Origin of the sequence: Enterovirga sp. GCM10030262 (assembly GCF_042666435.1) — a bacterium.
In the GTDB taxonomy this organism is placed as follows: domain Bacteria; phylum Pseudomonadota; class Alphaproteobacteria; order Sphingomonadales; family Sphingomonadaceae; genus Allosphingosinicella.
In genome coordinates, this window is sequence record NZ_JBHTDC010000002.1 from 1 (window position 1) to 57,671 (window position 57,671).

A 57,671-nucleotide genomic window follows, 5' to 3' on the forward strand; every position below is an offset into this window, starting at 1 on the left:
AAGGCACGGCATGGTCCATTAGCTGGTAGACGGATGGGGAACGTCGGCTTTCCACCCGAAACGGACATCGGGCGAATGTCTGCTTTCGACCCATTGCGGACATTGGGTTGCGCGGGCATCCAGTCGTGATGACGAGAAGTCCGGAACGGCTACAGAAGCTGCTGCGACAAAATCAGCTGAAGTTGCGGGCCGCCGAGCTGGTCAAACTATGGTCCAGCCATGGCGTTGCTGCCTCTCCCGTATCCCATACCCGCTTCTGGAAGCTGATTGATCGCCTTAGGGGCGGGCGCTCTTGGCCGCTGGAACAGGTGGACGATCTGAGGGGAGCGGTGAGCCGCTTCGCCGGCACGTCTGATTTGATCACCGTCATGGGGTGGAACGTCGAAGAAGAGCCGCCGCTACTCATGTCCACCCAAGCCTTGTTGCGCGCCCTCGACCGTATCGAGAGGGTCTATCCCGATGGTTTCATACTCATCGACGAGGGGAGCCAAAGCGCCCTTGTAATCGACATCGATGGTGAGGAAGGCACCCACGGAAGCCGGGTCGACCTTCCCATTTGAGGCCGTCTTCGGAATGTCCGCTTTCCACCCATTGCGGACATTCGGCTCAGTAGGATGTCGCAAGATGCAGCGAGTAGTCGGGCAGGTGAAAGCCGTGCTGATCCCAAGCCATAATGGTCTTCGCTGGCACCGCTATGAGAAGTGACACCAGCAATCCAGAAATAGCGCGTCTACGCCCCTTCTCGCTCACTCGCCGCCAAAGCGACCCGCTTGCGAAGTAGAGGGGGAGGAGAACGAACCAGCCCCAGACAAGGCCGATTGTGGTGGAGAGAGTGTCGTGCACCACCGTCCCAGATTCGAAAGCTGCCAAGCACCACCCCAGACCAAAGACACTTCCCCAGACGACGTTCGAGCCCCATTGGCTGAACGCCATCCCGAAAATCAGCGACGGGACGATGGAGCTAAACAGAAGCGGGCCGAGGACGAAGTAAGTTCGGAACTGGTGCTCAGTCATCCGGCAATATCTATCCCGCTGGGTATCTGGTTTCCATCCTTAGCGGACATTGGCAGGCCCGGCCTGAGAAGCCGTTCCCGCTCACTGGAAAACAACCGCGCCGGCCCTGTCCTTCGACAAGGCCGGCGCGGCGTTTCCGGCGGGAGTCGCCGCTTCAGGGAGCGGCGGCCGCCATTGGCGGGTTCTCGCCGCCGTCGGCGATGAACTTGTCCATCCGCGCCTCCAGCACCGGCAGCGGCACGGAGCCGATGGCGAGGATCGCGTCGTGGAATTTGCGCTGGTCGAATTTCGGCCCGAGCGCCTCCTCGGCCTCGCGCCGGTGGCGGCGGATCTGGAGCTCGCCGAGCTTGTACGAGACCGCCTGGCCCGGCCAGGCGATGTAGCGGTCGACTTCGGTCGTGATCTCGTGATCGGAGAGCGCGAGATTCTCCTTCATGTAGGCGAGCGCCTTGTCGCGGCTCCAGCCATAATGGTGGATGCCGGTATCGACGACGAGCCGCACCGCCCGCCACATCTCATAAGTGTGCCGGCCGAACTCCTGATAGGGCGTCTCGTAAATGTCCATCACCGTGCCGAGCCATTCGGTGTAGAGCCCCCAGCCCTCGCCATAGCCGGAGAAGGAACTGGCGTTGCGGAAGGCCGGCCGCTCCGGACCTTCGAGCGCGAGCGCGCCCTGGAAACTGTGGCCGGGCGTGCATTCGTGAAGGGCCAGTGCCGGCAGGGTGTAGAGCGGCCGCGCCGGCAGATTGTAGGTGTTGAACAGGCAGCTTTCGAGGCCGCCGCGGCCGCCCGTATAGATCGGCGCCAGCGCGGGCGGCACCGGCAGGATGCCGTGGCGGAAGCGCGGCAGGAAGCCGATCGTGTCCTTGAGCTTCAGGTCCGCCTTCTTGACCCAGTACGCCGCGTTGGCGAGCAGCTCGTGCGGCGTCTTGGCGTAGAATTGGGGGTCGGTGCGCAGGAAGTGCATGAATTCGGCGAGGCTGCCGTCGAACCCGGCCTCCTCTTTGGTCGCCTCCATCTCCGCCCTGATCCGCGCCACTTCGCCCAGGCCGATCTGGTGGATCTCCTCGGGCGTCAGCTTCAGCGTCGTGAACTTCTCGATCATCGCCTGATAATAAGCATTGCCGTCGGGAAGCGTGGACGCGCCGATCTCGGTGCGCGCCTTCGGCAGATATTCGTCGCGGATGAAGGTCAGCAGTTCCGCATAAGCCGGGGCGACCTCACCGGCGATGACGGCCTTCGCCTCGGCCTGGAGCCGCGCCTGATCGGCGGCGGGGATGGACGGGGGCATCTTGGTGAACGGCGCGTAGAGCGGATTGCTCTCGTCGGCGGCGACATAAGGCTCGATCGTCTTGTCGCGGCCGGTGACGGAGACCCTGGGCACGGTGAAGCCGCGGGCCAGGCCGGCGCGCATATTGGCGGTATGCTCGCCGAAATAGCGCGGCACGTCGCGCAGGCGCCCCAGATAGCGCTCATATTCGGCGACGTCCTGATAGCCTTCGCGCGGCGTGAAACCGGTCCAGAAGAAGGAGTCGGAGTTGAACGGCGCTTCGTAGGTTTTGAAGCGTATGTCGTTGACGAAGGCGGTCAGGATCGTCTCGAAGACGTCGGCATTGACCCGTTCCTCGGCGGACAGCTGGTCGCGCGGGATCTTGTCCAGCTCGGCGAGGACGTTCGTCCAGTAATCGAACCGGCGCTGCTGGGTTGCCGCGTCGACGCGCGGCATATGGTCGGCGGAGGCGCCGCGGCCCTCCTCGCCAGGTTCGCGCGCCATTTCCTTTTCGCGCCAGGACCATTCGGCGTCATACAGAGCCTTGAGCCGCGCGTCGGCGCTGCCCGGGACGGGAGCCGTCGCCCCGGTCGTGGCTTGCGCGGCCGGCGCAACGGCCGGGGTGGTAAGAAGCAGGACCGCCGCAATGGCGCCGATGGATATGTGTCTCATGAATTTCCCCTCCATGGGTCTCGTTATCGCGTGAGGTCGACGGCTTCGATGGTCATCGGGCCGGGCGGTATGTCCCGCTCCGCCTTCTGGCTCGCCACCATGTCGCGGACCTCGGCGCGCAGCTTGCGGGCATCGTAGATTATGCCGTCCTTCACCGTATAGAGGATGCCGCCGACGCGCTCGACCTGGCCGGTCGCGTCGTTGAGCTTCAGCGTGCCCGTACCGAAGAGCAATTTCAGGTTCGCAACCGGATTGCCCTTGACGATGACCAGATCCGCCTTGCGGCCGACGCGGATGGTGCCGACCTCGTCGTCATGGCCGAGCGCCTTCGCCCCGGCCTGGGTGGCGGCGTGGATCACTTCCAATGAACTGAACCCCGCCTCGCGCAGCAACTCCATCTCCTGGGTGTAGCCGAAGCCGTAGAGATTGTAGATGTAGCCGCTGTCGCTGCCGACGGTGACGATGCCGCCGCGATTCTTGTAGTCGTTCACGAACCGCATCCACAGGCCGTAATTCTCCTTCCACGCCATCTCGTCCTCGGTGGTCCAGTCGAACCAGTAGGAACCGTGATTGGTGCGGCTGGGGCGGTACCAGTCCCAGAGCGCGGGGAGCGTATATTCGTCGTGCCAGGAGGCCCGGCTCATGCGCATGAAATCGCGGCTGGTGAGATAGGCGGTGAAGGTCGGGCTGAGCACGAACTTGCGCTCCAGGAGGGTGTCCATCACCTTGTTCCAGGCTTCGGACCCCGGCTCGGCGGCCTGCGCCCACAGGCGCCCCGCCTCGCCGAACCGCATCTGCTCGTCATTGTTGACGAAGTTGCCGGGGAAAGCCTGGATCGCCTTGTCGGTGAACATCGCCTCAGGCAGGCCGTACCAATGCTCCATCGAATCGAGGCCGTGGGCCGAGGTCTGGAGGACGTCGGCATAGGAGACGACCTGCTGGGCATGGTGCATGGTGGTGCGCAGGCCCACCTTCTCGGCCTCGTCCAGCGCGGCGTAGAGAACGTCCTCCTCGCCGCCGATGAACTTGATGCCGTCGGCGCCGCGGCGTTTGGCTTCCTGGACGGCGAAGCGCGCGGTGTCGGCGTCGTTGACCGGCTTGTCGAGTATGTCCTGGAACATCGGGTAGATGTCGATGCGCGGGGCGACGATCTCGTTGCGCTCGCTGCGGCGCTTGACGTCGACCAGCCATTCGATCGGCCGCCCGCTGCTGCCGACGTCGCGCACCGACGTGACGCCATTGGCGATCCACAGCTTCAGCACATATTCGGAAGGAACGTTCTGCCCGTCCCCCAGGCTGTGGAGGTGGACGTGGGAATCGACGAAGCCGGGCAGGACATAATGGCCGGTGAGATCGATCTCATGGTCACCGGGCGCGGCGCGGCGGCTCTCGTCGATCGCTCCGGGCGAGCCGATCGACTTGATCTCGGCAATCCGGTCCCCGGAAAGGACGATATCGAACGGCCCCTGCGCGGGGGCGCCGGTGCCGTTGACGATGGTGACGTTGCGAAGCACCGTCCGCTGATAGGGGCCGACGCCGTCGGTGCGGGCGGGGATCGGATCGGCGATGGGCGCGGCGGAAGCGGGAGCCGCCGCGGCCGGCAGGGGCATCGTCGCCAGCGCGGTGAGGAGAGCGAGGCCGCCCAGTGAGCGCATCATCCTGGCACGTACTATCTTCATCGAAATATATCCTCTTCCCGAAAAAGGAGCGCCGCCGATCAGGGATCGGCGGCGCCAAGGGACGATCAGAACTTCAACCGGGCTCCCATGAAGAAGCGCCGGCCGACGACGTCGTAGAGCGAGGGATCGGTATTGGTGTCCGCGGAAATGGCGGTGCCGAGGATCGGCGGCTGGTTGTCGAAGAGATTGTCGATGCCGCCGAACAGCTCGACCTCCTCCATCACCTCGGCTGTCACCGCCGCGTCGAAATACCATTGCGCGGGAGCCTCCAGGACGGCGGCGGTGAGGCCCGGATAGAGCTTCATGTCGCCGATCATCCGCCCGGCGAGCCTGACGGTCAGAGGCCCGCTGTTGTAGGTCGAGCTAAGGTTGAGCTTGAGATCGGGCGATGCGAAGACGCCGTTGCCGGTGCAGCCGCCGCCGAAATGGCCCGAGCAGTCGAGCGGGTCCTGGTCGGCGATCACCTGCGTCGACCGCTCGAACAGGAAGCTCGCCACCGCGCTCAAGGCCAGAGTCGCCCGCTCGCCTCCGATCTGCGCGAAGGGCAGGTCCAGACGGTAATCGACCTGCGCGTCGATACCCTCGACCTTGAGCGAGCCGATATTGTTGAGCTGGGTCGAGACGAAGTTGATCTGGCCATTGGAGAAGCGGTTGATTGCCTGACAGGTGGCCGAATTCTGGTCCAGCGTCGTGAAGCAGTCGTTCAGCGTCTGGTTGGCGTTGATCCGGGCGATGGCGTCGTCGACCGACACCTTGAAATAATCGACCGTGATGTTGAGGCGCGGGATGAACGGCGGCGAGACGACAGCGCCGAAGGTGAAGGTCTTGGACCTCTCCTCGGTCAGGTTCGGATTGCCGCCGGTGCGGGCGTCGAAGCCGACATTCGCCTGGGTGAAGGTCGGCAGATCGGCGCGCAGAACGCCCTGCGCCACGCACAGATCCTGCTGGGCCTGACTGGGGTTGCGCGAGGCGACGCAGGGATCCTCGCCGGACGTGAAACCGGTGGAGATCGGATCCTTGAGCTCGTTGATGGTAGGCGCGCGGATCGCCCGGTTGAACGCCGACCGGAAGCGGAACCAGTCGACCGGCGCATATTCGGCGCCGATCTTCCATGTGAAGACGCCGCCGACCGTTTTGTTGTCGCCGCCATAATCGGAGTAGCGGGCCGCGCCCTCCAGCGCGAGCGTGTCGGCGAACGGCATGTCCGAGAGGATCGGCACGCGCAATTCGCCGAACAATTCGGACACGTTGAAGCCGCCCTCAACCGCGGCCTGCGAGACGGCGCCATATTCGTTGGCGAGATCGAGCGGGCTGGGATTGAAGACGTAGCTGTCCTTGCGGTGCTCGACACCCATGGCCAAGGCGACGGGCCCGGCCGGGAGATCGAACAAGGTGCCGCTCAAGGACGCGCCCATCGACGTCCGCGTGAACCGGTCATCGCTGGCGCGGATCGGCGTGATGAACCGGCCGGCTTCGGGCGTGATGCTGTCGAGCCCGAAGATGTTGACCGGAACGCAGCCGAGGACCTGGTTACGGCAGACGACGTCGCCGTCGGCATCGACGATCGTATCCAGACCCTGGCTCAGCCGCGTACCCGAGATCAGGTTTTGTGTTCGGCTGTCCGTGCGGTTGCGCTGATACTGGAAGAAACTGTCGTAGTTCCAGTCCCGATCCGCCAGTTCGAAGGACCCGCGCAGACCCGTGGTGAGGCTGAAGGCGTTACGCTCGAAGAAGTTCTGGCGCGGCCCCAGCTCGCTGTAGCGACGGCCCGCCCCGACGATGGCCGCCGTTCCGTCGCCGTCGGCGTCGAAGATGGCGGCATTGTTCGTGAAGAAGTCGCGAACCGCATCCGACAGGCCGGGGTTTGTCGCGTAATTGGGGACGAGCAGGGTGCCGCTGCCCGCGCCCGGGGTCACCGGGGTTGCCGAATCCGGGGCGAGCTGGGAGCGGTTGCGCGTGTTGACGTAATAGGCTTCGCCATAGATCTCGACGGCATCCGAAAGCTCGTAGCGGGCGAGAGTGGAGACCTGGATGCGCTCGAGCGGGCGCTGCAGGTAGTTGAACGAGGAATAATTGTAGGCGTCCTCGGGGTTGCAATAAGGCAGGACCTGACCGTTCTCGCCGAACCGGATGCCGGTGATGGAGGTGCAGGCCCCGCTCGGGGTCAGGTTGACGCCGACGAGTTGGTCGCGCTGGGTGCTGCTGAGGCTGATGCGGGTGCCGGGGATGGCGCTGGAGCCGCCGGGCACGAGCTCTCCGTTGATCGTGTCGAGCGGCACCGCCGAGAAGGCCCGGCCCGACTGGAAGATCGGATTACGTTTCGTATAGGATCCGGAGACGGTGACGTTGCCGCGATTCTCGTCCAGGTTGGTGCCGACGGTGAGGTCGATCTTGTGCGAGGCGCCGTCGTCCTCGAATGTCTGCCCATATTGATAGCTCGCCTCGACCCCGTCGAAGCTGTCGTCGAGGATGAAATTGACCGCGCCGGCAATGGCGTCCGAGCCGTAGACGGCCGAAGCGCCGCCGGTGATGATCTCGACCCGCTTGATGAGCGCGTCCGGGATCGAGGAAAGATCGACTTGGCCGTCGGAATTGGCCGGGATGAAACGGCGGCCGTTGACGAGCACCAGGGTACGGGTGGCGCCGAGGCCGCGAAGGTTGGCGGTCAGAACGCCCGAGCCCCCGCCATTGTTGACGTTCGAGGTGTTGCCCGACGAGAGCTGCGGAAATTCGTTGATCGTATTCTCGATCGTCACGCTGCCGGAAAGCTTGATGTCATCCTCGCCGACCACCGTCAGCGGGCTTGGCGCCGCGAGATCGGAGCGGATCAGGCGCGATCCGGTCACCACGATCGCGGTGTCCTCGGGCGCGGCCGCGAAAGCGGGATCGGTGGCGGGAATTTCTTCGGCCGGAGTCTCGGGCGCGTCCTGTGCCAACGCCAGATTGGGGCTCAGGAAAACAACTCCACAAAGGAGCGACGAAGACAATAACAAGCGGCGACGCGAAGATAGCCTGATAGAATGACTGGACATGAACCTCTCCCCTTAAGCTGATCCTTTTGGATTCTTGCTCGTATGCGAGGTCGACCCCGTGCGAGGCGACCTTATGAATTCAGTTGGATGACACCTCCCGTTTCGGCTCTGCGACCGATTCGACTACTGTATACGAAATACGATATACGTGGCAGTAAGCCTGTCAAGAGGTATGGTCCGCAGGTTCGGGAACGGTGAATGACGGGGAGAATGAGGTGACGAATTCAGCTATCAGGCGCCTCACCGTCGTCGACATGCACACCGCCGGGGAGCCGGTTCGGATCGTGACCGGCGGCTATCCCGAGCTTTCCGGCGCCACCATACTCGACAAGCGTCGGCAGGCGGCCGTGCACCATGACGATCTCCGCCGGGCGCTGATGCTGGAGCCGAGGGGGCATTCGGGCATGTACGGGGTAATCCCCGTCCGGCCGAGCATCGCCGGCGCCGATTTCGCCGCCCTCTTCACCCATGGCGAAGGCTACAGCACCATGTGCGGCCACGCGACGATCGCGATCGGCAAATGGCTGGTCGAGAGCAAGCGGATCGCGGTCGAGGAGCCCGAGACGTGCTTCGCGCTCGAGCTGCCGTGCGGCGTCGTCGATGTCCGCTGCCGCGTCGAGAACGGCCGAGTGACCGGAACCGCGTTCGACAGCGTGCCCGCCTTCCTCAGCCAGGCGGATGTCGGCGTCGAGGTGCCCGGCTTCGGCCCTGTTTCCTTCGACCTGGTTTATGGTGGGGCCTTCTACGCGGTGCTGCCCGCCTCCAGCCTGGGCCTGGACTTCTTCGAAACGCCGCTGGACCGGCTGGTCGCCGCGGGCGCGGCCATCACCGAGGCGGGGCGACGGGCGATCGAGATCGTGCATCCCGACGCAGCGGACCTCGCTTTCCTCTACGGCACCATCCTGACCGACGACGCCCCGCCGCCCCAGCCCAGCTACAACCTCTGCATCTTCGCGGACGGCCAGATCGACCGCAGTCCGACGGGCAGCGGCGTCACGGCCCGCATGGCGCGGGATTATGCACGCGGGCTCATCGGACTCGGGGTCGAGCGGCGCTTCTTCGGCCCGACAGGCGTGCCCTTCGACGCGCGGATCATCGAGATCGTTCCCGCTTCCGTCGCCGACGCGGTTCGCGTCCGCGTCGGCGGTCATTCGGCTTATTGCGGCACCGCGACGTTCGAGATCGATCCGGACGACGTGCTCGGTCTCGGCTTCACACTGCCTCGGAACTACGGTGCGCTTGTCGCCGCCGATTAGAGCATGGGTCGATTCAGGCCGGCTCCAGCTCCCCCAACACCCGCTCGGCCGGCGCGGCCTTCATATCCCAAGGTGTCTCGAAGTCGCCTCTGGCTTGTCCGCGTGCCTTGGCGACCCCGCCGGGAAAGCCGGATCGGTCGCCATAATCGCGCCGCTCGCCGCGACTCTCGCGCCGTTCGCGCGTCAGGCTGGCGGCGGTGATGAGATCGACGATCGTCACCCCGACGACAGCGGCGATCGCCATGCCCGCGTTACGGCGTTGCGCCTCATCGCCGTCTCGGAAGCCGATGGCGAGCGTGCCAAGATCGAGCAGATCGCCTCCGACGCGGCTCCACATTGCGGGGGTCGGATCGACGGACAAGGCCCCTATTCCGGCGCCGATTTCGCGGACGCCGTGGCCGCGCAGCAGATTTTCCTTCCCTTCCAGGCCCAGGGACCGGGCAATCCTGTCGGGCGCGATCAGCTCGGCGAGACCGAGGCCGATGCTGAACCAGCCGAGGTTTCGGGCCATGCGGTCGGTGACGGTGAAACTCCGGTCGGGGCGCCGGGTCACCAGGGTTGAATCATTGGTCATGTCGGCTTCTCCTCAGGGCTTCAGAACGACCTTGATGCAACTGTCCTGCTTCTGCTCGAACACCCTGTACATGCCCGGCCCCTCGTCGAGCGGGACGGTGTCGGTGATGACGAACGAGGGGTCGATCTGCCCTTCCTCGATGCGGCGGGTGAGGTCGTCGGTCCAGCGGCGGACATGGGTCTGGCCGGTGCGGATGGTCAGCGCCTTGTTCATCACCATGCCGAACGGAACCTTGTCGATGAGGCCGCCATAGACTCCGGGGACGGAGAGCACGCCGCCGGGGCGGCAGACATAGATCATCTCGCGCAACACATGGGGGCGGTCGCTCTCCATCATCGTCGCCTGCTTGACCCTGTCGTATAGGGCATCGACGTGGGATGTGGCGTGAGCCTCCATGCCCACCGCATCGATGCACTTTTCCGGCCCCTTGCCGCCGGTGAGGTCGTTGAGCCGTTCGATGACGCTTTCATCGTCGAAGTTGATCGTCGTGGCGCCCGCAGCTTCGGCCATGCTCAGCCGTTCGGGCAGGCGATCGATGGCGATCACCTGGTTGGCGCCCAGCAGGATCGCGCTGCGGATCGCCATCTGGCCGACCGGGCCGGCGCCCCAGATGGCGACGGTGTCGGTCGGCTGGATGTCGCACTGGACGGCCGCCTGCCAGCCGGTGGGGAAGATGTCGCCGAGGAACAGGGCCTGTTCGTCGGGCATGCCGTCGGGAACCTTGATATGGGTGCCGTCGGCATAGGGGACGCGGAGGTATTCGGCCTGCCCGCCGGAATAGCCCCCGGTCAGGTGGGTGTAGCCGAACAGGCCGGCGGTCGAATGGCCGAACACCTTGTCGCCCAGATCCTTGTTGCGGTTGGAGCGTTCGCAGAGCGAAAAATTGCCGCGCAGGCACTGGTCGCATTCGTCGCAATTGATGGTGAAGGGAATGACGATACGGTCGCCCTTGCTGAGCTTGCGGGTCTCGCTGCCGACCTCGACGACCTCGCCCATCATCTCATGGCCGACGACATCCCCCGGCATCATCGCCGGTATCAAATTGTGAAAGAGATGGAGGTCGGAACCGCAGATCGCGCAGCTGGTCACCTTGATGATGGCATCCTTGGGGTCCTCGATCTCGGGATCGGGGATGGTGTCGCATCTGATGTCCTGCTTGCCGTGCCAGACGAGGGCCTTCATGGCTGCTGCTCCTGTTGCCGCCGAGCGCCCCCGCGCCAGTGATTGAACGCGGCCCGCCGGCATAAGGCTACGCGGTCGCCGCGCCGCCTGCCCCGGCTCCGCCACGTCCCGCCGCACATGCCGCCGCGGCAGAAAGCTCATATTTCGCCATGGCTTGGGCGAGGCTCGGACTCTCCCGTCAAGCGGAACCCAGCCTCACATTCGAAGGTTGCCCCCGCGAACGATGAGGAGGTCGAAATGGCAACCAAGACGGAAACAAAATCGGGCAGCGCCGGCGGCAACAAGGCCCACAGGAGCGCATTTTCCTGGGGCGACAGCGATAGTGGCATGTTGCTGGGGGCGGCCGCCGCCGGCGCGGCGCTGGGCCTGGCCGCCAATATGGGCCGCAAATTCTTCGTGCAATATGCGAGCGCGGCGAGCGGCGACTGGTCCGAGACGCTCAAGACCGAGCATGAGATGGCGCTCGCCATTTTCGACAAGATGCAGGCCACCGACGACAGCCAGACGATGAGCCGCTCGCACCTGCTGGCCAAGCTCAAATATGCGCTGAGCAAGCATGCGATCCAGGAGGAGATGGTGATCTATCCGGCGCTGCGTCAGGCGACAGACACCGAGGAAGCCGATCACCTCAACGAGGATCACGGCTATGTGAAGACCTATCTCTACGAGCTGGAGACGATGGCCGGCGACGATCCGCAATGGCTCGCCAGGGTGGGCGATTTCCGGACCATGATCGAGGAGCATATGCGCGAGGAGGAGGACGAGATCTTTCCCCGCCTCCGCGACCGGCTCTCCGACGAGCAGAATGCGAAGCTCGCCACGATGATGAACAAGGAAGGCTTCAAGTTCGCCTGAGCCGCCGCCGCGGCGCGCCCGGTCCTACAGCGCGCCGTGGCAGTGCTTGTACTTGCGTCCCGAACCGCAGGGACAGGGCGCGTTGCGGCTGACCGGTGGGCGCTCGTCGGTGGCGACGTCCTCCGGCATGGACGGCTGCGTCATCTGCATCGGCGGCAGGCGGGACAGGATGTTGCCGGTGGCGGCGTCCACATCGGCGCTGTCGTCCTCGCCGGTGAACGGATCGATATGATGCGTCACGAAGTCCGGCAGGTCCGGCAATTCAGGCGCCTGGAAGCTGAATTGCGCGAAAGCGAGCGTCCGCGTCACGTCCTCGCGGATCGCGCCGAGCATCCGCTCGAACAGCTGGAACGCCTCGTGCTTATATTCGTCGATCGGCTTCTTCTGCGCATAAGCGCGCAGGTGGACGACCTGGCGCAGCGCGTCGAGCAGCCCCAAATGCTCCTTCCAATGGTGGTCGAGCGACTGGAGGAGGATGCTCTTTTCGACCTGGATGGCGGTTTCGGGGCTGAGCGTCGCCATCTTTTCCGCGATCTGTGCATCGGCCGCCTCGTGCAGGCGGTCGACCAGCATCTCCGGATCGACCGAATCCTCCTTCAGCCAATCGTCGATGGCCGGCTGCAGCCCGAACACATGTTCGACCCGTTCCTTGAGCAGCGGCACGTCCCATTGCTCCGGATAGCTGTTGGGTGGACACGCCTCGCCGACGATCGAATTGACGGTCTCGGCGCGCATGTCCTCGACCACGTCGCCGACCGTTTCGGCGTCCATGATGTCGGCGCGCTGCTCGTAGATGACCTTGCGTTGATCGTTCATCACGTCGTCATATTCGACGACCTGCTTGCGGATATCGTAGTTGCGCGCCTCGACCTTCTTCTGGGCGGTCTCGATCGCCTTGGATATCCAGGGCGAGATGATCGCCTCGCCATCCTCGAGATTCTTGTTCATCAGCCGCGAGAACATGGTCTGCGGGCCGAAGATGCGCAGCAGGTCGTCGTCGAGGCTGAGATAGAAACGTGACAGGCCGGGATCGCCCTGACGGCCGGAGCGGCCGCGCAGCTGGTTGTCGATGCGCCGGCTCTCGTGACGCTCGGTGCCGAGCACGAACAGGCCGCCGGCGGCCAGCACGCGCTCGCGCTCCTCGGCCACCTCGGCACGAATCTTCTCGATCGCCCTGTCTCGCTCCGGCCCTTCCATCATTCCGCTGAGCTCATCCTCGATGCGAAAATCGACGTTGCCGCCGAGCTGAATGTCGGTGCCGCGGCCGGCCATATTGGTGGCGATCGTGACCGCGCCGGGGGCGCCGGCCTGGGCGACGATATGCGCTTCCTGCTCATGGTAGCGCGCGTTCAAGACTTCGTGGCGGACGCCTTCGCGCTTCAGATATTCCGACAGGAGCTCCGATTTCTCGATCGAGACCGTGCCGACCAGCACCGGCTGGCCGATCTCCTGCTTCTCCTTGATTCCCTTGGCGATGGCCGCGAACTTGTCGCCCTGATTCTTGTAGAATTCGTCGTCCTCGTCGATCCGCTGGACGGGAACGTTGGTCGGGATCGTGACGACGTTCATCTTGTAGATGTCGTAAAATTCCGGCGCTTCGGTCAGCGCCGTGCCGGTCATGCCGCTCAGTTTGGGATAGAGGCGGAAATAATTCTGGAAGGTGATCGACGCCAGGGTCTGGTTCTCGGGCTCGATCTTGACCTTTTCCTTGGCTTCCACCGCCTGGTGAAGACCGTCCGACCAGCGCCGTCCGTCCATCATCCGGCCGGTGAACTCGTCGATGATGATGACCTTGTCGTCCTTCACGATATAATCGGTATCGCGCTTGAAGATGACGTTGGCCTTGATCGCCTGGTTGAGGTGATGGACGACCTGCGTATTCTCGAAATCGTACAGGTTGGCGCCGAACAGCAGTCCCGCATCCTCGAGCATGCGCTCGACCTTCTCGGTGCCGTCCTCGGTGAGCACGACCGACTTCTGCTTCTCGTCCACTTCGTAATCGTCGGGGACGAGCTGCGTCACGATCGCGTCGACCGCGATATAGAGTTCGGACTTGTCGTCGGTGGGCCCTGAAATGATGAGCGGGGTCCGGGCTTCGTCGATGAGGATCGAATCCACTTCGTCGACGATGGCGAAGTTGAACGGCCGCTGCACCATCTGGGCGCGGTCGTACTTCATATTGTCACGCAGATAATCGAAGCCGAATTCGTTGTTGGTGCCGTAGGTGATGTCGGCGGCATAGGCGGCGCGGCGCTGCTGGTCGCTGAGGTTCGGCACGATGACGCCGACGGTCAGGCCCAAATAGCGATAGACCTGCGCCATCCATTCCGCGTCGCGGCGGGCGAGATAATCGTTGACCGTGACGACATGGACGCCCTTGCCCTCGATCGCGTTCAGATAGGTGGCGAGCGTCGCCACCAAAGTCTTGCCCTCGCCGGTGCGCATCTCGGCGATCGAGCCGCGGTGGAGGACGATGCCGCCGACCATCTGGACGTCGTAATGGCGCTGGCCGAGCGTGCGCTTGGCCGCTTCCCGGACGGTGGCGAAGGCTTCGGGAAGAACGTCGTCGAGCGCCTGCCCGTCGGCGAGGCGCTGGCGGAAGATCGCCGTCTGGCCGCGAAGCTCGTCGTCGGTCATGGCCGAGATGGCGGGCTCGAAACCGCCGATCCTGTCGACGATCTTCTGGAGGGAGCGGACGTAGCGGTCGTTGGACGATCCGAAAATGGATTTGGCAAATCCGCCAAACATGGGCGTTCCTGTCTTCAAATGACGCGGTTCAATCGTCGCGGCCAAGACAGCCGCCCCCGCTAAATTGTCGACGCGCGATGTAGGGTTCGCCCTTGGTCAAGTCAATTGACGCGCCCGGCCCGCAGGCATAGCCCGGGCGACATGAACCACGCTTTTCCAGGCGGCTGCGCGTGCGGCGCCGTCCGCTACGTTCTCGGCAGCGAACCGTTCGACGCCGGCTGGTGTCATTGCCGCATTTGCCAGCTCAATTCCGGCGCGCCGGCGATGGTCTTCGCCGGCGTCCGCCGGGAGGACTTCGTCTTCACCCAGGGCGCCGACCAGGTGAAGACCTTCCAGTCGAGCGATTTCGGCCACCGCCTCTTCTGCGGCGCCTGCGGCACGCCGCTGGCGATGGAGGTGGATGACGAGCCCGTCACGATAGATTTCAGCGTCGCGACGCTGGACGATCCGGGCCTTGTGGCGCCCGAATTCCATATCTTCAATGCGAGCAAGATCGCGTGGTTCGAAACCGCCGACGATCTGCCGCGGCACGAGCGGTCCCGGCCCAAAGGCCGGGACTGACGCTCTTCCCGGTTTTTAGAGCGCTCCCTCCAACCAGCTTTGCAGCGCGCTCTTGGGTGCGGCGCCGACCTTGGTGGCGGCGGGCTCGCCGTCCTTGAACAGGATCATGGTCGGGATGCCGCGCACGCCATATTTGGCCGGCGCGTCGGGATTGTCGTCGATGTTCAATTTGGCGACGGTGACCTTCTCGCCCATCTCGTCGCTGATCTCCTCCAGCGCGGGCGCGATCATCTTGCACGGGCCGCACCATTCCGCCCAGAAATCGACGAGAACGGGGCCGGACGCGCCCAGCACGTCATTCTGGAAGGAAGCGTCGGTGACGGTCTTGGTAGCCATGATGTTCTCCTGAAGGGTTCTTGGCCGATGTAGGATGCGCCGGGCTCCGGCTCAACCGCCGACTGGCACGGCCGCCGGCATATAAGCATGGAGCAGCGCCCCCGGCAGCCGATGGAGCGTCGGCCCGGACGTGTAGAGGAGCGACGCCTCGATCGCGCGATCGGGGAAGATGACCTGGAGCGCGGCGACATAGGCCGCCATCTGGCGAAGGTGCGGGACGGGTATGTCGGCGGCCGAGCCGGGCACCGCCCTCCCCGTCTTGAAATCGACCAGCCGCACCGCGTCGTCGCTGATGTGCAGCCGGTCGACCGTTCCGGTGACGACCGATCCGTCGGGAGTGACGGCCGCGATCGGCGCTTCGGCAAGCGCGCCCGGCCCGAATATCTCGGCATAAGTCGGATCGGAGATGATCGCGCAGGCATCTGCGACCAGATTTCGCCGAAGCGCGGGGTCGGCGACGCCGACCGACCGTTCGAGCCAGGATTCGGCGAGCGCCCGCCGATCTTCCGAAGCGACTCCCGGCAGCCGCTCGAACAATTGGTGGAGCCATTTGCCCCGGTCGGCGGCCGCGCGCATCGCCGGTGTCGGCGGAGGATTGGGAACATCGTCATCGCCCAGCGACGACGGCGCCAGCGGCCGGGGCGGGCGGGCCTCCTGCGGCGCGGCGCGGACGAGCCATTCGGGAGGCTCGACGTATCTCGCTTGCGCCGCGACGGGCGTTATCCTCGCCGGCCTTTCGGAATCGCCGAAGCGGCGGGCGCGGCCCCAATGCGCATCGTCTGCCCAATCGGCGCCGAGGCCGGCGAAGGAGGTCTCGATCGCGCTGTACCAGCTGTCTCGGGGCGGGCCGTTCCTGTCGGCGGGCCCCAGGGCACCTCCGATATAGAGCCGTTCTTCGGCGCGAGTCATGGCGACGTAGAGCAAGCGCCAATGCTCCTGGCGGTCGAGACTGTCCTGCCGCTCCAACTGGGACTTGAGCGGCTCCGTCAGCTCCTCCTTTCGCGGCCGGAACACCGGGATGGGCGGCATCCCGTCGTCGAGCGTCAGCTCGGCGGAGGTGCCGCGCGACCGGTTCGGATCGACGCAGGCGTCAGCGAGGATGACGATCGGCGATTGCAGGCCCTTGGAGCCGTGGACGGTCATCACCCGCACCGCGTCGAGCGGCGCCGACGGGTCGCGGACGATCTCCACATCGCCCCGCGCGAACCAGTCGAGGAAGCGCTGCAGCGACGGCGCGGTCGTGGTCTCGAATTCGAGCGCGGCGGAGAGCAGCTCCTGGATCGGGTCACGCGCCTCGGGGCCGAGACGCTCCAGCAATCGGCGGCGTCCTTGCAGGGGACCGGAGAGGAGCGCTTCGAAGAATTGATGGGGGGTCGCGTAATCGGCCATGGCGAGAATGCCACCGAGGGTTTCGCGCGCGGCGTCGGCCTGATTCCCCGTGGCCGCGTCGCGGACGGCGTGCCACAGCCGCCCCTCGCGGCCATAAGCGGCCGAGAACAGATCCTCCTGGCTCCAGCCGAGCAAGGGCGAGACGAGCAACGCGGCGAGGTTGAGGTCGTCCAGCGGCTGGACGGCGAAGCGGGCGGCGGCGAGCAAATCCTGGACGGCGAGCGGTGCCGACAGCAGCAGGCGGTCGACGCCCGCGACCGGCACGCCCTCGGCATGGAGCCGGGCGACGATCAGCGACGCCAGGGTCGAGCGACGGCGGACGAGGATCAAAATATCCTCCGCGCGAACCGGGCGCTTCTTGCCGTCCCCCAGTTCGAACGGATGATCGAGCCAATGCTTGATCTGCTTCGCCAGCTTGCCCGCGTAGCGGCGAACGGTGTCGCTGACCCAGCCTTCCTCTCCCGCTTCGTCCGAAGCCTCGGCGACCTCGTCCGAATAAGGCTGCCACAAGGTGACCGAGCCGGGGCGGGCGGAATGGTGGCTCTCATGCGGGTTCGGGCGGCGCGGCAGGCCAAGCGCCTCGTGGCCCAGCTCGGCGATCACGCGATCGACCAATGCGAGGATCGGCGGCGAGGAGCGGAAGCTCCGGTCCATCGACAGGTCGAGGAAATCGCGGTCGATGGCGGAGGCCTCGCGGCTGAACCAGGCGCGGGCGACTTCGAACGAGCCGGGATCGGTGCCCTGGAAACCGAAGATCGCCTGCTTGTAATCGCCGACGGTGAAAATGGTACGGCGGCCCGCGCGCTCCTCCTCGCCGCCGCCCCGCGCGCCCTCCCCGGCGAAGAATTCGCCAGCCAGCGCGCGGACGATATTCCACTGGCGCTCATTGGTGTCCTGCGCCTCGTCGACGAGGATATGGTCTGTCGCCTGATCGAGCTTGTAGCGGACCCAGTCGCCCATGCCGGGGGTGAGCAGCAAAGCCTCGGCCCGGGCGATGAGGTCGTCGAAATCGACCGCGCCCTGGGCGCGCTTGGCTTCGGCATAAGCGAAGGCGAAGGTCTGGCCGGCGCGCAAGCCCGCCGCGAACAGGGCCACGAGCCCGGCGGCGGCGCGCATCGCGAGCAAAGCCCGGCAGCATTCCACCAGCCGCGCGGCGTGCGATTCATAATCCGGATCGGCCTTGACGAGGCCAGCGGTGACGGCGCGTGGCTCGCCGTCCTTCTTGAGCACCACCAGCGAGAAATCGGCGAGGGCGACCGCGCGAGCGGCGCCATCGCCCGCCAGCCAGGCCGAGATGACGTCGCAGCAATTGAGGCCGGTGGCGGTGCCCCAGCTCCGGTTGGCGGCGGCAATGGCGTCCACCGTAGCGCGGTCGAAGGCGTCGTCGCCGCAAGCGGCGGCCAGGGCCTCCTCGATATCGCCGAGCGGCAGGCCGCAACCGATCCGGAGCCGCGCCTCGATGCCCTGGCGCGGCCCCAGCGCCTCCATCGCAGCCGGCGCGCGGGCGCATTCCATCAGCAGGGCCTCGGCCCCGCCCTCGCCAAGCCGATGGCTGAGAGTCTGGAGATCGTGGACTAGGGCCAGGTCGCCCTCGCTTTCCGCGCGGACGAGCATGTCGGCGAGCGTCGCGCGCGCCAGCAATTTCTCCTCGCGTCCCTCCAGCGGCCGAAAGCCCGGCACCAGTCCCGCCTCGGCCGGGAAGGCGGCGAGCAGGCTCTGGGCGAAGGCGTGGATGGTCTGGATGCGCAGCCCTCCGCCGGCCGCGTCGAGCACCCGCGCGAAAAGGGTGCGCGCCCGCTCGCGCATCTCCGGTCCCACACCCTCGCCCAAGGCGGCCAGCTCGCCCGCCAGCGCGGCGTCCTTGAGCCGCACCCAATAAGCCAGCCGGGCATGGATTCGATCCGCCATTTCGGCGGCGCCGGCCTTGGTGAAGGTGAGACACAGGATCGAGGCCGGATCGACGCCGGAGAGGAGCAGCCGCAGCACGCGCGCGGTCAGGACATGCGTCTTTCCGGTCCCCGCCGATGCGGACAAAGCGGCGTGATCGCGCGGGCTGGAGGCGCGAAGCTGGTCGTCGGCCAGGCGCGAAAGCGGCTTCAGGCGTTTAGGCAAATCGGCGGCTCCCCGGCATTTTTATGGCTATAGGCGACGCGTTGCGCGACCGCCAAGGCTTAGAGAACAGCCGAGCATGTCGGGCGCATTCTGCTCGACGCAAGCGGACGGACACGTCCCAAAAGCCGTAGTCCCCCCATATTGACGGGACTCGCGCCCGGGCACACCTGCGAGCCATGTCGTCCAGCGCATTCGTCATGGCATCGCCGCCCCGCTCCGCCCCAAGCGAAGCGATCGGAGACGTTCAACAGGAGACCGGGTCCGACGCCCCGGCCCCCAAGGCCTTGTGGGAATGGGTAGTGGACGCGTTGGCCCAAGAATTGGCCGCGCAGGGAGATGCGACGCGGGAGGCAATAGTCGAGAGTCTGATCGCTCGAGCCGGTTACGACATGGCGTATTCGATATTCGACCCGGAGCGCAGCTTGCGGGATGCCCGCGCCGAACTGGTCTATCGCTTGGTTGGCAGGCTCGCGGAATCCCGCCGGAGCTGAAGACCGCGAGGTCGCCGCCGATACGCCACCATTCGGCTGTGCGGAATGCTTCGTTCAACGCCGGTTCAGCAGCTGAGCGACGGAGTCACGCAGGGTTGACCCGCCTTCCCGCACAAGAATGTGGAGGCGGGCGTGATAAGGCCCTAAAGGGGCGCGACTCTTTGTGACTGCGGGGAAATTCGGAACTTGAGCAAGACGGTGCGCCTTCGGATTGTGCCGACCGTGCTGGGCGCGGCGCTGCTGGCCCTGCCGGCGGCCGCGCCGGCACAGGAGAGCAACACCATCGGCCCGCCGGCGCTCAGCGAGTTCGAGTTGCGGCCGGAAAACCGGATGGGACCGACGCCCGAGGCCGGCCCCACCATCGCGCCGCTGAACCGTCAGCCGCCCGCCCAGCAGCGGCAGGCGCCCGCGCCTCGGCCGGAGCCCGTGGTCACCATTCCGGCGCCGACGGCTCCCTCTCCGGCGCGCGAAGCGGCGCCGATCGAAAGGAGAGCGGAGGCCAGACCGTCCCCGCAACCGGGCGCAACGGTTCCGGGCGCCACCCCCCCGCCGGCGACGGACGACAGCGCGCCGGCTCCGGGCTTCGCCGACTTCGCGCCGGAGCCCGCGCCCGAGCCCGCAACGGCCATGCCGGAGCCGTCGCTGGCGCCGCCCGAGAATCAAGGTCCCGGCAATTGGTGGCTCTATCTGTTGTTCGGCGCGGCCCTGGCGGCGCTGGGCTTTGTCGTGCTGCGCCGGAAAGGCGGAGCCGAGCCCGCGCTCGCCGCGCCCGCGCCGCATCCGGCGCCGGTTCCTCCGCCGGCGGCCGAACCCGAACAGAGGCCATGGCTGGAGGTCGAGTTCAAACCGGAGCAAGCCGGCGCGAACGAGGAGCAGGCGGCGGTGAAGTTCGAGCTGATGCTCAGGAATGTCGGGGAGGTGCCGGCGCGCAACGTGCGCATCCACGCGCGGATGTTCAACGCCGGGAGCCAGCACGACCAGGAGATCACCGCTTTCTTCGCGCGGCCCGGCGGGATCGGATCGACCGCGGCGCCGGTGCCGATGCCGCCGCAGAGCCAGATTCCGTTTAGAAGCGTCGTCATCCTGCCGCGCGACCAGGTGCGAGAGGTCAGCGTCGAAGGCCGGCGACTCTTCATCCCGGTAGTGGCGTTCAACATCGTCTACGGCTGGGGCGAGCGAGGCAGAGGCCAGATCTCGGCCTCCTATCTGGTCGGCGTCGAGGGCAAGGCGCCGAGCGAGAAGATGGGCGCGTTCCGGCTGGACCTGGGCCCTCGCATCTACCGGACCGTCGGCCAGCGGCCGCACCGGCTCGAACGACGCGCCTGATTCCTATTCGGCGCGCTCGCGGGCGCTGTCCATGTCGATCGGCGCCGGCGCATCCGCCTCGGACGTCTCGCCGCGCTCGCGGTCGTCCGGGGAGGGATCCTGGCCGCGCTCCTTCACGTTGCCGGTGATGTCGGCATCTTCTTCGCGTCCGCGCTCGGGCGCCGGACCCTGGTTGACCGTATTTTCCTGGCCGCGGCCGCTCCTGGTCGTTCCCATCATCTCTCTCCATGGCTTTCCCGGTCAACGAACCGCATGGCCAAAGCGTTGCGAGAGAGGGGTTGGGCGAGAGAAGGGTTGGAATGGCGCGGACGCTCGTCTAGGGACGCGCCATGTCCGACCAGCCAGATTCCGCCGCCGCCCCGGAAACGAACGAAACCAAAGCCGCTGCCGGCCGCGAGGAAGAGGCGAAAAAGAAGAACAGGCTGACCAAGGGAGTCGCCGTGGGCATCGGATCGGCGGCTATCGTCGCCGCCTTGCTGTACGCCAACCGCTCGCGCAAGGGCGATAAGTAAGCCCGGTTCTAGATGGGCAGCATGCCGAAATAAGCGAGCACTGCGACCACCAAAATCAGCAGCGCGATCGCCGCGATGATTCCGCCGCCTCCGCCGCGCTCGACAATGACCGTTTCCTTCTCCCTGACGCCGTCGCGCTCGTCCATCTCGTCCTCCGATGATCGTTACAGCGGGCCAACGCTCCGGTCCGGCGGCCGTTCCGCCTAGGACGCTTCGCTGAGCGCCGCTTCGAAGAGCTGCTTCACCTTTACCCTGACGATGTCCCGGTCGGCGTCGCACAACGGACCCACCTGCATCACGGTGCGGACCATTGTTATCCCCATGAACACCGCCATGATGAAGCTCGCCCTGAGAGCGGGGTTGCGGCCCTGGATCAGCTCCGCGAACGGCTCCAATATGTCGTGGCGCAACGCGTCGCGGACGATCTCGGCGGCCTTTGGCGAGGAAGCGGAACGCAGGATGATCATCAGGCGCTCGACATGCTCGCGCTCGTTCTCGCTATCCGTCTCGAGGACGATCGCCGCCAGCCGGGCCGGCAGGTCGCGGGCGTCGCCGTCGAGGGGGAGCTTGTCCTCGCGCTCGCCGCGCAGCACCTCGCGGAACAATTCCTCCTTGCTGCCGAAATAGCGGCTGACCAGCGCGACATCGACCCCGACATCGCCGGCGATGTCGCGCAGGCCGACGCATTCATAACTGTCCTGGAGGAAGCGCCGCGTCGCCGCGACGAGGATCGAATGGCGGGTGGCGGCGGCGTTGCGCGCGCGCGCCGGTGCCATGTCTGAACATTGCATAGGCTTTCAATACCATAGGTTCGAGGCAGGTCAACGGATGCTGACTTTTTATGTCCACGGTTGTTGACATTGGCTGAACGGCTTCATAATTGCGTCGTCCGCCATCGATCCGAGCATGGCGAAAAGGGGGCGGGCCCGTGTCCGCCACGTCGCGTCTACGGGACAAGATTCGTATGATATCCAAGATACTGGCTGCGGCCTGCGCCGGCCTAACGCTGCTCCTCGCGGGTTGCTCGTCCGGCGAACCAGCGCCTCCACCGCCGGCGCCCCAGGTAACGGTGGCGGCTCCCATCGTGCAGCAGGTGGTCGACTGGGACGATTATGTCGGTCGCTTCGAGGCGATCCAGAGCGTCGAGGTGAAGCCCCGCGTCACCGGCTATCTGCAGAGCGTCAACTTCCGCGACGGCCAATATGTCCAGGCCGGGCAGACCCTGTTCACCGTCGACTCTCGGCCGGCCCAGGCCCAGCTCGACCAGGCCCGGGCGCAGCTGGCCCGGGCCGAGGCCACCCTGGTCAACGCCCGGACCGAGCTGGCGCGATCGCAGACCCTCGCGGCGTCGCGGGCGGCGAGCCAGGAAGAGGTCGAGGCCCGCCAGGCGGCGGTGCGCGCCGGCCAGGCCGACGTCAACGCGGCCCGCGCCGCGGTGCGGGCGCAGCAGCTCACCGTCGGATTCACGCGCGTCACCGCGCCGATCTCGGGCCGCGTGTCGGAGCGGCTGGTCGATGTCGGCAACAGCGTGACCGCGGACCAGACGGTGCTGACCACGATCGTCTCGACCAACCCCATCCACTTCGCCTTCGAAGGCTCCGAGGCCCTGCTGCTGAAATATCAGCGGCAGAAGGCCGGCGCCGAGCGGGGAACCCCGGTCCGCATCCGCCTGCAGGACGAATCCACTTATGCCCATGCCGGCACGCTCGACTTCGTCGACACGGTGATCGACACCGGCGCCGGCACGGTGCGGGCGCGGGCGATCGTCCAGAATCCCGACGGCTTCCTGAAGCCTGGAATGTTCGGGCATATGCGGCTCGCGGGTTCAGACCCCTACCGGGCCTTGTTGATCCCGGACACGGCCGTCGTCACCGACGCGGCGCGCAAGGTCGTCTATGTGGTCGACAAGGAAGGGAAAGTCGTCGCCCGCCCGGTCGATCTGGGTCCGCTGAGCGGCAATCTGCGCGTGGTCCGTAGCGGCCTCTCGCCCAATGAGCGGGTCGTCATCGGCGGCATCCAGCGCGCCACGCCGGGCCAGAAGGTTCAGGCCAAGGCGGGACGCATCCCGGCGCCCGCCGCGCCCGAGGCCAGGCCGGAGGCGCCCAATTACGCGCCGCCCTCGTCGATCGCCACGCCGGTCGGCGCCGCCCGATGAACATCTCGGTTTTCTTCATCGAGCGGCCGATCTTCGCATCGGTGATCGCGGTGTTCATCACCCTGATCGGCGCCTTCGCCTATCCGCAGCTACCGCTCGCCCAATATCCCGAGATCGCGCCGCCGACGATCAGCGTCCAGGCCTTCTACCCGGGCGCCTCGGCGGAGACGATGGCCGAGACCGTCGCCGCGCCGATCGAGCAGGAGATAAACGGCGTCGAGGACATGCTCTACATGACCTCGTCCTCGACCGCCTCGGGCGCGAGCGCGATCACCATCGCCTTCCAGCCCGGCACCGATCTCGATGCCGCGCAGGTGCTGGTCCAGAACCGCGTGGCCCTCGTCGAGCCGCGCCTGCCCGAGCAGGTCCGCCAGATCGGCGTCACGGTCGCCAAGCAGTCCGAGGGCTTCCTGATGATCGTCGCCCTCACCTCGACCGATCCCAATCTCAATATCGACTATATCGGCAATTACGCCAATTCGAGCCTACGCGACCGCCTGCTCCGCCTCGAGGGCGTGGGCGGGGTGCAGGTGTTCGGCGGCGGCAATTATTCGATGCGCATCTGGATCGATCCGGATCGCGCCGCCGCCCGCAACCTGACCGCCGGCGAGATCGTCCAGGCGCTCCGCACCCAGAATGTCCAGGTCGCCGGCGGCGCCGTCGGCCAGCCGCCTTATGCAACCGGCAACCCGGCCTTCGAGCTTCCCATCCAGGTCCAGGGGCGCCTCAACGACCCCGCCCAATTCGCCGATGTCGTCATCAAGACGGACGAAGCCACGGGCGCGATCACCCGCGTCCGCGACGTCGCCCGGGTCGAGCTCGGGTCGCAGGATTACGGCATCCAGGGCAGCTTCGACGGCAGGCGCGGAGTCGCGCTGGCGATCATCCAGCAGCCGGGCGCCAACGCCCTCGATGCGGCCCAATTGGTGCTCGACGAGGTCGAGGCCGCTTCGGCCGACTTCCCGCCAGGCCTTCGTTATTCGATTCCCTACAACCCCACCGAATATGTCGCGGCGTCGGTCGAGGCGGTCCAGGAGACGCTGCTCGAGGCGATCGTGCTGGTCATGCTCGTCGTGCTGGTCTTCCTGCAGACCTGGCGGGCGGCGATCATCCCGATCATCGCCATTCCCGTGGCGCTGGTCGGCACCTTCGCGATCCAGCTCGCGCTCGGCTTCTCGATCAACTCACTGTCGCTGTTCGCGCTGGTGCTGGCGGTCGGCATCGTCGTCGACGACGCGATCGTGGTCGTCGAGGCGGTCGAAAAGCATATCCGCGAAGGGCTCACCCCGCGCGAAGCGGCGCACCGGACGATGCGCGAGGTGTCGGGCGCGCTGATCGCGATCGGCCTGGTGCTGGTCGCGGTGTTCGTTCCCACCGCCTTCGTCTCGGGCATCCCCGGCATCTTCTACCGCCAATTCGCGGTGACCATCGCGGCCGCGTCGGCCATCTCCCTCCTGGTTTCGCTCACCTTGTCGCCGGCGATGGCCGCGATCCTGCTCAAGCCGCATCAGGGGGACAACGTCGATCACGGTCCGCGCTGGCTGCGGCCGGTGCGGGTCGGCGCGGCCAGGTTCAACCGCGGATTCGACTGGCTGTCGGATCGCTATGGCCGGCTCACCGCGCGAGTCATCCGCATGTCGACGATCATGCTCGTCGTCTATGCCGGCCTGCTCGCGCTGACCGGCTGGCGCCTGATGGACACGCCCACCGGATTCATCCCGGAACAGGACCAGGGCTTCCTCATCGGCGTCGTCCAGCTGCCGCCGGGCTCGTCGCTCGAGCGCACCGCCGACGTGCTGGACCGGGCTCAGCGGATCGCGTCGCAAAATCCGTCGGTGGTCGGTTCGGCGACCTTCGCCGGCCTCGATGGCGCCAGCTTCTCGCAGGCCTCCAACAGCGGCACCATGTTCCTGAAGCTCGCCGATTTCGAGGAGCGCCGGGACCCGTCGCGCACCGCGACCGCCTTGTCCGGCGCGCTGACCGGCCAGATCGCCGGCGAGATAGACGACGCGATGGTGTTCTTCATCGCTCCCCCCGCGGTTCCGGGACTCGGCAATGGCGGCGGCTTCACGATGATGCTGCAGGACAAATCGGGCGCCGGCTATGAGGCGCTCGCCGGGGTGACCATGGACATGATGGGCGCCGCCCAGCAGGTGCCCGAAGTCACCCAGGTCTTCTCCTTGTTCAACACCGGCTCGCCGCGCCTCCAGGCCGATGTCGACCGCGACAAGGCCCAGTTGCTCGGGGTGCAGCCGGCGCAGGTCTACGAAGCGCTCGGCACCTATCTCGGCTCGACCTATATCAACGATTTCAACCTGTTCGGGCGGACCTTCCGCGTCACCGCGCAAGCCGAGCCGACCGCCCGCGACGACCGGGCGGATATCGGGCGGCTGCAGGTCCGCTCCGTCTCCGGCGAAATGGTGCCGCTCTCCTCGGTCGCGACCTTGCGGGACGATAGCGGCCCCACCCGGGTCGTTCGCTACAACCTCTTCCCGGCAGTGGAGCTCCAGGGATCGACCGCGCCGGGCGTGTCGTCGGGCGCGGCGCTCATAGCGATGGAGCAGCTCGCGGCGGAGAAACTGCCTCAGGGGTTCAGCTACGAATGGACCGGCCTCGCTTATCAGCAGAAGGCCGCCGGCAACACGGCCGCGCTCGTCTTCCTGCTGGCGGTGGTGTTCGTATTCCTGGTGCTGGCCGCCCAATATGAGGCGCTGACCCTGCCGCTGGCGGTGATCCTGATCGTCCCGATGTGTATCCTCGCGGCCTTGCTCGGCGTGAATATCAGGGCCCAGGACAATAATATCCTGACCCAGATCGGTCTCGTCGTGCTCGTGGCGCTCGCCGCCAAGAACGCCATCCTGATCGTCGAATTCGCCAAGCAGGCGGAGGAGGAGCAGGGCATGGACCGGTTCGCCGCGGCGGTGCAGGCCGCCCGCTCGCGCCTCCGCCCGATCCTGATGACCAGCTTCGCCTTCATCTTCGGCGTGCTGCCGCTCGCCATCGCGGTGGGGCCGGGCGCCGAAATGCGGCAGGCGCTGGGCACGGCGGTGGTGTTCGGGATGATCGGCGTCACCTTCTTCGGCCTCATCTTCACGCCGATCTTCTACGTCGTCACTCGCAAGCTGGGCGGGGTGTTCCCCAAGGTGAGGACCAAGGAGACCCATTATCCCACCGCTTATGGCGGGACGCCGCACGATCCGCTGACCGTCGAGGACGGAGCCGCCAAATGAAGCATATCCTTCTCTCCGCGTTGAGCGCGCTGGCGCTCGCCGGCTGCACCACCGTCGGCCCGGACTATCGCTCGCCCGCGCCCGGGGCGCCCGCCCAGAATCCCTTCCTGAGCGGCACATCGCCCGTGTTCACCGGCGACGAGCCGCCGGGCCGCTGGTGGAGCCTCTACGACGATCCCTTGCTCGACCGGCTGGTCGAGGAGGCGCTCGTCGCCAATACGGATCTGCGCGTCGCCGCCGCCAACCTCGCCCAGGCACGGGCGGTGCTGCGCGAGGTGCGGAGCGGCCGCCTGCCCGCGACCAATGTCGGCGGCAGCGCGACTTATGGACGCCAGTCCGGCGCGGCGCTCGGCTCGGACGTCGCGATGGACGACGGCGCGAATTACGATGTCGGGCTCGACATCGGCTACCAGCTCGACCTGTTCGGACGCATCCGCCGCGCGATCGAGGCGGGCGAGGCGGACGTCGAGTCCGTCCAGGCCGCCTTCGACCTCGCCCGCATCACCGTCGCCGCCGAGACGACCCGCGCTTATGCCGATGCGTGCGGCGCCGGCCGGCAGTTAGAGGTGGCGCGCCGCAGCGTGGCCTTGCAGGAACAGACGTTCGACCTCACCCGGCGGCTGCTGGAAGGCGGCCGCGGCACCGCGCTGGAGACCAGCCAGGCCGGCGCCTTGCTCGAACAGACCCGGGCCGAGATCCCGACGCTCGAAGCCCAGCGCCAGACCGCTCTCTACCGCCTGTCGGTGCTGACCGGCCGCCCTCCCGCCGAGTTTCCGCGCGAGGTCGCCGCCTGCGCCGGCCCGCCCGCCCTCGGCTCACCGATCCCGATCGGGGACGGAGCGTCTTTGCTCGCCCGCCGTCCCGACGTTCGCGCCGCCGAGCGCGACCTCGCCGCCGCCACCGCGCGGATCGGCGTCGCCACCGCCGAACTCTATCCCGACATCAGCATCGGCGGCTCGATCGGCTCCGCGGCCGGCGCGATCGGCGACCTGCTGACCGGCTCCGCCTTCCGCTACAGCCTAGGGCCGCTCATCTCCTGGAGCTTCCCCAACATGTCGGTCGCGCGCGCGCGGATCGCCCAGGCCGAAGCCGGGGCCGACGCCGCCCTCGCCCGCTTCGACGGCGCCTGGCTCGGCGCGCTGGAGGAGACGGAAAGCGCCCTCACCCGCTATGCGAGCGAGCTCGACCGCGTCGCGACCCTGCGCCGCGCCCGGGGCCAGAGCGAGGAAGCGGCCCAAATCGCCCGGCTGCGCTTCCAGGCCGGCCGCGACCCGTTCCAGATCGTGCTCGACGCCGAACGGTCGCTGGCCCAGATCGAAGCGGCGCTGGCTCAGGCCGAGAGCCAGCTTTCGACCAATCTCATCGCCGTCTTCCTGGCCTTGGGCGGCGGCTGGGAAACGCCCGTTCAGGGATAGATGGTAAAGTCGAGATGGGTGAGCTCGGTGCCGCGGCCGAGGGTGGCGAACAGCTCCGCCGCCGCCGCGCCGCTGCCGTCGGGATCGTAGAATAAATGTCCCCTCGCCTGATCGTAGAGGATGCGATCACCGGCGTCCGCAGCCTCGCGGCCGAGATGGAAGGCGGCTTCGCTCAATCCCCCATCGGCTAGCGCAGCGAATATGGAGCCGTCGAGGAAGAGCATGTCGTCGGCCGCCGAAAAGTCGAGGATCCGGTCGGCATTGGCGGGGGTCAGCCGGGTGTCGAAGAAGAAGCCGTCCCCGCCAGCCCCGCCGCGCAGGAGATCATGGCCGACGCCGCCGTGAAGCGCGTCGTCGCCGCCGCCGCCGCGAAGGCTGTCGTCGCCGGCGTTTCCGGAAAGACGATTGGCGCCGCGATTGCCGTCGATGATGTTGCCGAGCGCGTTGCCGCCACCGTCGATCGCCTCCGAGCCGGTGAGCCGTAGCCTCTCGACATGGCCGCGAAGGTCGGTGCTCGCCGAGCTTCTGACCCAGTCGAAGCCACCCGCCTCCGCCTCGATCGCCCGGTCGCCGGAATCGTCGATGGTGTAAACATCGTCCCCGCCGCCGCCTCTCATCACGTCGGCGCCGACCCGGCCGTCGAGCCGGTTGCCGCCGTCGTTGCCGACGAGGATGTTGTCGAGGCCATTGCCGACGGCCTGGATATCGGATCCTCCCAGCAGGATCAGAGCCTCGACATGGTTGCCAAGTCGAAAGTCGATGCTGCTTTCGACGCGGTCGGCGCCGCCCGACGGGGCGCTCTCGATCACGCGGTCGCCGGCATCGTCGACCCTGTAAACGTCATCCCCGGCGCCGCCCCTCAGGCGATCCGCTCCGCTCCGGCCATCGAGCAGATTGGCGCCCGAATTGCCGATGATCTCATTGTCCAGATTGTTGCCGACAGCGTCGATCGACGCGCCGCCAAGGAGGGTGAGCTTCTCGATATTATCGCCGAGCGAATAGCTGGCGGAGCTTCGGACCCAGTCGATTCCGCCGTCCGCGGCCGGCTCCACCGCGCGGTCCCCCCGGTCGTCGACGAAGTAGAGATCATTTCCTGCGCCGCCGTTCATCGTGTCGGCGCCGGCCGCGCCGTCGAGTATATCGTCGCCATCCCGGCCCCGGAGGGCATTGGCGGCCTTGTTGCCGGTGATGCGGTCCGAAAGGTCGGAGCCGGTACCGTCGATCGCGCGTGAGCCGGTCAGGATGAGAGTCTCGATATTCCTGGCCAGCGTGAAGTCGATCGAGGCCAGAACCGTGTCGAGACCGGCATTGTCCGCCTCGACGATGGCGTCGCCCGCATCATCGACGACATAGATATCGTTTCCCGCCCCGCCGGTCATCGTATCGGCGCCGGCCCCGCCATCGAGCCGATTGCCGGCCTCGTTGCCGGTCAGCCGGTCGTTTCCGCCGCCGCCGATGGCATTCTCGATCAGCGAGCGCCGATCGCCGTCGTGCAGCAGGGCGTTGGCGATATTGCCAGGAGCGACATAGCCCTCGCCGAGGTTGGCGAGCTGGACGGACGAGGTCGTCGTCCAGTGGCCGGGACGCAGATCGATGACGACACGGCCGCTATAGAGCGACAGGTCGTAGCCGTCATTGCCGCCGCCGTCCCAGACGGTCTGGAAGACACGGTTCGCGCCCGGCTCGCCCTGCCCGCTCCCGTTGACGGACATTTCGCCGGTCGCCGGATTCCACCTGTAGACGCTGTCGTCCGCATTGGTGCCGTAATTGGCGCCGTACATATGCTGGAGGGCGGCGATGTCGTACATCATGAGGCTCTGGGCATAGCCCCAGGTCTCGTTGGTGAAGCCGCCGGTCGGGCCTACTAGAGCGCCCTGGTAGGACCGGTAGGTCATCACCGTATAGGCCATCCAGTCATGTTCCCGGCTCACCGCGCCGAAATTCTCGGCCTCGTGGGGGTGCTTGAGCCCGAGGGCATGGCCGATCTCGTGGATGAAGGTCGTGTAGGCATAATTGCCGCGCACCGGATCGTCATAGTCGCCGCCGGAATTGTTGTACCAGCTGTCGCCGCCCCATGAATAAGAGGTCGGCGTGTAAGCATGGGCGGTTTCCGGCAGGTCGCTCATCCCGAAACGCAAATCTCCAGCGCCGCCGCTCCGCTGGGAGAAAGCGAGAGTTGCTACCGAGGATATATCGCCGAGGATGTCGACGACCGCCGCCTGCTGCCGCGCGCTCAGCGCCTGAAAATTGTCGTACGGCTCCTCTCCGAAGCGATAGCCGTCGGAATATTGGGACGCGCTCGTCGGGAAGCTGAAGGTGAGCGCCGAGGTGGACCAGCAATAGGTCTCCAGCAAACCGTCGACATCCCGATCCCCCGACCTGACGTTCCGCGCGACATTGGGCATGTTCGCTCACTCTTGCTGGCAGGACAAATGGCGCGCAGGCACCCTGCATGGTTCCTGCGCGCACATCAACCTTTTGAAATGACTATATTGTTAACGCTCAGATGTAAGCGCTGAAATCGGTATTGGCGAGATCGAGACCCGCTTCCACCCTCGCGAACAGCACCGCTTCCACGCCGCCGGCCCCGTCGGCGTCGTAGAATATCCGGCCGCTGCCCTGGTCGTAGAGGATGCGGTCCTGCGCGTCCTGGGCGACGACGCCCTCGTGGAACGCATCGGCGGCGAGGCGGCCATTATCCTCGACGCCGCTGAAGACCGAGCGGTCGAGCATGATCCGATCGTCGTCGGCCGAGAAATCGAGGATGCGGTCGACATTGTCACCGGCATCGAGCGCGCTGTCGAAATAGAAACGGTCCGCCCCGGCACCGCCGCGCAGATTGTCGCTGCCGTCGCCGCCGAAGAGCCTGTCCGAGCCGTCGCTTCCGTTCAGGCTGTCCTCGCCGTCGCGACCGACCAGGGTGTTGGACCCGAAATTGCCGGTGATACGGTTGTCGAGTTCGTTGCCGCCGCCGTTGACGGAGGCGTCGCCGGTCAGGCGCAGGTCCTCGACATTTTCGCCGAGGAAGAAGCGCACCGAACTCTCGACCCGATCGTTGCCGCCCGCGGCGCTGGTTTCGATCGCGCGGTCGCCGAGATCGTCGACGATGAAGATGTCGTTCCCATCGCCGCCATTCATGCGGTCGGCGCCGGCGCCACCGTCGAGCTCGTCGTCGCCGCCGCGGCCCGCCAGCCGGTCGTCGCCGTCATGGCCGCCGATATAATTGTCGAGCTCGTTGCCGCGACCGACAAAGTCGCCGGCACCATCGTAGATCAGCTCCTCGACATTGGCGGCGAGGGTGAGCGCGGAAAGCGTGGTAAAGACATAGTCATAGCCTTCGCCCGCCCGCTCGATCGCGCGGTCGCCGATATCGTCGAGATAATAAGCGTCATCGCCATGCTCGCCGAACAGAGTGTCGACGCCGCCGGCGCCATCGAGCGTGTCGTTGCCGAAGAAGCCGTGGATGTAATTGTCGAGGCTGTTGCCCGTGCCGAAGAAATTGCCGCCGCCGAAGGCGGTCAGATCCTCGACATTGCCATCGAGCGTATAGGAGGAAAGGTCGGTATAGACGACATCGAACCGGCCCTCGCCCGCGAATTCGATGACCTCGTCATTGCGTGAATCGACGACGTAGAGATCGTCGCCGGTCCCGCCCTCCATCTCGTCCCAGCCGCTGCCGCCGTCGAGCTCGTCATTGCCCGAGCCGCCGAGCAATATGTCGTCGCCTTCATAGCCCCACAGCCGATCGTCGCCGCCGAACCCTTCGATGAAATCGTCGTGGCGGGTGCCGTCGATATCGTCCCAGTAACGGGTGCCTCTGATGTAAGCCATGTGAACTGCTCCTGCGCAAGCGATCGGGCCGGGCATTCGCCGAGCCCCGGGGGTCGGTGTGGAAGCGGATTATCGCCACGTTCCAGTTGAATGGAAGCTGAAGGGCGACCATCGGATCGCTCACAACCATCATATGAATCAGTCGCTTGGTCGCCCTGAGGGACACCGATGACACGGTTATGCGCAGCTAGACAGGGCGCGGCGGCGCGGTTAGCCCTCACGCCATTTCGAGAAAAGAAAAGCAGGAGAATAGGGATGGATCGCAGGTCTTTCATGGCGTCCGCGGGCGCGGTGGCGCTGAGCGCCGCATTGCCGGCGCATGCGCGGGCACAGGCGCAGGCGGCCGCGACCCCCGGGGGCGAAGATGCCCGGCTGCGCGCCATGCTCGACCGCTTCTTCTACGAACGACTGGACAGCAATCCCGAACGCGCGACCGGCCTCGGCTTGGACAAGGGCGAGCGCGCGCACCTCAGGAGCAAGCTCGACGATTATTCGGCCGCCGGAAAGGCGGAGGACCTGGCGCGCGCCAAGGCCGAGCTGGCCGAGCTCGGCACCGTCGACCGCGCCCGGCTTTCGGCCAATGCGGCGCTCGACTATGACGTGGTCGAATATGGCCTGGTCAATGCGGTGAGGGCGAACGAGCGCTTCACCTACGGCTCCGCCGGCGGCCGCTACGCGCCCTATGTGATCAGCCAGCTGACCGGTCCCTATCGCGGTATCCCGGACTTCCTGGACACCCAGCATGGCATCGAGGCCGCCGCCGACGCCGACGCCTATCTCGCGCGGCTGGCTCAATTTCCGACCGCGCTCGATCAAAGCCTCGATCGGCAGAAAGCGGACGCGGCGCGCGGCGTGTTCGCGCCCGACTATATCCTCGACACGACGCTGAAGCAGCTCCGCTCGCTGCGCGACAAGCCGGCGGCGGAGAGCCTGCTGGCGGCATCGCTCGCACGCCGCGCTGGAGAGGCGAAGCTGGGCGGGGATTATGGCGCCAGAGCGGAGAAGATCGTCGCCGATGCGGTCTATCCGGCGCTCGACCGGCACATCGCCGCCGTCACCGAGCTTCGCGGCAAGGCGACCCACGATGCGGGCGTATGGCGGCTGCCCGACGGCGGCGAATATTATGCCGGCGCGCTGCGCGCCGCGACCACCACCAACCTCACCCCTGACGAGGTCCACCAGCTTGGCCTGGAGCAGGTCGCCGACCTCGAGGCGCGTCTCGATCCGATCCTGAAAGCCCACGGCCTCAGCCAGGGCACGGCCGGCGAGCGGCTGGCCGCGCTCAACAAGGATCCGGCGCAGCTCTATCCCAATACCGACGAAGGCCGCGAGCAGCTGCTCGCCCAGCTCAACCGCCAGATCGTCGCGATGAACGCGAAGCTGCCGGAGGCCTTCGCCACTTTGCCCCAGGCCGATGTCGAGGTGCGCCGCGTGCCGCCGCTCATCCAGGCCGGGGCGCCGGGCGGCTATTATGACAGCGCGCCGCTCGACGGCTCGCGCGCTGCCATTTACTATATCAACCTTCGCGACACGTTCGACCGGCCCAAGTTCGGCCTCGCCACCCTCACCCATCACGAGGCGACGCCGGGCCACCACCTCCAGGTCAGCCTCGCCCAGGAATCGGAGGATATCCCGCTCATCCGCCGGCTGGGCGGCTATTCGTCTTACTCGGAGGGCTGGGCGCTCTATTCGGAGCAGCTCGCGGACGAGATGGGGCTGTTCGAGGGCGACCCGCTCGGCCGCGCGGGGATGCTCCAGTCCTTCCTGTTCCGCGCGACGCGGCTGGTCGTCGATTCAGGCCTCCACGCCAAGCGCTGGAGCCGCGAGAAGGCGACCGATTATTTCATCGCCACGACCGGCATCGCGCGCGGCCGCAGCCAGGGCGAGATCGACCGCTACACCGTCTGGCCGGGCCAGGCGACGAGCTACAAGGTCGGCCACATCATGTGGGATCGCCTGCGCTCCGAGGCCAAGGCCAAGCTGGGTGAGCGCTTCGACCTCAAGCACTTCCACCAGGTGCTGCTGCAAGGCGCGGTGCCGCTGACGATCCTGGAGAAATTGGTCAACCAACGAGTGGCGGCGCGGCTGCAAGCATGATGTCCAGGACCGTCATTCCAGCGAAGCTGGAATCCCGGTTCTTTGCCACGTCCGCCAAGGGAAAGGGAGATCCCAGCTTTCGCTGGGATGACGCGTCCCGAGGTTGAGCGAAGCCCAAGAAAGTGACGCGACGGCCAGGGGGGACCGGCCGCCGCGCCCACCGCTTATTCAGCGGCGATAGCCATCGGCTCTTCGAGATGCAGGGGGGTCTGTTCGCCCTCGAAAAGCAGATGGAACACGTCTCGATATCCGTAATCGACCAGGCCGCGACGGCGGAAGCTTGGGCCCGGGCTCGGGATGGCCGGGGGCGCCGCGACCGGCTGGATCGGCCGGGCATTGGCCACCGGCTTCGCCACCACCGTCTCCTTGAACAGCTCGCCGACATAGGCGCCGTCGAACCGGTAGACATGGGTGCCGAGGATCCGCCCCAGCGGCCGGCCACCCAGATCGTGGATGCAGTTGCTGAACTGGAAGCCGACGGGGTAACCGTCGGTCTGATAGATGTACATGGCCATGGAAAAACGCCCCTCACTCACTCCGTCAACCGCGACTTATGGTTAACGCCCGCGCCAGAAACGGGTCCGGCGCCTGTATGCCAGATGAACGAAATGGCGGATGAAGGGGTGAGCGCAAGCCGGGCAGGACAAGTCGCCCGATTGGGGCGTCTAACGGTTCGTCTCAGCCGCGTTTCAGCCGTACCAATGCCTCGTCGAGCGCGGACAGGAAGCGCGAGCGATCGGCCCTGGCGAAGGGAGCGGGACCACCGATTCCCTCGCCCGCGCCTGCGCGAAGGTCGGCCATGATCGCGCGAGTGGCGATGGCGGCACCGATCGAGTTGGCGGTGAAGGGCTTCCCCGTCGGCGCGATCACGGTCGCCCCGGCCTTGAGGCAGCGATCGGCGAGAAGGATGTCGCCGGTCACCACCACATGGTTCGCGCCGGCCTCCTCGGCGATCCGGTCGTCGGCCGCGTCGAAGCCCGCGCCGACGACGATCCGCTCGATCAGCGGATGGTCCGGCACCCGCAAATAGCTGTTGCTGACGATCGCGACCGGCACCTCGTGCCGCCACGCGACCTTGTAGATCTCGTCCTTGACGGGACAGGCGTCGGCATCGACGAGGATGCGGGGCTTCCCGCTCACCGCGGGCGGTGCGGCTTCGCCCGATAAGCGGGCTTGGCCTTGTGCCGCGGAGGCGGCGGGCCGGCGCGCCTGTTCTGCCGCGCTGCGTCGCGCGGCTTGCCCTGCACCGGCTCGATCCGGACTCCGCCCTCGCCTTCGGGGTCGCCGCCCTCGGTCCGCTTCAGCGCGGCGGCGAACTTGCCGGCCACGGCGCGGGGGATTTCGAACATCGTCTCGCTGGCGGCGATGCGGATGGCGCCGATCTCGTTCTTGGTGATGTGGCCGCGCCGGCAGAGCAGAGGCAGGATCCAGCGCGGATCGGCATTGTGGCGCCGGCCGATGTCCATCCGGAACCAGATCGTGTCCTCGAAGCCCTGGCGCGGGCCGGCCTGCTGGGGGCGTTCGCCCGGACCTTGATCGACCATCTCCTCGGGCGCCGGCATGCGCGCGCGATGGGCGCGGACGAGGGCGGCGGCGATCTCTTCGGGAGACTTTTGTTCCAGCAGCCGCTGGGCAAGCGCCCGATCCTCATCGTCGATTTCGACCGGCTCCAGCAAGGCCGCGAGCAGCCGCTGATGGTCGTTGCGGCGGATATCCTCGGGCGTCGGCGGCGTGATCCACTCGGCGTTGATCCGTGCCCCTCGCAGCACCGATTCCACCCGCTTGCGGCGCGGATAGGGGACGACGAGGATGGCGGTGCCCTTGCGCCCCGCGCGGCCGGTACGCCCGGAACGGTGCTGGAGGGTCTCGGCGTCGCGCGGCAGCTCGACATGGACGACCAGGCTGAGATTGGGAAGATCGATGCCGCGCGCGGCCACGTCGGTCGCGACCAGCACCCGGGCGCGGCCGTCGCGCAACGCTTGCAGCGCCTGATTGCGCTCGTTCTGGCTATGCTCGCCGGAGAGGGCGACGGCGCTGAAGCCGCGCTCGGTCAGGCTCGAATGGAGCCGCCGCACATTGTCGCGCGTGGCGCAGAAAAGCAAAGCGGACTCCGCCTCGTGCAGGCGGAGCAGGTTGACCACCGCATTCTCGATGTCGGCCGGAGCGACCGTCATCGCCTGGTAGCTGATATCGCCATGGCCGCGATCCTCGCCGACCGTGGAGATGCGCAAGGCATCCTTCTGGTAGCGCCGCGCCAAAGCAACGATCGGCTTTGGCATCGTCGCGGAGAAAAGGAGCGTCCGCCGCTCCTGCGGCGTCGCGTCGAGTATCTCCTCCAGGTCCTCGCGGAAGCCCATGTCGAGCATCTCATCGGCCTCGTCGAGGACGGCGACGCGGAGGCTGGAGAGGTCGAGCGCACCGCGTTCGAGATGGTCGCGCAGGCGGCCGGGCGTTCCCACGACGATGTGCGCGCCCTGGCCCAGCGCCCGGCGCTCCTTCGAGGCGTCCATGCCGCCGACGCAGGTGGCGATGCGGGCGCCGGCCTTGCCGTAGAGCCAGATCAGCTCGCGGCTGACCTGGAGCGCGAGCTCGCGGGTCGGGGCGATGACCAAAGCGAGCGGCTCGCGGATATAGGGCATCTCGCTATTGGGCTCGATCAGCTGCGGCGCCATGGCGAGGCCGAAGGCGACGGTCTTGCCCGATCCGGTCTGCGCCGAGACGATGAGGTCGCGCCCTTCGGCCTCCGCCTCCAGCACGGCGGCCTGGACGGGCGTGGGCGCGGAATAGCCGCGGGCGGCAAGGGCTTCGCCGAGCATCGGCGGCAGTGAAGTGAATGGCATGACGTTCCAGATATTATGCGCCGCCGCAGCGACAAGGGGAAAGCTAAAGAACCTGACCGGCGGCCCATCCGCTGGCCCAGGCCCATTGGAAATTGTAACCGCCGAGCCAGCCGGTGACGTCGACCCCCTCGCCGATCGCATAAAGGCCCGGCACCGTCTTCGCTTCCATGGTCTGCGACGAAAGCTCCGCGGTGCTGATGCCGCCCGCCGTCACTTCGGCCTTGGCGAAGCCTTCGGTGCCGTTGGGGCTGAAGCGCCAGTCGCCGAGGCGCCTTTCCGCTTCGCCCAGCTTCAGGTCCGGCATATTGGCCAGCTCGCCCCAGAGGCCGAGCTTCTTGGTCAACGCCTCCGCCAGCCGGGCCGGCAGCGCTTCGCCGACAATAGTATGAAAATGCGACCGGGGCCGCGCGCGCTTGGCCTCTAGGAGCCAATTGCGCCCGCATGAAGGCAGGAAGTCGATGCCGATCTCCTCCCCGTGCCGCCAGTAGGAGGAGATTTGCAATATGGCGGGGCCGGAGAGTCCGCGATGTGTGAACAAGGCGGCTTCGCGAAACGCGGCCTTGCCGCAACGCGCCACCACGTCGGCGGCGACGCCGGAGAGCTCGCGGAACAGGATTTCGTCGCCGCCCAAGGTCAGCGGCACCAGAGCCGGGCGCGGCTCGACGACCTTCAGTCCGAACCTGCGCGCCAGATCATAAGCGAAGCCGGTCGCGCCCATTTTGGGGATGGAAGGTCCACCGGTGGCCATCACCAGAGCGGCGGCGGTGGCGGTTTCGTCGCCGTAGCGGATGGTAAAGCGCCCGTCAGCATGATCCACTTCGCGTATCGGCCGGCCGAGCGAGATGCGGACCGCGCCTTTCGCGCATTCCTCCATCAGCATATGGACGATTTGCCGCGCCGAGCCGTCGCAGAAGAGCTGGCCCAGGGTCTTTTCGTGCCAGGCGATGCGGTGGCGGTCGACCAGGGCGATGAAGTCGGCGGGCGTGTAGCGGCTCAGCGCCGACTTGGCGAAATGCGGGTTGGCGGAGAGATAGCGGTCGGGCGCGGTGTCGATGTTGGTGAAATTGCACCGTCCGCCGCCCGAGATCAGGATCTTCTTCCCCGCCTGGTCGGCATGATCGATCAGCAACACCCGCCGCCCGCGCTGGGCGGCGACACTCGCGCACATCAGCCCCGCGCCGCCGGCGCCGAGGACGATCGCGTCATAGTGAGATGCATTGTTGCTCATGTCGTCATCCCGGCGAAGGCCGGGATCTCAGGACAAGAAGTCACGGCGGGTCCCCATGAGACCCCGGCCTTCGCCGGGGTGACGATCACGTCCTTTCCTTGGTCGCCGTGAACCGCACCTTCGGATTGCGCTGTTCGTGGAAATTCAGTTCCCACAGATCCTTGGCCATGAACACCGGCGCGCCGTCGCGGTCGGTGGCGACGGCGCTTTTGTGCGTATCGCCGAACGCCTTGAGGTCGGCCGGGTCGTCGGCCGCGATCCAGCGGGCCGTGTCCCACGGCGAAGGCTCGAACCGCGCGTCCACCTTATATTCGACCTCGAGCCGGGAGATGAGCACCTCGAGCTGGAGCTGCCCGACCACGCCGACGATCCAGTTGGCGCCGATCGAAGGGTAGAAGACCTGGGTCACCCCCTCCTCCGCCATGTCGTCGAGCGCTTTTCGTAATTGCTTGGTCTTGGTCGGATCGACCAGCACGACGCGGCGCAAAATTTCGGGCGCGAAATTGGGCAGGCCGGTGAAGCTGATCGCCGCGTCCTCGGTCAGGGTATCGCCGACCCTCAGCGTCCCGTGATTGGGAATGCCGATGATGTCGCCGGGGAAAGCCTCGTCCGCCAGCTCGCGATTCTGGGCAAAGAACAGGATCGGGCTGTGCACCGCGATCGACTTGCCGGTCGACGGCTGGAGCAGCTTCATCCCCCGCTTGAACCGGCCCGAGCAGAGCCGCATGAAGGCGACGCGATCGCGATGCTGCGGGTTCATGTTGGCCTGGACCTTGAAGATGAAGCCGGAGACCGCGTCATGATCGGGATCGACCGGCCCCGCCGTCGTCGGCTGCGGCAGTGGCGATGGCGCATGTTCGCCGAGCGCGGCGATCAGTTCGGCGACACCGAACTCCTTCAGCGCCGATCCGAAATAAACGGGCGTGAGGTCGCCATTGAGATAGGCCGCCGAATCGAAGGACGGATAAGCCGCCACCGCCAGCGAAGCCTCCTCGCGCAGCCTGGCGAGTCCCTCGACGGAGACGGTGGCGGCGAGCCTCGGATCGTCCATGCCGGTGAACTGGACGCTGTCGCCCTCGAAATGACCGCCGTCATTCTTCGCCGGCCGATGCAGTCGGTTGGCCACGAGGTCGTAAACCCCCTCGAACTCGCCGCCCATGCCCACCGGCCAGCTCATCGGCGCCACGTCGAGCGCGAGCACGTCGGCGATCTCGTCGAGCAATTCGAACGGCGCCTTGCCCTCGCGATCCACCTTGTTGACGAAGGTGATGATGGGCACGTTGCGCAAACGGCATACCTCGAACAGCTTGCGCGTCTGCGTCTCTATGCCCCGCGCGGCGTCGATCACCATCACCGCGCTGTCGACGGCGGTAAGCGTCCGATAGGTATCTTCCGAGAAATCCTCGTGGCCCGGCGTGTCGAGCAGATTGTAGGTCACGCCCTTGTGCTCGAAGGTCATCACCGAGCTGGTCACGGAAATGCCGCGCTGCTGCTCGATCTTCATCCAGTCGGACCGCGCGCGCCGGTTCGCCCCGCGCGCCTTGACCTCGCCCGCCAAGTGTATCGCACCGCCGAAGAGGAGCAATTTCTCGGTCAGCGTCGTCTTGCCCGCATCCGGATGCGAGATGATGGCGAAGGTGCGCCGGTCGGGACGGCCGGTCGGTCGGTTCAGCATGTGAGGGATCCACGAAATCTCGGTTTCGCGGCGCCCATAGCAGGTTGGAGCGCGAATGGCGAGGCGGCTGGAGGGCGTGTTGCACCGCCGCAACACTGGCCATGACTTGAATAAATTCTTCGGATTCCCAAGGGATGGAGTATTGCTGCACCGCCACAATAACGAAGTCATTCGGCCACAGAGCCGCCATAATTCAGGCCCTATGGGTGTGTCGCTTCAACACTACACCAGAAAGGACCATCATGAAGCTCCGTTTTGTTGCGTTCGCGCTTGCCACCACCGCCCTCGCCGCCCCGGCTTTCGCCGCACCCGTCTCCGGCGGCCGCGTCGAAGCGCTCGTCGGCTATGACAATGTCAATGCCGACCTCGGTCCGCTCGGCGAAGGCGATACTGGCGGCGTGCTGTACGGCGTCGGCGTCGGCTACGATTTCGCGCTCGCTCCGACCGCTTCGATCGGCATCGACGCCGAAGTGACCGACGCCACCACCGACATCGAATTCACCGATGGCGCCGACAGCGCCGAGGTTTCGGTCGGACGTGACCTCTATGTGGGCGGCCGCGTCACCGCCGCCGTCTCCGAGAGCTTCAACCTTTACGGCAAGCTCGGCTACACCAACGCCCGCATCAAGGCGCGCGCCACCATCGGCGGCGTGACCGAGAGCGACGCCGCCAATGGCGACGGCATCCGCGCCGGCGTGGGCGGCCAGTTCGCGCTGGGCGCGAACAGCTATGTCGGCACCGAATATCGCTACTCGAACTATGAGGGCGGCTTCGAGCGCCACCAGGTCGCCGCGACCGTCGGCTTCCGCTTCTAAAGAGCGTCGGCTGGGAACGAAGGGAGGGAGCGCACCCGCGCTTCCTCCCTTTTTCATTGCAAGCGACGCCCGCGGGCGAACATAGGTCGATGCGACCGTGACCGAGGGGGCGAGCCGTGGCGCATTACGATCTGATCTCCGGCATCGAGGTGGGCAAGGCGCTACGCGCCTTCGTCGAGGATGAGGCGCTGCCGGGCACCGGCATCGAGGCGGCCGACTTCTGGCGGGGCTACTCCACCCTCCTTCGCGATCTGACGCCCGAAAATCGGCGCCTCCTGCGCCAGCGCGAGCGCTTGCAGGCGGCGATCGACGCCCGCAACGAGAGCCTGGACGGCCGCGCGCCCGATCCGGCCGAGGAAGAGGCGTTCCTGCGCGAGATCAGCTATCTCGTCGATCCGCCGCCGCCCTTCGCCATCGGCACCGAAAATGTCGATCCGGAGATATCGACCATCGCCGGGCCGCAACTGGTCGTTCCGGTCAACAATGCCCGCTACGCCCTCAACGCGCTCAACGCGCGCTGGGGAAGCCTCTACGACGCGCTCTACGGCACCGACGCGCTTGGCGACCTCCCCGCCGGAGGCGGCTATGACCCGGAACGCGGCGGCCGGGTCGTCGCCTGGGGCCGGCGCTTCCTCGACGAGATCGCGCCGCTCGTGGGCGGGAGCCATGCCGACGTGACGTCCTACCGGATCGAGGACGGCGTGCTTGCCACCGACCAGGGCGGCCTCGTCGATGCGGCCTTGCTCGCCGGCTGGCGTGGCGAGGAGGCGATCCTGCTCCGCCACAACAAGCTTCACGTCGAGCTCCGGATCGACCATGCCCACCCGATCGGACAGGAAGACAAGGCCGGTATCGCCGACATCCTCCTGGAAAGCGCGATCACCGCCATAATGGACTGCGAGGACAGCGTCGCCGCCGTCGATGCGGAAGAGAAGATAGACGTCTATCGCAATTGGCTGGGCCTGATGAAGGGCACCCTGACCGCTCGCTTCCACAAGGGCGGCAAGGTTGTCGAGCGGCGCGCGGAGCCGGATCGCGACTATAGCGCCCCCGACGGCACGCTAACTCTCAAGGGCCGCTCGCTCCTGTTCATCCGCAATGTCGGGCATCTGATGACCAACCCGATGATGCGTCTCGACGGCGAGGAGGTCCAGGAAGGGCTTGCCGACGCCGTGCTGACCTCGCTGATCGCGCTCCACGATGTGCGTGGCGCTCGTGCGAACAGCCCCGCCGGCTCGATCTATATCGTGAAGCCCAAGATGCACGGGCCGGACGAAGCGGCCTTCTCCAACCAGCTGTTCGACCGCACGGAGGATCTGCTCGGCCTCCCCCGCCACACGATCAAGATCGGCGTCATGGACGAGGAGCGTCGCACAAGCGTCAACCTCGCCGCCGTGATCCACGCCGTCAGGGACCGGGTTGTCTTCATCAACACCGGCTTCCTCGACCGCACCGGCGACGAAATCCACACGGCCATGAAATTGGGGCCGGTGATCCGCAAGGGCGACATGAAGAGCGCGGCCTGGCTTCGGGCCTATGAGGACAATAATGTCGACATCGGCCTCGCCTGCGGCTTTCCCGGCCGGGCGCAGATCGGCAAGGGCATGTGGGCGATGCCCGACCGGATGGCCGACATGGTCGAGCAGAAGATCGGCCACCCGCAAGCGGGCGCGAACACCGCCTGGGTGCCCTCCCCCACCGCCGCAACTCTCCACGCCATCCATTATCATCGCGTCGATGTCGCCGTGCGCCAGCGCGAGCTGGCGGGACGCGCGCCGGCCAAGCTGCGCGACATCCTCACCATCCCCGTCGCCGCCGGCCGTGACTGGACCGAGCAGGAGGTGCGCGAGGAGCTGGACAATAACGTCCAGGGCATCCTCGGCTATGTCGTCCGCTGGATCGACCAGGGGGTGGGCTGCTCCAAGGTACTGGACATCCACGATGTCGGATTGATGGAGGATCGCGCCACCTGCCGCATTTCCAGCCAGCACATCGCCAACTGGCTGCGCCACGGCGTGGTGTCGCGGGAGGAGGTGGCGGCGGCGCTGGAGCGGATGGCCGGCGTGGTCGACCGCCAGAATGCGGGCGATCCCTCCTACCGCCCGATGGCGCCGGACCTTGCCAGCACCGCATTCCAGGCGGCCTCGGCGCTCATCTTCCAGGGGGAATCGCAGCCCTCGGGCTATACCGAGCCCCTCCTCCACGCCCATCGGCTGGCGCTGAAGGAGGCTAGGCCGCGGGCTTAGAGCGAAGCCATTTTCAATCCGCTCATCCTGAGGAGGGACTGAGCTTGGCGAAGTCCCATCTCGAAGGACCCGGCGCGCGTCCTTCGAGACGCCGTTTCGCCAGGCTCAACGGCTCCTCAGGATGAGCGGATGAGCGTGCTCGCCTCACGCTCTAAGGTGCGCGCCGTCCAGCCAGGCGCGGGCGCGGTCCAGCGTTTCGGCTTCGCGCTTCGCCATCGCGCTGACGAAGCGATTGCCGCCGCGCGCGGCGCGTTCGTAGAGCGCGATCCGCTCGTCGATGCCGCCGGCCGCGGCGGCGCCGACCTTGAGCGCATGAAAGCGGATGCGATCGCTTGGGTGCCGGCCTGCGAAATCCTCGATCAGCGCCCGCCCCTCGTCGCCGCCATAATGCGCGGACAGCGACAGCAAAGGCTCGATGGCGGTGTGGGTCAGTATCTCCGACACCTCCGATTTTCCGATGTCGAACGCATATTGATCGAGGAAGTGGTTGCGCGTGCCATGCTCCAGGATGTTGAGCGAGACGGACATTTCGTCGGCCGGGAGCTGGAGGTGGACGTCGCGGTGGATGCGGTAGAGCATCACCTTGCCTTCATCGAGCTTCGATTTCTCGACGAAGCGCAGGTCCACCTTCTCGCCGGTATGGCCGATCACCCCCTCATAATCATATTCATAATACTCGCTCCAGTAACCGGGGCCAAGATAGCCGACGGTGAGGAACGAGAAATTATGGTCGTGCGCCTTGCCGTAGAAGAAGGTGTCGGCGCCGCTGTTTCGGACGATGCTGTCGCCCATGGCCGGCCAGATGTTGGCGCGGAGGAGGAAATTGCGGGTCGGCCGGTGGAGCAGGATCACCTGCGGCGTGTAGCGGTTCGATTCAAGCTGGTTCTCGCAGCGGCTCTTCAATTCCTCGACGACGATGTCGGCCAGAAATGTCCGGTTGTTGGCGAGCTTCCTCAGCGCCGGCCCCCAGGAGGCGAAATTCTCCTCGTCGGCCGGATCGAAGGGCTGGGTCTCGAGCATCTCGACAAGGTCGCCGAGCTCGATCGATTCCGTCTCATCGGTCGGGATCACGCGCGGCATCAGGCGGCCTCCCCGCGCGCGCCGTCGCCGAAGAACAAGGCGAGCGTCTCCGCCGCCGCGGCGCGCACCTCGGGATGGGGATCGGCGGATCCCATCGCCTCCAGCACCGGAAGCGCCGCCTCCGCGTCGAGCGCGAGCAGCTCGCGCATCAGGTACCAGCGCGTATAGAAAGGCGAACGCTCGATCAGCCGGGCGACGAGCGGCGCCGCGTCCGTCCGCCCCATGACCCTGAGCAGCGACACCATCATCTGCACCCGCGAGCTCGCCTCGTCGGTGCTGGCGGCGCCGACCATGGCCAGGCTCTCGCTGTCATATTCGACCGTCAGCGGCGCGCTCTCCGACTGGACGGCCGCCTGGAGGATGACGATGTCGGACGTGGCATGCTCGATGACGAAGCTCTGCGTCCGGCCGTCGAGCCGCACGCTTTCGCCATCCTCGATCCGGCGGCGGTCGGTCATCCGGCAATGCCCGCCCTCCTCGCCGATGAAATCCGCTTTGATCTCCGGCGCCTCCCAGAAGGACAGGGTGGCGCCGCCCGCCTTGAGGAAGCGGAAGACGGTGGTGAGCCCGGTAAAGGCGATCGAGGTCGGCCCTCGCTTGCCGCTCTTCTTCGCGGCCAGCGCATCGGCGCTGGTGACCCCGAGCGAGATCATCACGTGCGGATCGGCATAGAGGACGAGCCCGTCGGCGATGTCGGTCGCCAGCACCAGGAAATAGGGCCGGAAGAAGGGATTTTCCGCCGCGGCCTCGATCAGCTCGCGTATCAGCGCGCCGAGATCGGCGCGGTCCATGAAGGCTTCGGCGGCGGCGAGCACGCCTTGCGCCGTCTTCGTCTCCATCGCCTGGAGATCGCGCTTCAGCGCCTCGACCGAAGGATGCTCGACCCAGCCTTGCGCGAGCTTGGCGGCGGTCTTGCTCCCGGACGCCTGCCACTCCGGATCGGCGAGCCATGCGGCCAGGTCGGCGCCAATGTACATTTAACCCTCGAATCCGCTCCCAACAAAAACGCGGGCGGGAGCATCGACTGCCCCCGCCCGATATCAGCTTTGCGGGCGATGCCGCAACCGGCTCACGGCATGTGGCGGAGCAGGATCGCGAGGCCCAGCATGATGCCGGCGCACATCGGGCCGCCGACCTCCTTCTGCTTCACCGAGCCGTGCATGCCGATGCTGGTCTTGAGCTCGGGGATGCGGGCGATGTCGATCTTGGTCATTATTCTTTTCCCTCTGTTCAGTCGTACGACGGGTGAGGGAATGGGCGCTCCGGCTTGGCCAAAAGCCGCCTTTCGAAGATGACTCCGCCGGTTCGTCCGCCGCGCTCTGGCGCTTCGGACTTGCCGGTGGCGCACCCTCGAACGGACGAGCGCGCACTCCTTCCCCGATCGACCTAGTCTCGGGAAAAGCGGAAAGCTGTCGCATTCTTAATGAAAAAATTACCATCGCGTGGGGCGGAAAAGGCCCGCCCCCCGCGTTTCAGCCGCCCATGTCGCGGTCCAGGCGGGCCTCTTCGCGATATTCCAGCTCCAGCGCGCGCAGCCGCTCGAGCTCGCGTCGCAACCTGCGGTTGCCGCGCCAGAAATAAAGGAAGGTGAGGATCACGGCGATCGAGGCGCCCGTGCCCCAGGGCCAGTCCATCACCCCTTCCACGAAGGCCGCGCCGAAGCCCGCCAGCCCCTCGCGCTCGAGGCTGTGACCGAGCAACGCGCCCAGCAGAACGCCCGGCAAGAGGAACCAGAGGCCGAAAGTGGAGCGCCTGAGGTCCGTTTCGGCATTGGCCGCGGCGACCCGGACAAGGGCGCACCGGTCGGCGGATTCGATGCTCGCCGCCATGCGGCCGAGCCGATGACGTCGCCACGAGGACCAGCCGATGCCGGCTATCGCCAATATGCCCACCGCCAGGGTCGCCGGCGCGGGTTTCAGGAACAGCGAGATGACGACAGCGGCGACCAGCAAGACGGCGATGCCGAAATCGGCGTAGCGAAGCAGCCGCGCCTTGAGGCTCGCTCGCCGCGCCAACGCGCGGAAGGCATATTCCTCCTCCTCCGACAGATCCTGCTTCCAAAGCCGCGTAATCGCGTCGAAATCGGGATCGTTCACGATTTTCGCTCCATGATGGCGCGAAGCGCGGTCTTGGCGCGCTGGCAGCGGAGCATCGCCGCATTGGTGGAGATGCCCAGTATCTCGCCGACCTCGCCGTAGCTGAACCCCTCGAAGCACAGCACGATCGCCTCGCGCTGCGGGATCGGGAGCAGCTGGATCGAGGCGACAAGCTGTTGCTTCATGTCCTTGTCCATCGCGATCTCGTCGGGGGGCGGGGCGGCTGACTGGAGGTCGTCCGGCAGCTCCACCTGCCTCGGTTCCCGCGCGCGCCGTGTCACGTGCGAAATGGACCGTTTCTGCGCGATGCTGGCGACGAAGGTACGCAGGGCCGCGTCGCCACGCCAAGCCGGCAACGCCACCCAGATGGCCAGCAATATATCCTGGACCAGCTCGCGGCGGAGCGCGGGATCGGCTTCGTAGGACAAGGCGATGCGGGAGATAAGGCCGGTGCAGCCGGAGGTGACCGCCTCGAACAATTGCGCGCGATCCATCCGGACGGGCACCGTGTCGGTGTCTCCAAGGCCCGCGCGTGCCGCCATCGAAATCCCCCTCATTGTCTGTTACCCCGAAGCCCGCACGGCGGCAAAGGACGAATGAGACGGGGATGGACCGGAAAGCGCAGAATAGCGGCACCATCGCGGTGCGGGACGCCCACCGCTTCGACGTCGCCGGTCTCCAGACCTGGATGGAGGAGGAAGTGGCGGGTTTCGCCGGGCCGCTGTCGGTCGAGCAGTTCAAGGGCGGCCAGTCCAACCCGACCTACCGGCTCGTCACGCCCGACCGCTGCTACGTGCTGAGACGCAAGCCGCCCGGCAGGCTGCTGCCCGGCGCCCACGCGGTCGATCGCGAATATCGGGTCATCTCGGCGCTGGGAAAAGCAGGCTTCCCCGTCGCCGAGGCATTCGGCCTGTGCGAGGACGAGAGCGTGATCGGCACGGCCTTCTACGTGATGGAGATGGTCGAGGGTCGGATATTCTGGGAGGCGGCGCTGCCCGAAATTCCAGCGGCCGAACGCCGCGCTTATTTCGACGCGATGAACGCCGTGATCGCCCGCCTCCACACCATCGACCCCACCGCGATCGGGCTAGGCGATTATGGCAAGCCGGGTAATTATTTCGAGCGCCAGATCGGCCGCTGGTCGAAGCAATATCTGGGCGACGCCGAGGCCGGCCGCCTGCCCGCGATGGACCGGCTGGTCGAGTGGCTGCCCGCCCATATTCCGGCCGGCGAGGAGGAAGCGCGCATCATCCATGGCGATTTCCGCTGCGACAACATGATCTTCCACCCGACCGAGCCGCGAGTGCTGGCGGTGCTGGACTGGGAGTTGTCGACGCTCGGCCACCCGCTCTCCGATTTCGCCTATCATATGATGATGTACCGGATGCCGGCCGGGCTCACCGCGGGTCTCGCCGGGATCGACCTTCGCGCGCTCAGCCTGCCCTCCGAAACGGACTATGTCGCCGCTTACTGCCGCCGCACCGGCCGCGACGGCATCCCCGACCTCGATTTCTACGTAGCGTTCAACATGTTCCGTCTCGCCGCCATCCTCCACGGCATCAAGGGCCGCCTCGCCCAAGGCACCGCCGCCTCCGCCCATGCCGACAAGATGGTGGCAGGGCTGGAGGGACTGGCCGAACTGGCCTGGGAGCAGGCGCAACGCGCGGGGGCGCCGTGACATAACCGGCGCGGAATCGTCGGCGGGCAAGCATGTGACGGCCGCCGGGACTCGGTTCAGAACGCCTCCGCCGGCAGGGCCATCAGGCTCTCCGCGCCGGCTTCGATCTTGCGCCGCTCGGCGCCCGCCTGGGGGAGGATGCGTTCGGCGTAGAAGCGGCCGGTGACGAGCTTGGCCTGGTGGAAATCGGCATCCTCGGCGCCGGCGGCCAGCGCGGCGGTCGACGCCTTGGCCATGCGCAGCCACATCAGCCCCAGGGTCACCAGGCCCATCAGGTTCATGTAGCTGTAGCTCGCCGCGCCGGCGTTGTCGGGGTTGGCCATGCCGTTCTGCATCAACCACATCGTCGCCGACTGGAGGTCGGCGACCGCCTTCTCCAGCGCCGCCGCGATGGCGGCGCTGCCTTCGCTCGCCTTGGCTTCGGCGACCTCTTCGGCGAGCAGCTTGAAATAGGCCTGGACGGCGCGACCGCCGTTCAGCGCGAGCTTTCTTCCGACCAGATCCAGCGCCTGGATGCCGTTAGCGCCCTCGTAGATCATGTTGATGCGGGCATCGCGGACGAACTGCTCCATGCCCCATTCGCGGATATAGCCGTGGCCGCCATAGACTTGCTGGCTGTTGGTCGCGACCTCATAGCCCTTGTCGGTGAGGTAGCCCTTGATGACCGGCGTCAGCAGCGAGATGAGGTCGTCGGCGGCGACCCGCTCCTCCTCGGTCTGGGCCTTGCGGGCAAGATCGACCTGGAGCGAGCCCCACAGGATGAGCGCGCGGGCGGCCTCGTTATAGGCCTTGCCCTCCATCAACATGCGGCGGATATCCGGGTGGACGATGATCGGATCGGCCTTTTCCTCCGGCTCCTTGGCGCCGGTGAGCGAGCGGCCTTGCCTGCGATCCTTGGCGTACTGGACCGCGTTCTGGCGGGCGACCTCACCCTGGGCGAGCCCCTGGAGGCCGACCCCGAGCCGCGCCGCGTTCATCATGATGAACATCGCGGCCAGGCCCTTCTCCGGCTCGCCGACCAGCCAGCCGGTGGCGCCGTCATAATTGAGCAGGCAGGTCGAATTGCCGTGGATACCCATCTTCTCCTCGATCGAACCGCACACCACGCCGTTGCGAGGCCCAAGCGAGCCGTCTTCCTCGACGAGGAATTTGGGAACGATGAAGAGCGAGATGCCCTTCACATTGTCGGGCGCGCCTACGCGCTTGGCGAGAACGAGATGGATGATGTTCTCGGTCAGGTCATGCTCGCCCGAGGAAATGAATATCTTGGTGCCGCTGATCCGATAGCTGCCGTCCGGCTGTTCCTCCGCCTTGGTGCGCAGCAGGCCGAGATCGGTGCCGCAATGCGGCTCCGTGAGGTTCATCGTGCCGCTCCATTCGCCCGACACCATCTTCGGCAGATATGTGGCTTTCTGCTCGTCCGAGCCTTTGATGAGGAGCGAGGCGATCACGCCCTGGGTAAGGCCGTGATACATTTCGAACGCCTGGTTGGCGGAGACGAGATATTCGGTGATCGCGGTCGAGAGGACGTGCGGGAGACCCTGTCCCCCGAATTCCTCCGGCGCCGACAAGGTGCCCCAACCGGCTTCACGGAACCGGTCGTAGGCGTCCTTGAAGCCCGGCGGCGTGGTCACCGAGCCGTCTTCGTGGCGAATGCAGCCATGTTCGTCGCCGACCGCATTCAACGGCTGGAGAACCTGCTCGGCGAACTTCGCGCCCTCCCCAAGGATCGCCTCGACCATGTCCGGCGTCGCATTCTCGAAGCCGGGCAGGTTCGAATAGCGCTCCAGGCCGAGGAGGTGGTCGAAGATGTAGCGTGTCTCGCGGACGGGGGCGGTGTAGCTCGGCATTGCGATGGACTTCCTGTTGTGCGGGAGGACGACCGTCGGTCAGTCGTCGGCGCGGTTCCACTTCGTCTTGCCGCCGCTGGTCTCGGCGGTGGCGACCATGTCGATGAAGCGTTCGAGCTCGTCGATGGTGGCGTCGATGTCGACGCGCTGTTTCTTGAGCAGATCGACGCGCGCCGTGCATTTCTCGATGGTGACCCGGCGCTGCGCCTCGCGGTCGTCGCCCAGATCGTAGAGATCGATCATCTCGCGTATCTCGGCAAGGCTGAAGCCGACCCTCTTGCCGCGCAGGATCCAGGCAAGCCGCGCGCGGTCGCGCCAGCCGTAGATGCGCGACAGGCCGACCCGCTGGGGCGCGATCAGCCCCTCATCCTCGTAGAAGCGCATCGCGCGGGCGGTGACGCCAAACTCCTCGCACAGATCGGTGATGGAATAGGTCTGAGTGCTATGCTCGGCGTGGCGAAAATCGGAATGGAGGGCGGATTGAGGCATGGCCCGGACCTCTACTTTACGTTCACGTCAACGTCAATGCGGACCCCTCTTCAACTCCAGGGAGAGGGTTCAGCCCGTGGGCGACATTCCCGCGCAGAGCGACTCACCGACCAGGTCCTTCGCCTTGAGCGCATCCTCCGCGGTCGCGCCCTTGCGCTGGAAGGTGGCGCCACCGAGGGTCGCGCGGGCGCCGCAATAATAAGCGCAGCCATCGGGAATGGCGGCGGGCAAGGTGATCGTCCCGCCGGAGATGCTGGCCTCGATCGCGCAGGTCTCGTCGCCGGCCATGGTCAGGTGCAAGGTTTCGCCCTCGCGCACCGCCGATCCGCTGCCCGAGCAGCTGTGCATGTTGCCGCCCCAGACGACGAGGCCGAAGCGGGTGTCGCCGGTGCCCCGGTCGATCATGCACAATTGGTTGGTGGCGCCGGCATCGCCGCCTTCGTAGAGTCCGGTGAGGGTCGCGGTGCCGACCGCCGCCGCCACCGCATTATCGGCCGCGGCCTCGGCGCCGACGGCATTGCCCGTCTCGTCGTCGCCGGTGCCGCAGGCGCCCAGCAGCGCCAGCGCGAACAGGATTTTCTTCATTCCGACTCCCTGGGTTCCTGCGCCCAAGCCTAGTGAAATCCGCATCTTTTCCGAAGCTTTTTGTGACAATAGGGCGACAAAGCCGGTTCGCGCTCCTATATGCGCGGCAACTTGGCGAGCATGGGCGAGAAGATGCTGACCACCCACCCTTTCGACGACGACAAATTGCGCGAGGAATGCGGCGTATTCGGCATCTGGGGCGCCGACACCGCGTCCGCGGTCGTGGCGCTCGGGCTGCACGCGCTCCAGCATCGCGGCCAGGAAGCCGCGGGCATCACCAGCTGGGACGGCCGCGCCTTCCACAGCCACCGCGCCCAAGGCCATGTCGCCGGCAATTTCGACAAGGACGACATCATTCGCAGCCTCGCCGGCCAGGCGGCGATCGGCCATGTCCGCTATTCGACGACCGGCGAGACGGCGCTCAGGAACGTCCAGCCTTTGTTCGCGGAGCTCAGTTCCGGCGGCTTCGCGGTCGCGCATAACGGCAATATCTCCAATGCGATGAAGGTCAGGCGCGAGCTCAACCAGCGCGGCTCGATCTTCCAGTCGACATCGGACACCGAGGTCATCATCCACCTCGTGGCGACCTCCACCTACCGGACGCTACTCGACAAGTTCATCGACGCGCTGAAGCATGTGGAGGGCGCCTACAGCCTCGTCTGCCTGACCAGCGAGGGCATGATCGCCTGCCGCGATCCGCTCGGCATAAGGCCTCTGGTGATGGGACGGCTCGGCGACGCCTATATCTTCGCATCCGAGACGGTGGCGCTCGACGTGGTCGGCGCGACCTACATACGCTCGGTCGAGCCGGGCGAATTGATCATCGTCTCCGAACGCGGCGTCAAATCGCACCGGCCGTTCGCCGACGTGCGGCCCCGGCCGTGCATCTTCGAGCATGTCTATTTCGCGCGGCCCGACAGCATCGTCGACGGCTCTTCGGTCTATTCGGTTCGCAAGCGCATCGGCGCCGAGCTGGCGATCGAGAATCCGGTGGAGGCCGATTATGTCGTGCCGGTGCCCGATTCGGGCGTGCCGGCGGCGATCGGCTACGCCCAGCAATCGGGGATACCGTTCGAGCTCGGCATCATCCGATCGCATTACGTCGGCCGGACGTTCATCCAGCCCGGCGATCAGGTTCGGCATCTCGGCGTCAAGCTCAAGCACAATGCCAATAGCGCGCTCATCCAGGGCAGGAGCATCGTTCTCATCGACGATTCGATCGTGCGCGGGACGACCAGCCTCAAGATCGTCCAGATGCTGCGCGACGCCGGCGCGCGCGAGGTCCATATGCGGATCGCGAGCCCGCCGACGCGGCATAGCTGCTTCTACGGCGTCGACACGCCCGAACGGGCGAAATTGCTCGCGGCGCAGATGAACGTCGCGGAGATGGCCGATTACATCAACGCCGACAGCCTGGCCTTCCTGTCGATCGACGGCCTCTATCGCGCCCTGGGCGAAGATTTGCGCGAGGAAGCCCAGCCACAGCATTGCGACGCCTGCTTCACCGGCGACTATCCGACGCGGCTCACCGATCATGAAGAGCATGAGCCCGCGGACCAGCTGGCTTTGCTAGCCGAACGCTACGCCTAGTTGGGTCCCGTCACCCTGAACTCGTTTCAGGGTCCACCTTCGAGCATCCGACGCTTCATGCGCATGGATGCTGAAACAAGTTCAGCATGACAATCGAGGAATGATGACCAAGGTCTTTGAAGGGAAGCTGGCGCTGGTGACAGGCGCCAGCCGGGGGATCGGCGCGGCGACGGCGGAGGCGCTGGGGCGCGAGGGCGCTCACGTCGTGCTGACCGCGCGCACGGCGGCGGGGCTCGAGGAAGTCGAGGAGCGGATTCACGCCGTCGGGGGCAGTGCCACGATCGCGCCGCTCGACCTTACCGACGGCGAGAGCATCGCCCGACTCGCGCAGGCAATCTCCTCTCGCTGGGATGCGCTCGACATGCTGGTGCTCAACGCCGCCATGCTGGGATCGCTGACGCCGGTGCCGACGATCGACGGCAAGGAATTCAACAAGGTCCTGACCCTGAACCTCATCGCCCAGCAGGCGCTGATCGCCGCCTTCGATCCGATGCTGCGCCGGAGCGAGGCGGGCCGGTTGGTCGCGGTCACGTCCAGCGTCGGCCGCTCCCCCCGCGCCTTCTGGGGCGCCTATGGAGCGTCGAAAGCGGCGCTGGAGACCCTGGTGCTCAGCTACGGCGAAGAGGTGCGCAACCTCGCGCCGATCAAGACATTGATCGTCGACCCCGGCGCCACCGCCACCACGATGCGCGCGCGCGCTTTTCCCGGCGAGGATCCGATGACGCTCAAGACCCCCACCGTCGTGGCGGAGGCGATGGTGGAGATGTTGAAGGAAGATTTCGAGACGGGGCATCGGCTGGAAATCGCAGCCTAGCACAGTCCCGTTCGTCCCGAGCGAAGTCGAGGGGCGCAAGTGATGACTCCGTGCCCCCGCCCCTCACTCCGCTCGGGACGAACAAGATCCTCTATCCGTTCACCAACGTCACCTGCGCCACGTCGATGCCGCCGCCTCGGAAGCCGCCCTCGCAATACATGAGATAGTAGCGCCACAAATCGTGGAACGTCTCGTCGAAGCCGGCGGGGAGGCGCCCCTCCTCGACCGCCGCATCGTAGCGTTCGCGCCAGCGTTTCAGCGTCTCGGCATAATCGAGGCCGAAACCGCGGCGATCCCTCCATTCAAGCCCAGCTCCTTCCGCGATCACACGGAATCGCTCTTCGCTCACCAGCATCCCACCGGGGAAAACGTAGGTCTGGATGAAGTCGGCGTTGGCCGCATAGGCCTCGAACAGAGGCTCGCGGATCGAGATGAGCTGGAGCGCGGCGCGGCCGCCAGGCTTCAGCGCGCGGGCAATCGCCTGAAGGTAAGCGGGCCAGTAATCCTGGCCGACGGCTTCGACCATCTCTATGCTAGCGACGGCATCGAAGCGGCCTTCCACATCCCGATAGTCGACGAGCTGGATGGACACTCGATCCGACAGCCCGGCCCTTGCCATCCGCGCGTCGGCCCAGCCCTTCTGCTCAGTCGAAAGAGTGAGGCCCACCACCTCGACTCCGTAATCGCGCGCCGCGATCTCGGCCAGTGAACCCCAGCCGCAGCCGATTTCGAGCAGGCGCTGGCCGGGCTTCAGGTCCAGCCGGTCGAGCAAGGCGCGAATCTTGCGCGCCTGCGCCTGCTCCAGCGAGTCTCCGGCCGCGAAGAGGGCGCTCGAATAGGTCATGCTCTCGTCGAGCCATGCGCGGTAGAAATCGTTGCCGAGGTCGTAGTGGAAGGCGATATTCTCGCGCGCCCGCGCTTTGCTGTTGCGGCGGAGGAAGTGGGCGGCCCGGTTGACGGTGCGCCAAACCCCCTTGGCGCGGGCCACCTGGCCGAGGCTTTCGCCATTGCGCATGAACAGGTCGAACAAAGGCACCGGATCGGGGCTCGACCATTCGCCCAGCGCCCAGGCCTTGTACCAGCCCACCGAGCCCGAGCTGATCAAACGCACCAGCGCCCGCCAGCTATGGACGTGGACGACAGGCATCGGCCCCGGCGCGCGGCCGCCGAGGATGCGGTGCGAGCCGTCGGGCAATGTCGAGTCGATGCCGCCTTCGATCAGGCCGGCGTCCATGCGATCCAGGATTTTGTGGAAGCCGCCGCCGAAGAGGCGCGCCAGCAATCCCCCGCCGGTCGCGAAGCCGCGATCGGCGGCGACGAGGTGACGCCCGCGAAGGATTGGCTGCTGGTTCACACTCCTCCCCGCACGATCAGATGAGGTGCGGCTCCTTGGTGACCATCCAGCTCTGGCCCTTGCCGACCAGGGCCTGGAGGTCGGGGACCTTGCCGGCGGCGGCGGCGGCATTCTGTTCGACGACGGCGCTCTCGAAGGTCGGCGCGGGATCCTCGTAGATGATTCCCAGCGCCATCGGGAAGGCGCCGAAGGGCATGTCGATCAGCATGTGAGCGATCATCTTGTTGGCCGCGCGGTGGACGATGACGTCGGCCGCCTGCCAGTCGCCGTCCGCGACATCGACGACCTTCACGGTCAGCGCCTCGCGGTCGAGGGTCAGGCCTTTGGAGCCGCCCGCGAACAGCATCGGCTCGCCTTCCTTCAGCCAGAGCTGCTTGTCGGCATTCTCCTTGGCCGTGAACGGCGCGAACACGTCGTCATTATAGACGATGCAATTCTGGAATATCTCGACGAAGGCGGCGCCCTTGTGGTTGTGCGCGGCCTTGAGCAGGTCGGGCAGATTCTTGTTCACGTCGATGCCGCGCGCGACGAAACGGGCGCCCGACCCCAAAGCGAAGGCGCTGGGGCTGGCCGGGCGATCGACCGATCCGAACGGCGTCGACGGCGAACGGGTGCCGACCCGCGACGTGGGAGAATATTGGCCTTTCGTAAGGCCATATATCTCGTTGTTGAACAGCAATATCTGGCAATTGAGGTTGCGCCTGAGGACATGCATCGTGTGGTTGCCGCCGATCGACAAAGCGTCGCCGTCGCCGGTGATGATCCACACGTCGAGCTCCGGATTGGCGAGCTTCACGCCCGTCGCGATCGTTGGCGCGCGGCCGTGGATGGTGTGGAAACCGTAGGTCTCCATATAATAAGGGAAACGCGACGAGCAGCCGATGCCGGAGACGAACACGATATTCTCGGGCTTCACGCCGAGCTCCGGCATGGTGCGCTGCACGGCCTTCAGCACCGCATAATCGCCACAGCCGGGGCACCAGCGCACCTCCTGGTCGGTGGCGAAATCCTTGGCGGTGAGCTTGGTCATTTCGTTCATCGGATCAAATCCAGCCCCACAGGTAAAGGATAAGCAAGAGCACCACGATCAGCATCGCGACAAGGGCGACCGGACGCTGAGTCATAACGCGACGTCTCCCTCTGCTCCCCGGCGAAAGCCGGGGTCCAGCTGCGCCGGACTCTGGGCCCCGGCTTTCGCCGGGGAGCAATCTTGCAGCGTCTCCTCAATGGCCGCTTCGATCTCGGCGATCTTGAAGGGCTGGCCGGACACTTTGTTGACCGGCCGCGCATCGACCAGGAACTGGTCGCGGAGCAGGGTCTTGAGCTGGCCGGTGTTCATCTCGGGCACGATGACGCGATCGTAGGAGCGGAGCAGCGCGCCGAGGTTCTTCGGCATCGGCCAGATGTGCCGGATGTGGATATGGGCGACATCGAGCCCGCGGCTGCGCATGCGGCGGACGGCCTGGTGGATCGGGCCGTAGGTCGAGCCCCAGCCGACGACGGCGAGGCGGCCGCCTTCCTCGCCGAGGCACACATCCTGCGCGGGGATGCTCTCGGCCACGCCAAGCACCTTGTTGGCGCGCATCTCCGTCATCGCCTGATGGTTGGCGGGGTCATAATCGATATGCCCGGTGCCGACATTCTTCTCGATGCCGCCGATGCGGTGGGTGAGGTTCGGCGTCCCCGGCTTGATCCAGACACGGGCGCGCTTCCCGTCGCGGGCATAGGGGTTGACCGCCTCGCCTTCGGCCGGCGCTTCATCGTGGAACTGGACCGGGAACGGGGCATAGCCGCCCATGTCGGGCACTTTCCAGGGCTCGGCGGCATTGGCGATATAGCCGTCGGTCAGCAGCATCACCGGCGTCATGTACTGGACCGCAATCCGCACCGCCTCGATCGCGCAATCGAAGGCGTCGGCCGGCGAGCGGGCGGCGAGGACCGGCATCGGCGCATCGCCGTTGCGGCCATAGACCGCTTGATACAGGTCCGACTGCTCGGTCTTGGTGGGAAGGCCGGTGGAAGGGCCGCCGCGCTGCGAATTGACGATCACCAAAGGCAGCTCGGTCATGATCGCCAGGCCCATCGCCTCGCCCTTGAGCGCGATGCCCGGACCCGAGGACGAGGTGACGCCGAGCGAGCCGGCGAAGCTCGCGCCGATCGCGCTGCCGATGGCGGCGATCTCATCCTCCGCCTGGAAGGTCGTGACTCCATATTCCTTGAGGCGGGAGAGATGGTGGAGGATCGCCGAAGCCGGCGTGATCGGATAGCCGCCGAAGAACATCGGCAGGCCGGCGAGCTGCGTGCCCGCGACCAGCCCCAGCGAGATCGATTCGGCGCCGGTGACGGTGCGGTAGAGGCCGGGCTCGGCCGGGGCGGGATCGATATGGTGCTGGTGGAACTGGCCGCCGATCTCCGCCGTCTCGCCATAAGCATGGCCGGCGTTCAGCGCGGCGATGTTGGATTCGGCGAGGACCGGGTTCTTGGCGAACTTGGTCTTGAGCCATTCCTCGATCGGCGTCCGGTCGCGGTCGAACATCCAGAGCGCGAGGCCCAGCGTCCACATATTCTTGCAGCGCAGCGCCTCCTTGTTGCCGAGCCCGAACGGCTTGACGGCATCGAGGGTCAGCTGGCTGATGTTGAAGGCCATGACCTGCCAGCGAGCGAGCGAGCCGTCCTCCAGCGGATTGGCCTCATAGCCCGCCTTGGCGAGGTTGCGCGCCCCGAATTCGCCCTGGTCGGCGATGATCAGGCCACCGGGCTTCAGGTCCGCGACGTTGGTCTTGAGCGCCGCCGGGTTCATCGCGATCAGGACGTCGGGGGAATCGCCCGCCGTCTCGATGGCCGAAGAGCCGAAATTGATCTGGAAGGCCGAGACGCCGAACGTCGTCCCCTGCGGCGCCCGGATCTCGGCCGGAAAATCCGGGAAGGTCGCGAGATCGTTGCCGGTGAGCGCGGTCGACAAAGTGAACTGGCCGCCGGTCAGCTGCATGCCGTCGCCGCTGTCGCCGGCGAAGCGCACGACCATGGCTTCGAGCGGCGTCGCCTGCTCGGCGTCTTCAGTTACCAGATGGGTGGCCGTCGCCATGGTCTTCCTTCAAATCGGTTTACTGGGCGACCCCTAGCCCCGGCATCGGCCCGCCACAATCTCGGCTTGGCCGTGGCAGGTCGCCGGACTTCGCCTAAGAACCCTACATAGTGTCCGCGATTCGCTTCTCAAACGGAGATTCCATGGCAGAGCCCTTTGTCCGCGAGGATGTCCGCCGCTTTCTCGATTATCTGAACGCTTTGCCCGGCCCGAGGAGCCACGAGGCGGGGCCGGTCGAGGCGCGCGAGATGATGCACGCCTCGCGCCACGTCGCCGACGCGCCGGTGGGGACGCTGGCGGTGATAAGCGACCTCGCCGCGCCGGGACCGGCGGGCGACATTCCGCTGAGGCTCTACGACCCGCGCGAGAGCCGCGATCCGGGGCCGGTCCTCGTCTTCTATCATGGCGGCGGCTTCGTGCTCGGCGATCTCCACACCCACGAGCCGTTCTGCGCCGAGATCGCGCGGCTGCTCGACATGCCGGTGGTGGCGGTCGACTACCGCCTCGCG

46 protein-coding genes (1 of these 46 running past the window's edge) are annotated in these 57,671 nt (G+C 66.4%); 16 read left to right on the forward strand and 30 right to left on the reverse strand.

All coding sequences use genetic code 11. The features are described 5' to 3' along the window. Nucleotides 1-128: 128 nt before the first annotated feature. Nucleotides 129-560 (forward strand): hypothetical protein, encoded by a 432-nt coding sequence (locus tag ACFQRC_RS09215; RefSeq protein ID WP_379960449.1) that lies wholly within the window; start codon nucleotides 129-131, stop codon nucleotides 558-560. 46 nt (nucleotides 561-606) lie between these two features. Here ACFQRC_RS09215 and ACFQRC_RS09220 read toward each other — a convergent pair whose 3' ends face one another. From ACFQRC_RS09220 to ACFQRC_RS09235, 4 genes are all read right to left on the reverse strand, one after another. Beyond that, a complete protein-coding gene (locus ACFQRC_RS09220; protein ID WP_379960451.1) occupies nucleotides 607-1,014 on the reverse strand; it encodes a hypothetical protein in 408 nt (135 codons plus the stop codon). Nucleotides 1,015-1,168: 154 nt separating this feature from the next. Further along, nucleotides 1,169-2,956 (reverse strand): DUF885 domain-containing protein, encoded by a 1,788-nt coding sequence (locus ACFQRC_RS09225; RefSeq protein ID WP_379960453.1) that lies wholly within the window; start codon nucleotides 2,954-2,956, stop codon nucleotides 1,169-1,171. Between the two features lie 23 nt (nucleotides 2,957-2,979). Then, nucleotides 2,980-4,635 carry an amidohydrolase family protein gene (locus ACFQRC_RS09230; RefSeq protein WP_379960455.1) on the reverse strand — a complete coding sequence of 552 codons (1,656 nt, stop codon included), beginning with the start codon at nucleotides 4,633-4,635 and terminating at the stop codon, nucleotides 2,980-2,982. 65 nt (nucleotides 4,636-4,700) lie between these two features. Further along, nucleotides 4,701-7,571, reverse strand: coding sequence for a TonB-dependent receptor domain-containing protein (locus ACFQRC_RS09235; protein ID WP_379960457.1), 2,871 nt, complete (start codon nucleotides 7,569-7,571; stop codon nucleotides 4,701-4,703). Between the two features lie 311 nt (nucleotides 7,572-7,882). On the opposite strand from ACFQRC_RS09235, the gene ACFQRC_RS09240 reads away from it, so the two are divergent. Continuing rightward, nucleotides 7,883-8,923, forward strand: coding sequence for a proline racemase family protein (locus tag ACFQRC_RS09240; protein ID WP_379960459.1), 1,041 nt, complete (start codon nucleotides 7,883-7,885; stop codon nucleotides 8,921-8,923). Between the two features lie 13 nt (nucleotides 8,924-8,936). On the opposite strand, the gene ACFQRC_RS09245 is transcribed toward ACFQRC_RS09240, so the two are convergent. Beyond that, nucleotides 8,937-9,497 (reverse strand): hypothetical protein, encoded by a 561-nt coding sequence (locus ACFQRC_RS09245; protein ID WP_379960461.1) that lies wholly within the window; start codon nucleotides 9,495-9,497, stop codon nucleotides 8,937-8,939. 12 nt (nucleotides 9,498-9,509) lie between these two features. Beyond that, the gene (locus tag ACFQRC_RS09250; protein ID WP_379960463.1) at nucleotides 9,510-10,679 is read right to left on the reverse strand and encodes a zinc-dependent alcohol dehydrogenase; all 1,170 of its coding nucleotides are present in this window, start codon (nucleotides 10,677-10,679) and stop codon (nucleotides 9,510-9,512) included. Nucleotides 10,680-10,916: 237 nt separating this feature from the next. Here ACFQRC_RS09250 and ACFQRC_RS09255 point away from each other — a divergent pair, with 237 nt between their 5' ends. Continuing rightward, nucleotides 10,917-11,534, forward strand: coding sequence for a hemerythrin domain-containing protein (locus ACFQRC_RS09255; RefSeq protein WP_379960465.1), 618 nt, complete (start codon nucleotides 10,917-10,919; stop codon nucleotides 11,532-11,534). A gap of 24 nt (nucleotides 11,535-11,558) precedes the next feature. Here the strand turns inward: ACFQRC_RS09255 and secA are convergent, their stop codons facing one another. Further along, on the reverse strand, nucleotides 11,559-14,282 hold the full coding sequence (gene secA / locus ACFQRC_RS09260; RefSeq protein WP_379960467.1) for a preprotein translocase subunit SecA: 2,724 nt from the start codon (nucleotides 14,280-14,282) through the stop codon (nucleotides 11,559-11,561). A 141-nt stretch (nucleotides 14,283-14,423) separates the two neighbouring features. Between secA and ACFQRC_RS09265 the strand changes: the two genes are divergently transcribed. After that, on the forward strand, nucleotides 14,424-14,843 hold the full coding sequence (locus ACFQRC_RS09265; RefSeq protein WP_379960469.1) for a GFA family protein: 420 nt from the start codon (nucleotides 14,424-14,426) through the stop codon (nucleotides 14,841-14,843). 15 nt (nucleotides 14,844-14,858) lie between these two features. Here ACFQRC_RS09265 and trxA read toward each other — a convergent pair whose 3' ends face one another. Both trxA and addA read right to left on the reverse strand, forming a co-directional pair. After that, nucleotides 14,859-15,179, reverse strand: a complete 321-nt coding sequence (trxA, locus tag ACFQRC_RS09270; protein ID WP_379960471.1) for a thioredoxin TrxA — start codon at nucleotides 15,177-15,179, stop codon at nucleotides 14,859-14,861. A gap of 51 nt (nucleotides 15,180-15,230) precedes the next feature. Beyond that, nucleotides 15,231-18,680 carry a double-strand break repair helicase AddA gene (addA, locus tag ACFQRC_RS09275; RefSeq protein WP_379960473.1) on the reverse strand — a complete coding sequence of 1,150 codons (3,450 nt, stop codon included), beginning with the start codon at nucleotides 18,678-18,680 and terminating at the stop codon, nucleotides 15,231-15,233. Between the two features lie 689 nt (nucleotides 18,681-19,369). Here addA and ACFQRC_RS09280 point away from each other — a divergent pair. Continuing rightward, entirely contained in the window at nucleotides 19,370-20,497 is a 1,128-nt protein-coding gene (locus tag ACFQRC_RS09280) for a hypothetical protein (RefSeq protein WP_379960475.1), read from the forward strand. Between the two features lie 3 nt (nucleotides 20,498-20,500). On the opposite strand, the gene ACFQRC_RS09285 is transcribed toward ACFQRC_RS09280, so the two are convergent. Next, nucleotides 20,501-20,713: a hypothetical protein gene (locus ACFQRC_RS09285; protein WP_379960477.1), complete on the reverse strand. Its 213-nt coding sequence runs from the start codon at nucleotides 20,711-20,713 to the stop codon at nucleotides 20,501-20,503. A 113-nt stretch (nucleotides 20,714-20,826) separates the two neighbouring features. Between ACFQRC_RS09285 and ACFQRC_RS09290 the strand changes: the two genes are divergently transcribed. Beyond that, nucleotides 20,827-21,009, forward strand: coding sequence for a hypothetical protein (locus ACFQRC_RS09290; protein WP_379960479.1), 183 nt, complete (start codon nucleotides 20,827-20,829; stop codon nucleotides 21,007-21,009). A gap of 8 nt (nucleotides 21,010-21,017) precedes the next feature. On the opposite strand, the gene ACFQRC_RS09295 is transcribed toward ACFQRC_RS09290, so the two are convergent. Together ACFQRC_RS09295 and ACFQRC_RS09300 are read right to left on the reverse strand one after the other, a co-directional pair. After that, nucleotides 21,018-21,155 (reverse strand): hypothetical protein, encoded by a 138-nt coding sequence (locus tag ACFQRC_RS09295; protein ID WP_379960481.1) that lies wholly within the window; start codon nucleotides 21,153-21,155, stop codon nucleotides 21,018-21,020. 57 nt (nucleotides 21,156-21,212) lie between these two features. After that, the gene (locus ACFQRC_RS09300) at nucleotides 21,213-21,785 is read right to left on the reverse strand and encodes a TetR family transcriptional regulator (RefSeq protein WP_379960483.1); all 573 of its coding nucleotides are present in this window, start codon (nucleotides 21,783-21,785) and stop codon (nucleotides 21,213-21,215) included. 293 nt (nucleotides 21,786-22,078) lie between these two features. On the opposite strand from ACFQRC_RS09300, the gene ACFQRC_RS09305 reads away from it, so the two are divergent. Genes ACFQRC_RS09305 through ACFQRC_RS09315 form a run of 3 tightly spaced genes read left to right on the forward strand, consistent with a single transcriptional unit; the run spans nucleotide 22,079 to nucleotide 27,809 of the window. Further along, nucleotides 22,079-23,164, forward strand: a complete 1,086-nt coding sequence (locus ACFQRC_RS09305; protein WP_379960485.1) for an efflux RND transporter periplasmic adaptor subunit — start codon at nucleotides 22,079-22,081, stop codon at nucleotides 23,162-23,164. Beyond that, complete coding sequence (locus tag ACFQRC_RS09310) at nucleotides 23,161-26,394, forward strand: efflux RND transporter permease subunit (RefSeq protein WP_379960487.1); 3,234 nt, start codon at nucleotides 23,161-23,163, stop codon at nucleotides 26,392-26,394. Before ACFQRC_RS09305 ends, ACFQRC_RS09310 begins: the two co-directional genes overlap by 4 nt. After that, nucleotides 26,391-27,809 (forward strand): efflux transporter outer membrane subunit, encoded by a 1,419-nt coding sequence (locus ACFQRC_RS09315; RefSeq protein ID WP_379960489.1) that lies wholly within the window; start codon nucleotides 26,391-26,393, stop codon nucleotides 27,807-27,809. The genes ACFQRC_RS09310 and ACFQRC_RS09315 overlap by 4 nt, the downstream gene beginning before the upstream one ends. On the opposite strand, the gene ACFQRC_RS09320 is transcribed toward ACFQRC_RS09315, so the two are convergent. Next, on the reverse strand, nucleotides 27,800-30,214 hold the full coding sequence (locus ACFQRC_RS09320) for a M10 family metallopeptidase (RefSeq protein ID WP_379960491.1): 2,415 nt from the start codon (nucleotides 30,212-30,214) through the stop codon (nucleotides 27,800-27,802). The genes ACFQRC_RS09315 and ACFQRC_RS09320 overlap by 10 nt on opposite strands. A 97-nt stretch (nucleotides 30,215-30,311) precedes the next feature. Beyond that, nucleotides 30,312-31,640 (reverse strand): calcium-binding protein, encoded by a 1,329-nt coding sequence (locus ACFQRC_RS09325; protein WP_379960493.1) that lies wholly within the window; start codon nucleotides 31,638-31,640, stop codon nucleotides 30,312-30,314. 255 nt (nucleotides 31,641-31,895) lie between these two features. On the opposite strand from ACFQRC_RS09325, the gene ACFQRC_RS09330 reads away from it, so the two are divergent. Further along, entirely contained in the window at nucleotides 31,896-33,737 is a 1,842-nt protein-coding gene (locus ACFQRC_RS09330) for a DUF885 domain-containing protein (RefSeq protein WP_379960495.1), read from the forward strand. Between the two features lie 164 nt (nucleotides 33,738-33,901). Here the strand turns inward: ACFQRC_RS09330 and ACFQRC_RS09335 are convergent, their stop codons facing one another. From ACFQRC_RS09335 to ACFQRC_RS09355, 5 genes are all read right to left on the reverse strand, one after another. Then, complete coding sequence (locus ACFQRC_RS09335) at nucleotides 33,902-34,252, reverse strand: 4-fold beta flower protein (RefSeq protein WP_379960497.1); 351 nt, start codon at nucleotides 34,250-34,252, stop codon at nucleotides 33,902-33,904. A 163-nt stretch (nucleotides 34,253-34,415) separates the two neighbouring features. Then, nucleotides 34,416-34,877, reverse strand: a complete 462-nt coding sequence (locus ACFQRC_RS09340; RefSeq protein ID WP_379960499.1) for a YaiI/YqxD family protein — start codon at nucleotides 34,875-34,877, stop codon at nucleotides 34,416-34,418. Beyond that, entirely contained in the window at nucleotides 34,874-36,577 is a 1,704-nt protein-coding gene (locus ACFQRC_RS09345) for a DEAD/DEAH box helicase (RefSeq protein WP_379960501.1), read from the reverse strand. Before ACFQRC_RS09345 ends, ACFQRC_RS09340 begins: the two co-directional genes overlap by 4 nt. A 43-nt stretch (nucleotides 36,578-36,620) precedes the next feature. Then, nucleotides 36,621-37,805 (reverse strand): NAD(P)/FAD-dependent oxidoreductase, encoded by a 1,185-nt coding sequence (locus ACFQRC_RS09350; RefSeq protein WP_379960503.1) that lies wholly within the window; start codon nucleotides 37,803-37,805, stop codon nucleotides 36,621-36,623. A gap of 85 nt (nucleotides 37,806-37,890) precedes the next feature. After that, entirely contained in the window at nucleotides 37,891-39,480 is a 1,590-nt protein-coding gene (locus ACFQRC_RS09355; protein ID WP_379960505.1) for a peptide chain release factor 3, read from the reverse strand. 242 nt (nucleotides 39,481-39,722) lie between these two features. Here ACFQRC_RS09355 and ACFQRC_RS09360 point away from each other — a divergent pair, with 242 nt between their 5' ends. Then, nucleotides 39,723-40,295 carry an outer membrane protein gene (locus ACFQRC_RS09360; protein ID WP_379960507.1) on the forward strand — a complete coding sequence of 191 codons (573 nt, stop codon included), beginning with the start codon at nucleotides 39,723-39,725 and terminating at the stop codon, nucleotides 40,293-40,295. 116 nt (nucleotides 40,296-40,411) lie between these two features. Then, nucleotides 40,412-42,541, forward strand: coding sequence for a malate synthase G (locus ACFQRC_RS09365; RefSeq protein ID WP_379960509.1), 2,130 nt, complete (start codon nucleotides 40,412-40,414; stop codon nucleotides 42,539-42,541). Nucleotides 42,542-42,685: 144 nt separating this feature from the next. Here ACFQRC_RS09365 and ACFQRC_RS09370 read toward each other — a convergent pair whose 3' ends face one another. The 5 genes from ACFQRC_RS09370 to ACFQRC_RS09390 form a co-directional block, all read right to left on the reverse strand. Further along, nucleotides 42,686-43,621, reverse strand: a complete 936-nt coding sequence (locus ACFQRC_RS09370; RefSeq protein WP_379960511.1) for a hypothetical protein — start codon at nucleotides 43,619-43,621, stop codon at nucleotides 42,686-42,688. Next, the gene (locus ACFQRC_RS09375) at nucleotides 43,621-44,598 is read right to left on the reverse strand and encodes a hypothetical protein (protein ID WP_379960513.1); all 978 of its coding nucleotides are present in this window, start codon (nucleotides 44,596-44,598) and stop codon (nucleotides 43,621-43,623) included. Before ACFQRC_RS09375 ends, ACFQRC_RS09370 begins: the two co-directional genes overlap by 1 nt. 92 nt (nucleotides 44,599-44,690) lie before the next feature. Then, nucleotides 44,691-44,834, reverse strand: coding sequence for a hypothetical protein (locus ACFQRC_RS09380; protein ID WP_379960515.1), 144 nt, complete (start codon nucleotides 44,832-44,834; stop codon nucleotides 44,691-44,693). Nucleotides 44,835-45,093: 259 nt separating this feature from the next. Further along, nucleotides 45,094-45,717: a hypothetical protein gene (locus tag ACFQRC_RS09385; RefSeq protein WP_379960517.1), complete on the reverse strand. Its 624-nt coding sequence runs from the start codon at nucleotides 45,715-45,717 to the stop codon at nucleotides 45,094-45,096. After that, nucleotides 45,714-46,259 (reverse strand): RNA polymerase sigma factor, encoded by a 546-nt coding sequence (locus ACFQRC_RS09390; RefSeq protein WP_379960519.1) that lies wholly within the window; start codon nucleotides 46,257-46,259, stop codon nucleotides 45,714-45,716. Before ACFQRC_RS09390 ends, ACFQRC_RS09385 begins: the two co-directional genes overlap by 4 nt. A gap of 65 nt (nucleotides 46,260-46,324) precedes the next feature. Here ACFQRC_RS09390 and ACFQRC_RS09395 point away from each other — a divergent pair, with 65 nt between their 5' ends. Continuing rightward, on the forward strand, nucleotides 46,325-47,395 hold the full coding sequence (locus ACFQRC_RS09395; RefSeq protein WP_379960521.1) for a phosphotransferase: 1,071 nt from the start codon (nucleotides 46,325-46,327) through the stop codon (nucleotides 47,393-47,395). A gap of 56 nt (nucleotides 47,396-47,451) precedes the next feature. On the opposite strand, the gene ACFQRC_RS09400 is transcribed toward ACFQRC_RS09395, so the two are convergent. From ACFQRC_RS09400 to ACFQRC_RS09410, 3 genes are all read right to left on the reverse strand, one after another. Beyond that, complete coding sequence (locus ACFQRC_RS09400) at nucleotides 47,452-49,245, reverse strand: acyl-CoA dehydrogenase C-terminal domain-containing protein (protein ID WP_379960523.1); 1,794 nt, start codon at nucleotides 49,243-49,245, stop codon at nucleotides 47,452-47,454. Nucleotides 49,246-49,284: 39 nt separating this feature from the next. Next, a complete protein-coding gene (locus tag ACFQRC_RS09405) occupies nucleotides 49,285-49,734 on the reverse strand; it encodes a MerR family DNA-binding transcriptional regulator (RefSeq protein WP_379960525.1) in 450 nt (149 codons plus the stop codon). A 69-nt stretch (nucleotides 49,735-49,803) separates the two neighbouring features. Beyond that, the gene (locus tag ACFQRC_RS09410) at nucleotides 49,804-50,319 is read right to left on the reverse strand and encodes a hypothetical protein (RefSeq protein WP_379960526.1); all 516 of its coding nucleotides are present in this window, start codon (nucleotides 50,317-50,319) and stop codon (nucleotides 49,804-49,806) included. A 99-nt stretch (nucleotides 50,320-50,418) separates the two neighbouring features. Here ACFQRC_RS09410 and purF point away from each other — a divergent pair, with 99 nt between their 5' ends. Together purF and ACFQRC_RS09420 are read left to right on the forward strand one after the other, a co-directional pair. Then, the gene (gene purF / locus ACFQRC_RS09415) at nucleotides 50,419-51,909 is read left to right on the forward strand and encodes an amidophosphoribosyltransferase (RefSeq protein WP_379960527.1); all 1,491 of its coding nucleotides are present in this window, start codon (nucleotides 50,419-50,421) and stop codon (nucleotides 51,907-51,909) included. A 103-nt stretch (nucleotides 51,910-52,012) separates the two neighbouring features. Further along, a complete protein-coding gene (locus ACFQRC_RS09420) occupies nucleotides 52,013-52,723 on the forward strand; it encodes an SDR family NAD(P)-dependent oxidoreductase (RefSeq protein ID WP_379960529.1) in 711 nt (236 codons plus the stop codon). Between the two features lie 91 nt (nucleotides 52,724-52,814). On the opposite strand, the gene ACFQRC_RS09425 is transcribed toward ACFQRC_RS09420, so the two are convergent. From ACFQRC_RS09425 to ACFQRC_RS09435, 3 genes are all read right to left on the reverse strand, one after another. Then, entirely contained in the window at nucleotides 52,815-54,077 is a 1,263-nt protein-coding gene (locus tag ACFQRC_RS09425; RefSeq protein ID WP_379960531.1) for a class I SAM-dependent methyltransferase, read from the reverse strand. Between the two features lie 16 nt (nucleotides 54,078-54,093). Next, on the reverse strand, nucleotides 54,094-55,116 hold the full coding sequence (locus ACFQRC_RS09430) for a 2-oxoacid:ferredoxin oxidoreductase subunit beta (protein WP_379960533.1): 1,023 nt from the start codon (nucleotides 55,114-55,116) through the stop codon (nucleotides 54,094-54,096). 81 nt (nucleotides 55,117-55,197) lie between these two features. Next, nucleotides 55,198-57,162 (reverse strand): 2-oxoacid:acceptor oxidoreductase subunit alpha, encoded by a 1,965-nt coding sequence (locus ACFQRC_RS09435; protein ID WP_379960535.1) that lies wholly within the window; start codon nucleotides 57,160-57,162, stop codon nucleotides 55,198-55,200. A gap of 143 nt (nucleotides 57,163-57,305) precedes the next feature. On the opposite strand from ACFQRC_RS09435, the gene ACFQRC_RS09440 reads away from it, so the two are divergent. Next, nucleotides 57,306-57,671 carry the start of an alpha/beta hydrolase gene (locus ACFQRC_RS09440; protein ID WP_379960537.1) on the forward strand. Its footprint extends 582 nt past the window's final position, so 366 of the gene's 948 nt are visible here — the first part of the coding sequence; its start codon is at nucleotides 57,306-57,308; its stop codon lies off the right edge, out of view.

Coding starts and splice junctions, on each gene's coding strand:
- ACFQRC_RS09215 (WP_379960449.1), top strand. CDS start 129: ATGACGAGAAGTCCGGAACGGCTACAGAAGCTGCTGCGACAAAATCAG.
- ACFQRC_RS09220 (WP_379960451.1), bottom strand. CDS start 1,014: ATGACTGAGCACCAGTTCCGAACTTACTTCGTCCTCGGCCCGCTTCTG.
- ACFQRC_RS09225 (WP_379960453.1), bottom strand. CDS start 2,956: ATGAGACACATATCCATCGGCGCCATTGCGGCGGTCCTGCTTCTTACC.
- ACFQRC_RS09230 (WP_379960455.1), bottom strand. CDS start 4,635: ATGAAGATAGTACGTGCCAGGATGATGCGCTCACTGGGCGGCCTCGCT.
- ACFQRC_RS09245 (WP_379960461.1), bottom strand. CDS start 9,497: ATGACCAATGATTCAACCCTGGTGACCCGGCGCCCCGACCGGAGTTTC.
- ACFQRC_RS09250 (WP_379960463.1), bottom strand. CDS start 10,679: ATGAAGGCCCTCGTCTGGCACGGCAAGCAGGACATCAGATGCGACACC.
- ACFQRC_RS09255 (WP_379960465.1), top strand. CDS start 10,917: ATGGCAACCAAGACGGAAACAAAATCGGGCAGCGCCGGCGGCAACAAG.
- secA (WP_379960467.1), bottom strand. CDS start 14,282: ATGTTTGGCGGATTTGCCAAATCCATTTTCGGATCGTCCAACGACCGC.
- ACFQRC_RS09265 (WP_379960469.1), top strand. CDS start 14,424: ATGAACCACGCTTTTCCAGGCGGCTGCGCGTGCGGCGCCGTCCGCTAC.
- trxA (WP_379960471.1), bottom strand. CDS start 15,179: ATGGCTACCAAGACCGTCACCGACGCTTCCTTCCAGAATGACGTGCTG.
- ACFQRC_RS09285 (WP_379960477.1), bottom strand. CDS start 20,713: ATGGGAACGACCAGGAGCGGCCGCGGCCAGGAAAATACGGTCAACCAG.
- ACFQRC_RS09290 (WP_379960479.1), top strand. CDS start 20,827: ATGTCCGACCAGCCAGATTCCGCCGCCGCCCCGGAAACGAACGAAACC.
- ACFQRC_RS09295 (WP_379960481.1), bottom strand. CDS start 21,155: ATGGACGAGCGCGACGGCGTCAGGGAGAAGGAAACGGTCATTGTCGAG.
- ACFQRC_RS09300 (WP_379960483.1), bottom strand. CDS start 21,785: ATGGCACCGGCGCGCGCGCGCAACGCCGCCGCCACCCGCCATTCGATC.
- ACFQRC_RS09310 (WP_379960487.1), top strand. CDS start 23,161: ATGAACATCTCGGTTTTCTTCATCGAGCGGCCGATCTTCGCATCGGTG.
- ACFQRC_RS09315 (WP_379960489.1), top strand. CDS start 26,391: ATGAAGCATATCCTTCTCTCCGCGTTGAGCGCGCTGGCGCTCGCCGGC.
- ACFQRC_RS09320 (WP_379960491.1), bottom strand. CDS start 30,214: ATGCCCAATGTCGCGCGGAACGTCAGGTCGGGGGATCGGGATGTCGAC.
- ACFQRC_RS09325 (WP_379960493.1), bottom strand. CDS start 31,640: ATGGCTTACATCAGAGGCACCCGTTACTGGGACGATATCGACGGCACC.
- ACFQRC_RS09330 (WP_379960495.1), top strand. CDS start 31,896: ATGGATCGCAGGTCTTTCATGGCGTCCGCGGGCGCGGTGGCGCTGAGC.
- ACFQRC_RS09335 (WP_379960497.1), bottom strand. CDS start 34,252: ATGGCCATGTACATCTATCAGACCGACGGTTACCCCGTCGGCTTCCAG.
- ACFQRC_RS09345 (WP_379960501.1), bottom strand. CDS start 36,577: ATGCCATTCACTTCACTGCCGCCGATGCTCGGCGAAGCCCTTGCCGCC.
- ACFQRC_RS09350 (WP_379960503.1), bottom strand. CDS start 37,805: ATGAGCAACAATGCATCTCACTATGACGCGATCGTCCTCGGCGCCGGC.
- ACFQRC_RS09355 (WP_379960505.1), bottom strand. CDS start 39,480: ATGCTGAACCGACCGACCGGCCGTCCCGACCGGCGCACCTTCGCCATC.
- ACFQRC_RS09360 (WP_379960507.1), top strand. CDS start 39,723: ATGAAGCTCCGTTTTGTTGCGTTCGCGCTTGCCACCACCGCCCTCGCC.
- ACFQRC_RS09370 (WP_379960511.1), bottom strand. CDS start 43,621: ATGCCGCGCGTGATCCCGACCGATGAGACGGAATCGATCGAGCTCGGC.
- ACFQRC_RS09375 (WP_379960513.1), bottom strand. CDS start 44,598: ATGTACATTGGCGCCGACCTGGCCGCATGGCTCGCCGATCCGGAGTGG.
- ACFQRC_RS09380 (WP_379960515.1), bottom strand. CDS start 44,834: ATGACCAAGATCGACATCGCCCGCATCCCCGAGCTCAAGACCAGCATC.
- ACFQRC_RS09390 (WP_379960519.1), bottom strand. CDS start 46,259: ATGGCGGCACGCGCGGGCCTTGGAGACACCGACACGGTGCCCGTCCGG.
- ACFQRC_RS09395 (WP_379960521.1), top strand. CDS start 46,325: ATGGACCGGAAAGCGCAGAATAGCGGCACCATCGCGGTGCGGGACGCC.
- ACFQRC_RS09400 (WP_379960523.1), bottom strand. CDS start 49,245: ATGCCGAGCTACACCGCCCCCGTCCGCGAGACACGCTACATCTTCGAC.
- ACFQRC_RS09405 (WP_379960525.1), bottom strand. CDS start 49,734: ATGCCTCAATCCGCCCTCCATTCCGATTTTCGCCACGCCGAGCATAGC.
- ACFQRC_RS09410 (WP_379960526.1), bottom strand. CDS start 50,319: ATGAAGAAAATCCTGTTCGCGCTGGCGCTGCTGGGCGCCTGCGGCACC.
- purF (WP_379960527.1), top strand. CDS start 50,419: ATGCGCGGCAACTTGGCGAGCATGGGCGAGAAGATGCTGACCACCCAC.
- ACFQRC_RS09420 (WP_379960529.1), top strand. CDS start 52,013: ATGACCAAGGTCTTTGAAGGGAAGCTGGCGCTGGTGACAGGCGCCAGC.
- ACFQRC_RS09430 (WP_379960533.1), bottom strand. CDS start 55,116: ATGAACGAAATGACCAAGCTCACCGCCAAGGATTTCGCCACCGACCAG.
- ACFQRC_RS09435 (WP_379960535.1), bottom strand. CDS start 57,162: ATGGCGACGGCCACCCATCTGGTAACTGAAGACGCCGAGCAGGCGACG.